53 protein-coding genes are annotated in these 57671 nt (G+C 24.7%); 46 read left to right on the top strand and 7 right to left on the bottom strand.

Annotation, left to right across the window (positions count from 1 at the left end; all coding sequences use genetic code 11):
• Positions 1-320 precede the first annotated feature (320 nt).
• Positions 321-2564 (top strand): alpha/beta hydrolase family protein, encoded by a 2244-nt coding sequence (locus AC07E4_RS10590; protein ID WP_478216357.1) that lies wholly within the window; start codon positions 321-323, stop codon positions 2562-2564.
• 44 nt (positions 2565-2608) lie between these two features.
• Here the strand turns inward: AC07E4_RS10590 and AC07E4_RS10585 are convergent, their stop codons facing one another.
• Positions 2609-3325 (bottom strand): nuclease-related domain-containing protein, encoded by a 717-nt coding sequence (locus AC07E4_RS10585; RefSeq protein WP_040328814.1) that lies wholly within the window; start codon positions 3323-3325, stop codon positions 2609-2611.
• Positions 3326-3633: 308 nt separating this feature from the next.
• Between AC07E4_RS10585 and AC07E4_RS10580 the strand changes: the two genes are divergently transcribed.
• The gene (locus AC07E4_RS10580; RefSeq protein WP_040329001.1) at positions 3634-4248 is read left to right on the top strand and encodes an acetate uptake transporter; all 615 of its coding nucleotides are present in this window, start codon (positions 3634-3636) and stop codon (positions 4246-4248) included.
• A gap of 430 nt (positions 4249-4678) precedes the next feature.
• Positions 4679-6568: a hypothetical protein gene (locus AC07E4_RS10575; RefSeq protein WP_478216356.1), complete on the top strand. Its 1890-nt coding sequence runs from the start codon at positions 4679-4681 to the stop codon at positions 6566-6568.
• Between the two features lie 54 nt (positions 6569-6622).
• On the opposite strand, the gene AC07E4_RS10570 is transcribed toward AC07E4_RS10575, so the two are convergent.
• Positions 6623-7048 carry a hypothetical protein gene (locus AC07E4_RS10570; protein ID WP_040328817.1) on the bottom strand — a complete coding sequence of 142 codons (426 nt, stop codon included), beginning with the start codon at positions 7046-7048 and terminating at the stop codon, positions 6623-6625.
• Between the two features lie 508 nt (positions 7049-7556).
• On the bottom strand, positions 7557-8087 hold the full coding sequence (locus tag AC07E4_RS10565; RefSeq protein WP_040328818.1) for a rhodanese-like domain-containing protein: 531 nt from the start codon (positions 8085-8087) through the stop codon (positions 7557-7559).
• 530 nt (positions 8088-8617) lie between these two features.
• Between AC07E4_RS10565 and AC07E4_RS10560 the strand changes: the two genes are divergently transcribed.
• The 6 genes from AC07E4_RS10560 to AC07E4_RS10535 all read left to right on the top strand — a co-directional run bounded on the left by AC07E4_RS10560 (position 8618) and on the right by AC07E4_RS10535 (position 16604).
• A complete protein-coding gene (locus AC07E4_RS10560; RefSeq protein ID WP_478216355.1) occupies positions 8618-10798 on the top strand; it encodes a stage V sporulation protein D in 2181 nt (726 codons plus the stop codon).
• Between the two features lie 80 nt (positions 10799-10878).
• Complete coding sequence (locus AC07E4_RS10555) at positions 10879-11574, top strand: response regulator transcription factor (RefSeq protein WP_478216354.1); 696 nt, start codon at positions 10879-10881, stop codon at positions 11572-11574.
• On the top strand, positions 11574-12824 hold the full coding sequence (locus tag AC07E4_RS10550) for a sensor histidine kinase (RefSeq protein ID WP_040328822.1): 1251 nt from the start codon (positions 11574-11576) through the stop codon (positions 12822-12824). Before AC07E4_RS10555 ends, AC07E4_RS10550 begins: the two co-directional genes overlap by 1 nt.
• Positions 12825-13098: 274 nt before the next feature.
• Positions 13099-13776, top strand: coding sequence for an ABC transporter ATP-binding protein (locus tag AC07E4_RS10545; protein WP_478216353.1), 678 nt, complete (start codon positions 13099-13101; stop codon positions 13774-13776).
• Between the two features lie 2 nt (positions 13777-13778).
• A complete protein-coding gene (locus AC07E4_RS10540) occupies positions 13779-16259 on the top strand; it encodes an ABC transporter permease (RefSeq protein ID WP_478216352.1) in 2481 nt (826 codons plus the stop codon).
• A 45-nt stretch (positions 16260-16304) separates the two neighbouring features.
• On the top strand, positions 16305-16604 hold the full coding sequence (locus tag AC07E4_RS10535; protein ID WP_203226298.1) for a DUF6506 family protein: 300 nt from the start codon (positions 16305-16307) through the stop codon (positions 16602-16604).
• Positions 16605-16649: 45 nt separating this feature from the next.
• Here AC07E4_RS10535 and AC07E4_RS10530 read toward each other — a convergent pair whose 3' ends face one another.
• Positions 16650-17324, bottom strand: a complete 675-nt coding sequence (locus AC07E4_RS10530) for an HD domain-containing protein (protein WP_478216351.1) — start codon at positions 17322-17324, stop codon at positions 16650-16652.
• Positions 17325-17478: 154 nt separating this feature from the next.
• On the opposite strand from AC07E4_RS10530, the gene AC07E4_RS10525 reads away from it, so the two are divergent.
• Both AC07E4_RS10525 and AC07E4_RS10520 read left to right on the top strand, forming a co-directional pair.
• Entirely contained in the window at positions 17479-18735 is a 1257-nt protein-coding gene (locus AC07E4_RS10525; RefSeq protein WP_040328827.1) for a hypothetical protein, read from the top strand.
• A gap of 176 nt (positions 18736-18911) precedes the next feature.
• On the top strand, positions 18912-20903 hold the full coding sequence (locus AC07E4_RS10520; protein ID WP_040328828.1) for a methyl-accepting chemotaxis protein: 1992 nt from the start codon (positions 18912-18914) through the stop codon (positions 20901-20903).
• An 84-nt stretch (positions 20904-20987) separates the two neighbouring features.
• Here AC07E4_RS10520 and AC07E4_RS10515 read toward each other — a convergent pair whose 3' ends face one another.
• Entirely contained in the window at positions 20988-21143 is a 156-nt protein-coding gene (locus AC07E4_RS10515) for a hypothetical protein (RefSeq protein ID WP_187372137.1), read from the bottom strand.
• Positions 21144-21366: 223 nt separating this feature from the next.
• Here AC07E4_RS10515 and AC07E4_RS10510 point away from each other — a divergent pair, with 223 nt between their 5' ends.
• The 22 genes from AC07E4_RS10510 (at position 21367) to AC07E4_RS10405 (ending at position 42599) form a co-directional block, all read left to right on the top strand.
• The gene (locus AC07E4_RS10510; protein ID WP_040328830.1) at positions 21367-21723 is read left to right on the top strand and encodes a carboxymuconolactone decarboxylase family protein; all 357 of its coding nucleotides are present in this window, start codon (positions 21367-21369) and stop codon (positions 21721-21723) included.
• Between the two features lie 147 nt (positions 21724-21870).
• Entirely contained in the window at positions 21871-22827 is a 957-nt protein-coding gene (locus tag AC07E4_RS10505; protein WP_040328831.1) for a TIM barrel protein, read from the top strand.
• 384 nt (positions 22828-23211) lie between these two features.
• Positions 23212-24075, top strand: a complete 864-nt coding sequence (locus tag AC07E4_RS10500) for an AraC family transcriptional regulator (protein WP_040328833.1) — start codon at positions 23212-23214, stop codon at positions 24073-24075.
• 30 nt (positions 24076-24105) lie between these two features.
• The gene (locus AC07E4_RS10495) at positions 24106-25308 is read left to right on the top strand and encodes an alanyl-tRNA editing protein (RefSeq protein ID WP_040328834.1); all 1203 of its coding nucleotides are present in this window, start codon (positions 24106-24108) and stop codon (positions 25306-25308) included.
• A 376-nt stretch (positions 25309-25684) separates the two neighbouring features.
• A complete protein-coding gene (locus tag AC07E4_RS10490) occupies positions 25685-26518 on the top strand; it encodes a transporter substrate-binding domain-containing protein (RefSeq protein ID WP_478216350.1) in 834 nt (277 codons plus the stop codon).
• Between the two features lie 10 nt (positions 26519-26528).
• Positions 26529-27194, top strand: coding sequence for an amino acid ABC transporter permease (locus tag AC07E4_RS10485; RefSeq protein ID WP_040328836.1), 666 nt, complete (start codon positions 26529-26531; stop codon positions 27192-27194).
• Between the two features lie 15 nt (positions 27195-27209).
• Positions 27210-27941: an amino acid ABC transporter ATP-binding protein gene (locus tag AC07E4_RS10480; RefSeq protein WP_040328838.1), complete on the top strand. Its 732-nt coding sequence runs from the start codon at positions 27210-27212 to the stop codon at positions 27939-27941.
• A 267-nt stretch (positions 27942-28208) separates the two neighbouring features.
• Positions 28209-29501, top strand: coding sequence for an NCS2 family permease (locus AC07E4_RS10475; RefSeq protein ID WP_040328840.1), 1293 nt, complete (start codon positions 28209-28211; stop codon positions 29499-29501).
• Positions 29502-29659: 158 nt separating this feature from the next.
• Positions 29660-30307 carry a Dph6-related ATP pyrophosphatase gene (locus AC07E4_RS10470; protein WP_040328841.1) on the top strand — a complete coding sequence of 216 codons (648 nt, stop codon included), beginning with the start codon at positions 29660-29662 and terminating at the stop codon, positions 30305-30307.
• Positions 30308-30509: 202 nt separating this feature from the next.
• Positions 30510-31703, top strand: coding sequence for a pyridoxal phosphate-dependent aminotransferase (locus AC07E4_RS10465; protein ID WP_478216349.1), 1194 nt, complete (start codon positions 30510-30512; stop codon positions 31701-31703).
• A gap of 274 nt (positions 31704-31977) precedes the next feature.
• Positions 31978-32724, top strand: coding sequence for a flagellar motor protein (locus tag AC07E4_RS10460; protein WP_040328845.1), 747 nt, complete (start codon positions 31978-31980; stop codon positions 32722-32724).
• A 33-nt stretch (positions 32725-32757) separates the two neighbouring features.
• Entirely contained in the window at positions 32758-33513 is a 756-nt protein-coding gene (locus AC07E4_RS10455) for an OmpA/MotB family protein (RefSeq protein ID WP_040328846.1), read from the top strand.
• 107 nt (positions 33514-33620) lie between these two features.
• A complete protein-coding gene (locus tag AC07E4_RS10450) occupies positions 33621-34343 on the top strand; it encodes a hypothetical protein (protein WP_040328847.1) in 723 nt (240 codons plus the stop codon).
• 130 nt (positions 34344-34473) lie between these two features.
• Positions 34474-35298: a DUF1186 domain-containing protein gene (locus AC07E4_RS10445; RefSeq protein ID WP_478216348.1), complete on the top strand. Its 825-nt coding sequence runs from the start codon at positions 34474-34476 to the stop codon at positions 35296-35298.
• Positions 35299-35382: 84 nt separating this feature from the next.
• A complete protein-coding gene (locus AC07E4_RS10440) occupies positions 35383-36111 on the top strand; it encodes a DUF4829 domain-containing protein (RefSeq protein ID WP_478216347.1) in 729 nt (242 codons plus the stop codon).
• Positions 36112-36234: 123 nt separating this feature from the next.
• Positions 36235-37281 carry a MerR family transcriptional regulator gene (locus AC07E4_RS10435; protein WP_478216346.1) on the top strand — a complete coding sequence of 349 codons (1047 nt, stop codon included), beginning with the start codon at positions 36235-36237 and terminating at the stop codon, positions 37279-37281.
• 79 nt (positions 37282-37360) lie between these two features.
• Positions 37361-37906 (top strand): GNAT family N-acetyltransferase, encoded by a 546-nt coding sequence (locus tag AC07E4_RS10430; RefSeq protein WP_430829304.1) that lies wholly within the window; start codon positions 37361-37363, stop codon positions 37904-37906.
• Between the two features lie 39 nt (positions 37907-37945).
• Positions 37946-38692: a DUF5694 domain-containing protein gene (locus AC07E4_RS10425; protein ID WP_430829302.1), complete on the top strand. Its 747-nt coding sequence runs from the start codon at positions 37946-37948 to the stop codon at positions 38690-38692.
• 31 nt (positions 38693-38723) lie between these two features.
• On the top strand, positions 38724-39257 hold the full coding sequence (locus AC07E4_RS10420; RefSeq protein WP_478216345.1) for a hypothetical protein: 534 nt from the start codon (positions 38724-38726) through the stop codon (positions 39255-39257).
• A 19-nt stretch (positions 39258-39276) separates the two neighbouring features.
• On the top strand, positions 39277-39618 hold the full coding sequence (locus tag AC07E4_RS10415) for an SdpI family protein (RefSeq protein ID WP_478216344.1): 342 nt from the start codon (positions 39277-39279) through the stop codon (positions 39616-39618).
• Between the two features lie 68 nt (positions 39619-39686).
• Positions 39687-40223 (top strand): GNAT family N-acetyltransferase, encoded by a 537-nt coding sequence (locus AC07E4_RS10410; protein ID WP_040328853.1) that lies wholly within the window; start codon positions 39687-39689, stop codon positions 40221-40223.
• Between the two features lie 330 nt (positions 40224-40553).
• Positions 40554-42599, top strand: coding sequence for a methyl-accepting chemotaxis protein (locus tag AC07E4_RS10405; protein ID WP_478216343.1), 2046 nt, complete (start codon positions 40554-40556; stop codon positions 42597-42599).
• A gap of 58 nt (positions 42600-42657) precedes the next feature.
• Here AC07E4_RS10405 and AC07E4_RS10400 read toward each other — a convergent pair whose 3' ends face one another.
• Positions 42658-42909 (bottom strand): DUF1294 domain-containing protein, encoded by a 252-nt coding sequence (locus tag AC07E4_RS10400; protein ID WP_430829528.1) that lies wholly within the window; start codon positions 42907-42909, stop codon positions 42658-42660.
• A gap of 589 nt (positions 42910-43498) precedes the next feature.
• On the opposite strand from AC07E4_RS10400, the gene AC07E4_RS10395 reads away from it, so the two are divergent.
• Positions 43499-44374, top strand: coding sequence for a response regulator (locus AC07E4_RS10395; RefSeq protein WP_040328856.1), 876 nt, complete (start codon positions 43499-43501; stop codon positions 44372-44374).
• Positions 44356-44823 carry a chemotaxis protein CheX gene (locus AC07E4_RS10390; protein WP_430829298.1) on the top strand — a complete coding sequence of 156 codons (468 nt, stop codon included), beginning with the start codon at positions 44356-44358 and terminating at the stop codon, positions 44821-44823. The genes AC07E4_RS10395 and AC07E4_RS10390 overlap by 19 nt, the downstream gene beginning before the upstream one ends.
• Before the next feature lie 32 nt (positions 44824-44855).
• On the opposite strand, the gene AC07E4_RS10385 is transcribed toward AC07E4_RS10390, so the two are convergent.
• A complete protein-coding gene (locus tag AC07E4_RS10385) occupies positions 44856-45527 on the bottom strand; it encodes a class I SAM-dependent methyltransferase (protein WP_478216342.1) in 672 nt (223 codons plus the stop codon).
• A 490-nt stretch (positions 45528-46017) separates the two neighbouring features.
• On the opposite strand from AC07E4_RS10385, the gene rsgA reads away from it, so the two are divergent.
• From rsgA to AC07E4_RS10330, 11 genes are all read left to right on the top strand, one after another.
• Complete coding sequence (gene rsgA, locus AC07E4_RS10380) at positions 46018-47214, top strand: ribosome small subunit-dependent GTPase A (RefSeq protein ID WP_430829296.1); 1197 nt, start codon at positions 46018-46020, stop codon at positions 47212-47214.
• A 194-nt stretch (positions 47215-47408) separates the two neighbouring features.
• A complete protein-coding gene (locus AC07E4_RS10375) occupies positions 47409-48149 on the top strand; it encodes a DUF1266 domain-containing protein (RefSeq protein WP_478216341.1) in 741 nt (246 codons plus the stop codon).
• A 129-nt stretch (positions 48150-48278) separates the two neighbouring features.
• A complete protein-coding gene (locus AC07E4_RS10370; RefSeq protein WP_040328861.1) occupies positions 48279-49004 on the top strand; it encodes a class I SAM-dependent methyltransferase in 726 nt (241 codons plus the stop codon).
• Positions 49005-49093: 89 nt separating this feature from the next.
• Positions 49094-49834 carry a 2,3-diphosphoglycerate-dependent phosphoglycerate mutase gene (gene gpmA / locus AC07E4_RS10365; RefSeq protein ID WP_040328862.1) on the top strand — a complete coding sequence of 247 codons (741 nt, stop codon included), beginning with the start codon at positions 49094-49096 and terminating at the stop codon, positions 49832-49834.
• A 394-nt stretch (positions 49835-50228) separates the two neighbouring features.
• On the top strand, positions 50229-50975 hold the full coding sequence (locus AC07E4_RS10360) for a PHP domain-containing protein (protein WP_478216340.1): 747 nt from the start codon (positions 50229-50231) through the stop codon (positions 50973-50975).
• 32 nt (positions 50976-51007) lie between these two features.
• A complete protein-coding gene (locus AC07E4_RS10355; protein WP_478216339.1) occupies positions 51008-52618 on the top strand; it encodes an STM4015 family protein in 1611 nt (536 codons plus the stop codon).
• Between the two features lie 5 nt (positions 52619-52623).
• Positions 52624-53772, top strand: coding sequence for an STM4014 family protein (locus AC07E4_RS10350; RefSeq protein ID WP_478216338.1), 1149 nt, complete (start codon positions 52624-52626; stop codon positions 53770-53772).
• A 5-nt stretch (positions 53773-53777) separates the two neighbouring features.
• Positions 53778-54620: an STM4013/SEN3800 family hydrolase gene (locus tag AC07E4_RS10345; RefSeq protein ID WP_478216337.1), complete on the top strand. Its 843-nt coding sequence runs from the start codon at positions 53778-53780 to the stop codon at positions 54618-54620.
• Positions 54621-54653: 33 nt separating this feature from the next.
• Complete coding sequence (locus AC07E4_RS10340) at positions 54654-55973, top strand: STM4012 family radical SAM protein (RefSeq protein ID WP_478216336.1); 1320 nt, start codon at positions 54654-54656, stop codon at positions 55971-55973.
• Between the two features lie 2 nt (positions 55974-55975).
• Positions 55976-56824 carry an STM4011 family radical SAM protein gene (locus AC07E4_RS10335; protein WP_478216335.1) on the top strand — a complete coding sequence of 283 codons (849 nt, stop codon included), beginning with the start codon at positions 55976-55978 and terminating at the stop codon, positions 56822-56824.
• Positions 56825-57089: 265 nt separating this feature from the next.
• A complete protein-coding gene (locus AC07E4_RS10330) occupies positions 57090-57404 on the top strand; it encodes a rhodanese-like domain-containing protein (protein ID WP_478216334.1) in 315 nt (104 codons plus the stop codon).
• Positions 57405-57671 lie beyond the last annotated feature (267 nt).

Genomic DNA, 57671 nt, shown 5'->3' with positions numbered 1-57671 from the left:
TAAATTTACATGGTATTAATGGTAAAAATAATTAGATGATTTTAATTAAATAAAATGGTACAATTATAAAAAATCATATAAAACACATATAAAAAAATTAATATATATTTTAAATAACATACCGAAAATAGAAGTGCATTAATAATTCTAGTAAAAAAAGTTCAACAACATAACAATCAAAAGTTTAAAAATTAAAAAGTAAAGTTTGGTGATAGTTTAAATACTGCATTAGTGGACAAACCTTAAAAAGTATATATGATGAATTAACATAAGGTATGCACGCTAAATAAACTTTATAGTATTAAAAAAGTGAGGTACAAATGTTAGAAAAAATAAAACAATATTTAAAAAAATGTTCAAAAGAGAACTTAAAGATAGGATTTAAAAAATATTTTAAAAGTCTTTGTTCTGGGCCATTTGTTGGAGCTAAATATATATTTCCTATATTTATTTCAATTTTAATAGGTATTGTTGGTGCAGATGTTGGTACAGGATTACCAAGGATAGTAGATTTTTTAATATTTTCTATTATAGGTTTTTTAATTTTAACTGCTGTTACATTAGGAACGCAAATAGTAATTTTCTTTTTAAGAAAATTTAGCATAACTACATTATCTTTCATTATAAGTTTCTTTATTATTTCTATGTATTTTGTAACAGAAGTTTTTGTAGAAGCTTCAGATTTAATTCAAGTTAGTATAGCACTTTCGTTTACTATTGTAGAGGTTGCATTCTTTACAACATTATGGGCAACTGTAAAACGAAAGAAAAATAAAGTTGTATCTATAATACTTACAATAACATTATGTGCTAATGCTATTATGGGAATGTGGGTATTTAGCGAAGGAAAAGATGAAGGCTTTATAGAAAAGTATTTAGCTTTAGATAAAGAAACTATAAATCAAGGTGATGGAGAAAAATCTATTGCTAGTTTAGCTTTAGAAGAAGGAAAGTTTAAAGTAAACAAACTAACTTATGGAGTAAATGAAGATGATGAATTAAAAACAAGATCTGTAGATCTTTCATCATATATTGGTGGATACAACGGTTTAAATGGCAAATTAAGAACATTATATTGGGGATTTGATGAATATGATATGCCCATTGATGGAACGGTTTGGTATCCAGAAGGACAAGGCCCATTTCCATTAGTTATTATTGTCCATGGAAATCATACAATGGTTGAACCATCAGATGAAGGATATGAATATTTAGGAGAACATTTAGCAAGTAAAGGATACATAGTTGCATCAGCAAATGAAAACTTTTTAAATTTCTATATTGACTCCGGATTGAGTGGTGAAAATGATGCCCGTGCAGTTATGTTACTTAATCATGTTGGACAATTTGAAGATTTTAACAATAATAAATCTACAGATCTTTATAAAAAGGTAGATTTAGATAATGTTTCACTTGTTGGTCATTCAAGAGGAGGAGAGGCTGTAGCATTAGCTGCTCAATTTAATAAATTAGATTATTATCCAGATAATGCTTCAATAAAATTTGATTTTAACTACAATATAAAATCTATTTTTGCTGTAGCACCTACATATAATCAATATAAGCCAGCACAAACTCCAAACAAATTAGAAGACATAAACTATTTTGTTATGCAAGGAGCTAATGACCAAGATGTAACCACGTTTCAAGGTATAGAGCAATATAATAATACTAGTTTTACAGGAGATGGAGACTATTTTAAAGGTTATTTATATGTATATGGAGCTAACCATGGTCAGTTTAATAGTGAATGGGGTAGAGAAGATCTTAGTAAACCGAGAGGATGGTTTTTAAATAAGAAATCTCTTATAGATGAAAAAGAACAGAAAAAAATATTAAAAGCTTATTTAACAGCATTTTTAGAAACTACATTAAAAGGTAAGGATGAATATAGAGAAATATTAAAAAACTATAGAGAATCTATTGAAGATTTACCTAGAACAGTATATATGAATGGATATGAAGATAGTAGCTTTAAAACTATTGCAAATTATAGTGAAGATGTAGATGTAACTACAACTACATTAAAAGGTGGAAAAGCTGTAGCTAAGAATGTAGATAAATGGAGAGAAAAAGTATTAGAGGATAGAGATTACGATTTAACAGATAACAGTGTTGTACAATTAAGATGGATAAGTAGTATTAATGGAAACTATGAAATTGATTTAAGAAATGTTACAAATTTCTCTAATGATATAGATGAAAATTCCATGTTACAATTTTCAGTAGGTAGAATTGACGATGATTATGTATTAGACAATGAATTTAATGAAACGGATTTTTCAGTTGTTATACAAGATAAACAAGGAAATAAAGCTAAAGTTAAAGTAGGTGATTATTATACTTTATATCCTCCATTTAAAGTTAATCTTTATAAAGGAGATATTTTAAGAGGAGAAGCAAGTATAGAACATCACATGCAAACTGTAAGATTATCTATGAAAGAGTTTTTAAAAGATAATCCAAAGCTTAATACTAATAGTATAGGAAGTATTAAGTTTTTATTTGATCAAAGTCCTAAGGGAGATATAGTTCTTGATAATATAGGAATAGATAAAAAGTAAAATTAAAAGAGCTTCAAGCTTAATAAACTTGAGGCTCTTTTTTTCTATAAAAGTTTTTTTAGAGATTTATATGTTCTTTGATATTGTTTATCACTTAATTGAATAGTATTTTCAAAATCATGTATGTAATTTACAAAATCGTAACCACCATTTGTTTTAGCTGAAAAAATTTTAATAGAATTTGTTTTTATATTAACATTTGCAGTTATATTATTAAAAAGAATTACACCACTGCATTTAATTCTAACTTGACGATTTTTAAGTATTTTATTTACTTTATTACAATAAGATGTAACAGTATTACAGCTATTTGAAATATTATGACTAAAATCATCATTGGTATAGTATTTTTTTGAAATTTTAAGCTCAGAATCATCTTCATTTCCTCTAATAAAGCCACAATATTCATTAGAAGATACAATAAAAATCCCTTTTTTATGAAGTATTATAGAAAATATTTCTTCATTCTTTTTACGTGGTAAAAGTTTAGTGTCAAAAAATATAGTATAATCATCATCAAGTTTTTTAAAAATCAATAATGTAGCATTTTCATTTTTTATAGATATATTAATTTTTTTTATGTATAAAATTGAAAAATAAATTAAAAATATAAAAATTAAAGAAAAGCTATAAAAAGTTGAATTATAATTGAATCCAAAATAAAAAGATAAATAAATTCCTATAGATGAAATTGTACTAATAGTTATAGCTAAAAATTTTTTATTTTTAAATCTATTATGTTTACGTAAAATAACTGACATTAAATATTCCTTTCTTTAAATAAATTTTATAAATATACACATATTATTATAGATAAAATTAAAATAAATAACAAGTTTCGACAAAAAATAAATAAGTATAAATATTTAAAAAACATTTAAAATATAGACATTGTGTAGATTCATTGACAACTTTTTTTTAATGTAATATCCTAAGTAGGCATTTGTTTATAATAATACTCGTTTTATGAAATAATTTTTTAGTTAATAAGATTTAATTTAATAAAATGAAAAATAAGAAAGGTGGTGACATTCGTAATCAATATATATTGATTACGGAATGTGAAATTATGAGTAATAATAGTAATAAAGTTCAAATTGTAACTGCTGATCCATCGGCAATAGGATTATTTGGTCTTGCAGTAATAACATTAGTAGCATCTTCTCAAAAGTTAGGATTAACTCACGATGTTTCATTTGTTTTACCATGGGCTATATTCTTAGGAGCTTCTGCTCAATTAGTTGCATGTGTAAATGATTTTAAACATAATAATACTTTTGGAGCTACGGCTTTTGGAGCATATGCTTTTTTCTGGTATTCAATGGGACTTACATGGTTAATTCAAAATGGAATTTTTGGAGAGGCACTTGCAGCAAAAGCAGATCCTAAACAATTAGGTTTTGCATTTTTAGCTTATTTAATATTTACAATATACATGACAATAGGAGCTATGGAGACACATAAAGTATTATTCTTAATATTCTTCTTTATAGATTTCTTATTCTTAGGATTAACTTTAAATTCATTTGGAATAGTTCCAGAGTTTGCACATGAAGTAGCTGCATATTCAGAATTTATAATAGCAATACTTTCATTCTATGGTAGTGCTGCAGCAGTTTTAAACACTCACTTTGGAAAAGTTACATTACCAGTAGGAAAACCATTTGGTATATTTAAGAAATAGTGATAAATTTATAATTATATAAAACACCCAAGAAAGGTCTTATAATTAAATTATAAGACCTTTCTTTTTATAGATTTTAGGATTGAAAATAAGTTCTAAAATAGTATCTAGGAAAAAATAAATATTGAGATTTACATTTTTATAATAAGAAAAAATAATAATTTTAAATAAGTTCAATAATTAAAAAAGGTTAACTATTACCTTATAATATTATTATATCAGAAAATTCCCAATAATATAGCCGGTTGAATAAAAGTTTAAAAAAAATTAATTAATATAAAAAATAAAGAGTACGAAGAAGGAATTTAGACAAATTGTATAGAAAAAATATATAAAGTGAGAAATTTTAACATAAATATAAATCAAGATTTGAAATAAATGTACGAAAATATATAAAGATATTTGTATCATATTAAGGGGTTGATAATAGTTGAATTTACAAATAAATTTTAAAAATGACTTATATACCAAAGAAAATTTAACGAAAGCATCTATTGAAGAAATAATAGAAATATTAAAAAAATTAGATTTACCTTATTTAGAATATAAGGATTTTCTATACGATAGAAATTTGCTAGAAGATAAAGTTTGGTCTTTACTTAGAGAAAAAGGAAAAATTATAGATAAATATAATAATTATGATAACAAAACTTTAGACATTGAGGAAAATCAATTACAAACTGAAAATTTTGAGATTAACTCCTATGATGACTTAGAAATAATAGATGAATATGAAGAAGAGAGGAGTTCTAAAAAGGTGAATATAAAAAGAGATGATAACTTTGAAAAGAAAGATGATTTATTAGTATATTTAAGTAGTGGATATATGGTTTTAAAAGTAAAGGGGAAAAACAATAAATTTGCATTGCCATCAATGATAGTTATGTCTAATGATGGAATTAATTCATTACAATTCCTATTAAATAGTGAAAAAAGCACTTTAAACTTTGAAGATACTTTTATAAAAGATTTAAAAGACATATTATTTGATAATAGAGGAACAATTAAATTAGAAAGCAATTTAAATGTTTTAGAGATTGAAAAGGATATATTAATATATAAAGCACTAAATGAGATAGTTGCTTTAGCAAAAGATTTATTAAAAATAGAATGTGGAAATATAATAATAATTTGTAATGAGGAAGAACTTATAAGATATTCTTTAAATGAAAGCAATGAATATGTTAAAATAAATTCAAAATTAGATTTAAATTTAATAAATTTAATATCATTAGAATTGTATAAAAATGAGTTTAAAGAAGAAAAGTTTGAAAAGAACTTAATTATATTAGATAATTATAATACATTGATTTTAAAATCAAATTCTGAAGTAAAAGAAGGAGATTTTTGTTATATAGCTGATGGAAGTGCTAACTGCATAGCTAAAAATTTGAATATGTCAATAAGTTCAATATGCGATTTTATAATAAAATATGGATATTATAAGTGTTTAGGATTAAACTTAAACAAAGAGATATTGAATTTACAATCAACAGAAGAAATGTATAGATTTTTAGATTCAAATGAAGATTTCAATATAAATAAAGAATTATTTGATGATAATTTAAGCATAGAAGAGTTAAATAAAGATTATAATTATTTTAAAAATTATAATAAAGTATTAGAGTTTATAGAAGAGTCAAAAAATCATAAAATAACTTTAAGTTTTAACTTCAATACTGAAATGAGAGAAATTTCAATATCATCATGTGAAGTTAATAAAATATTGAGTCTAATTATATATAATAATTTTAAAGAAGTGCTAAGAAATGTTAAAGGTGAAATAGTACTTATTGCACCTATGAGAATTTTAAGAGTTTTAAGAGAAGTAGTTAAAGAATTTATACAAGGAAATATGGTAAGTGGATTAACATTAGAAAATATAATATATTACAGTGAAAAGGCTTATGGTAATGTTTGTGATGGAATAATAGATCATACATTTACTTTCTATGGAAAAGATATAGATATTTCTGTAACAACTTTGGACTTTAAAGGAGAAGAAATAGAACTTATAAATAATTCTAATTCAAGTAGTGTATTATATAAGAGCATAAAAACACGTAATTTAGAGTTGACATTCAAATTAGGTGGAATAGTTAAAGATTTAAAATTTGATTTAGGTAATTTTACTGAATTTGAAGAAAGTACAAGTACAGAATTAGAAGATAAGTTTAATATAAAAATAAACAATGATATTAAAAACAGCAACAAAATATATGTAATATTAGATGAAGTTAATAGAAGTTTAGTATTATTTAGCATTAAAAATGAAGATGATAAAATATATATATCAAAAATGGAAAATAAAGAGTTTTAAAATATAAAATAAGAAGTTACACCATATGTAGTGTAACTTCTTATTTTAATACATTTAATTAATAATATTATTCAAAATCGAGCTATTTGGATTTTTAGATGAAATTTCTTCAAAAAGTGCCATTGTTTCTCCTTCAGATAATAGATTATAAGTAGAAAATATTAAAAGCCATTCTTTATATTTTAAATTTGATTCATCAAACTTTATAGCTTTTTTACAATGATTAAAGGCAAGTTTTTCATAATTTAATGGCATAAATATTACAAGTAAAAAGTATGATGCTAAATAATGTCCATGAGATAGTTCAGAAAAATTATCACTATTATCTAAATCATCTAACATTGTTAAAAGCCAAAAATAAAAATTACTTTTATTAACGTAGTTTTCTTCTTTAAATAAAATTAGATTTTCTTCAGTTATATCAAATAAACTAATGCTTGAAGATAAGTTTAGTTTTATTATATCTTTTAGATCTTCCATAAAAATACTCCTTTCACAATACAAATATAGGGTTTAAAGCTCAAGATTTAAATAACATATTTATCAAATGATAAGTGTAGAGTTACAAGGTATTTCTACTATCATATAGGATTCTAAGTTCATATTCATAGTTATTAGTTCCAAAACTTGGATACCCTTAAGAGTGAGACTAGCTAGGAATCATTTTAAATTCGAGCTTGTTTCCCTATATTATATAAAGAAACTATAATATTTTCAAATTAAAAGTGAGATTTCAGTGATATGGACACAAGTTTAAAATAATGACGTGTAACAGCAAGGGCTAAACCTCACTTATGGATTTTCTGGCATATTAAATTGATTTAATTAATTCAAACCTAAGTATTAAGCAATATATTTTTAAATATAATTATGAATTTAGTAACATCAATGCTTATGACATAATTATTCTTCTAAAAAAGTTTAAATTTATATAAAATAAAAAAGTATTATATAAAAATATATAATACTTTTTTATTTAAAGATTAAATTATTTTTCTAATAAATCTTCATGAGGCCAAGCTTTTTGACCTTTTTCTAATATGAATAGACGAGATTCATCAACATTTTTTCCTTTTAAATATTCATAAGTTCTCTCAGCACCACCAGCACCACCTGGGCAAACAATTACAACAGGAGCTTTAGAACTATTTATTTTTTCAAGAGATGAATCAAGCTTAGCTTTTTCTTCATCAGTTTTCACTGGATAAGCATAAGTTGGTATAGCACCTTTTATATGGTGAGCTTTATATTCATCTTCAACTTGTATATCTAAAATTAATAAGTCAGCTTTTTTTTCAATAGCTTCTTTTAATTCATCAGCTGTGTAGTATTTAAATTCAGTTTTTTTAGCTTCTTCTTTATTTTCAGTTTTAGCATTATTAGCTTTTTCGTTAGTAGTAACTTTATTTGATGCTCCATTTTCTTTTTTATTAGCATTGTTACTATTAGAACCACATCCAACAAGAGCTATAGAAGCTACTAATGAAAGAGCAACAATTAAACTAGAACTTTTTCTCATGACAATTCCTCCTAGAATTATGTAAAAATTTTTCGAAATTACATAAAATTATAATTTATGAACTTCATATTAATTATACTATAAAATATAAAAAAAGTGTTATAGTAAAATCTAATAAGTAAAATTCAACAAGAGGTTAAACAAATATTATGGAACTATATGTAAATATAAGATTTAAAGTTTAAATTAAAAATAATATGTTTATGAAGTTATAAACCTATATAGTAATACAAGTTGAAACTTTAAGTTATTCATGTTTCAGTTGAGAATTTTAATGCTAATTATTAATCTATATTTTTAAAATTGTCAATTTTCAATTGTCAACTGGTTCCAAATATGAATATAGTAATAAATTGTAATATCTCTAGTATCATTTGAGAAAGATGTTATTTTAAATTTGAACTTGGAATCCTATATAACTTATAAAAAACATATAAATTTTTTTTGCATAAATAGGTAGTTTTTTATATAATAAAGAAAGATTATATAAAAGCTATACAAGGAACGTAATTTACAATGGAGGTGGAAAAGTGGCAAAAAATAATGGAATTAATAAAAAAAAGTTAAGTAAAAGAGCATTAGCTATTTCTTTTATAATTTTAATTGCATTTTTAGGTTTAATTATTAGATTATCCTATGTTATGTTGATAAAGGGTCAAAGTTATAAAGATAAAGCAGTAGTTCAATGGACTGATGATACTAAAATAGATGCTAAACGTGGCAATATATTAGATAGAGATGGAAATAAATTAGCTGTTAGTGCAGATGTTTATAGAGTTGACTTAGATTTGAAGTCTCTTCGTGAGTCAATAGAAAAATTAGATAAAAAGGAAATAAATTTAAATACAATAGCTAAAGATGTTTCTGAAATATTAGATATGGAAGAAAAAGATGTTCTTGAAATATTTTCCAGGAAATTACCCAATGGAAAACCTATAAATAATGCAATAATAAAAAGAAGAGTAGAAAAAGAACCAGCAGATAAAATAAAAGAATATAACAAAAAGAATGATTTAAGAGGTTTTATTATAAGCAAGGATACTAAAAGATATTATCCTAATAATAATTTTGCATCACATGTTATTGGACATACAAATACAGATGGACAAGGTCTTACAGGTTTAGAATTATATTATGACAAATACTTAGCAGGTATTCCTGGGGTTAGAATAGATACTTTAGATGCAAAGGATGAAGATATACCTTTTGAAGGAGAAGATTATACAAAACCAGTAGATGGTAGAAATGTAATTTTAACATTAGATGAAAATATACAACTATTAGCAGAAAAAGCAGCAGAGAAAGCAGTTAAAGATAATGGGGCTAAAGCTGCATCCGTTATTATTATGAATCCAAACAATGGTGAAATTTTGGCACTAGCAAATAATCCAGGATATAATTTAAATAATCCTTGGATAGAAAATTTGAATAGTGATGAGTTAGAAAAACTTTGGAGAAATAGGGCTGTAAGTGATACTTTTGAACCAGGTTCGGTATTTAAAGTTATAACATCTATTGCAGCACTTGAGACAGGAAATGTTTCAAAAGATGAAACTTTTATGTGTAATGGAAATTTAAAATTTGGACAAGATATAATACATTGTTGGAAAAGAGATGGACATGGTCCTTTGAACTTTCAACAAATAATGGAACATTCATGTAATGTTGGATTTATGATTTTAGGGGAAAGAATGGGAAAGGATGTATTATCAAGTTATATAGATAAATTTGGATTTGGTAAGAAAACATCAGTAGATCTTCCCGGAGAAGCAGAAGGAATTATAAAACCTGTTAATGAAATATCACAAGTTGATCTTGCAACAATTTCCTTTGGTCAAAGCAATGCTGTTACAATAATGCAATATATGCAAGCATTTAATGCAATTGTAAATGGTGGTAAACTTATTACACCTCATGCAATGAAAGAGATTAATCATTATGATGATGATGGTAAAGTTGTTATAGATCAAACTTTCAAACCTAAAGTTGTTGATATTGGAATTAATAAAAGCACTTTAGATGAGATAAAAGTTCAGTTAGAGGCTACTGTAAAATCTAGTAGTGCAGCAGTAGAAGGACTAAGAATTGGTGGTAAAACAGGAACAGCAGAAAAGGTTGTAGATGGAAAATATGCTAATGGAAAATATATATCTTCCTATGTTGGTATGTATCCAGTTGATAATCCTCAAGTTACAGTTTTAGTTTCTATAGATGAACCTAATTCCTCAGCTTATTATGCAAGTGAGACAGCTGCACCAATAGGAAAACTTTTATTTAAGGAACTTGCTAACTACTTGGCATTAACACCAGAGTATTCATCTAATTCTACAGGAAACAGTCTAAAAGATGTATTGGTACCAGAAGTTAGAGGATATAAAAAGGATGAAGGTTTTAAATATCTTGAAAGAGAAGCTTTTAATTATAAATTAGATGGTGAGGGTTCTTATATTATAGATATTAATCCTAAACCAGGTTCTTCAGTAAAAGAAGGAACAGAACTTACTATTAAATTAGGAGAAGCATCAGCAATAGAAAAATCTGTAGTTGTACCTAATTTGGCAAACCATACTGTTGATGAAGCAAAAAAAGTATTAACTGATTTAGGTTTGAAATTTGAAGTTAAAGGTTCAGGATATATAAAAAATCAAAGCATTCAATCAGGACAAGTTGTAAAAAAAGGAACAGTTATTACAATAACATTAGAAAAATAAAGGTAAATCCTACAACTTTTAAGAAAGATTATTAGTTGTAGGATTTAATTTTATAACATGTATATTATTAAGGAGGAACTATGGAAAACATATTAATTGTAGAAGATGATAATAGTATAGTTTTAGGGCTTAAATATTCATTAGAACAAGAAGGCTTTAATGTAGGTATTGCTAATACATTAAATGAAGGTAGAGAAAAACTTAAAGAAAAGATTTACAACTTAGTACTTCTTGATATAAATCTTCCTGATGGAAATGGATATGAATTTTGTAAAGAGATAAGACAAAATAGTGATGTTGGTATAATATTCTTAACTGCATGTGATGAAGAAGTTAACGTAGTTATGGGACTTGATATTGGTGGTGATGATTATATTACAAAACCTTTTAGAGTAAGAGAGTTAATTTCAAGGATTAAAGCAGTTATTAGAAGAAAAACTAATGTTTCTAAAGTTGATAAAAAGGTATCTATTTTTGGAGATTTAAGGATTTGTTCTTTAGATGGAAAGGTATACAAAGGTGATGAAGAAGTTATTTTAACATTGCTAGAATATAAACTTTTAATGATGTTTACACAAAATTCTAATATTGTTCTTACAAGAAATCAGATTTTTCAAAAGCTTTGGGATGAAGCCGGGGAATATGTAAATGATAATACTTTGAGTGTTTATATAAAAAGATTAAGAAGTAAAATAGAAGAAGATATAGGAAGTCCTAAATTTATATTAACAGTAAGAGGTGTTGGATATAAATGGGCATGGAAGGAGAATAATTAATGAGAGGTATTTTGAAAAATCCAGAAGCTAAAAGAAACTATGGAATTTTATCCATAGCTTTTTTTCTGTTCCTTATAATAAGTTTATTTATTTCTTCATATTCATTGAATTTGTTAAAGAAAGAAATAGTTAGATGTAATACTAGCATTGTAGGGAAAATATTAGAGAAAAGACCAGAGCTTGAAGATGAAATTATTGATATAATTACTAAAAATAATGCAAGTAAGAAAGCGTTTAACTTAGGAAAAGAAACATTAGAAAAATATAATTATAGTGAAAATATGAAATTTAGCTATGAAGTAGCTATTAAAAGAATAGAAAGCAAAGTGTTTGCTATAAATATTTTAAATATAGTGTTAATATTTACAGCTATATTTATTATTAGTACATCAATTTTAAAAATATTTTATAAAGAAATATTTCATATTGAAAAATTTACAGAAAAAGTTGTAGAAGGAGATTTTAATTACAAATTAGATAATTATTCTACTGGTGATATAGGAAGGCTTAAGAATAATTTAGTTAAAATGACTTCAATGATGAAGGAACACATAGAAATAGAGAAAAATGGTCAAAGATTTTTAAGTGAAATAATTTCAGATATATCACATCAACTTAAAACACCAATGACATCACTTATCATGTTTAATGATTTAATGGAAGATGAAAATATGAATTGGAATTCTAGAAAAGAATTTTTAAATAATAGCAAAAATCAGCTTTTAAGAATGGAATGGTTAATAAAAAGCTTATTAAAATTATCTAAATTAGATGCAGGTGTTGTAAACTTTAAAAGTGATAAAGTCAATTTAAATGAAATATTAAGTGAAGTTATTAAATTATTATCTCCAATGATTAAAGAAAAAAATCAAAATATAATATTAATAGGAGATGAAAATTCATATTACCTAGGAGATTATAATTGGTCATTAGAGGCATTTATTAATATAGTAAAAAACTGTATAGAACATACAGTTGAAAGTGGAGTTTTAGAAATATCTTATGAAGACAATGAATTATTTGCTGAAATTCATATAAAGGATAATGGTGAAGGAATAAAAAAAGAAGATTTACCTCATATATTTGAAAGATTTTATAAAAGCAGTACATCATTTAAAACTGAAAGTGTAGGTATAGGTTTGGCACTTTCTAAAACTATAATAAAGAATCAAAACGGAAGCATAACTGTAAAAAGTGAATTAAAAAAAGGGACAGAGTTTATAATAAAATTTTTAAAAATTACATTATAGGGTTCAAAGTTCATCTTCATAATTATTAGTTCCAAAACTTGGATACCCTTAAGAGTGAGACTAGCTCGGAATCATTTTATAGTAAGTATTTCTTTTGAAAGCAATATATTTACAGCTTAAAAAGTAGTTTTGAATTCGAGCTTGTTTCCCTATATAAATCAAAAGTGACTAAAATGTCATTTTATAATTCACTAATAAGTAAGGTTAATAAGTTAAAGTATTAGATGTAAGGTAAATACAATTTAAAATAAAATCTTTTAAGTGAGGTAATAAAATGGAAATACTAAGAGTGGAAAATTTATGTAAAGTATATGGTAATGGTGAAAATAGAGTAGATGCATTAAAAAATATAAATTTAACTGTGAAGAAGGGTGAATTTATTGCAATAATAGGACCTAGTGGTTCAGGTAAATCCACATTACTGCATTTACTAGGAGGAGTTGACAAGGCAACTAGTGGAAAAGTTTATGTAGATAATACAGATATATATTCTTTAAATGAAAAAAAGCTTGCAGTTTTTAGAAGAAGAAATTTAGGAGTTATATTTCAATTTTATAATTTAATACCAGTTTTAACAGCTAAAGAAAATATATTATTGCCAGCAGAACTTGAAGGCAAGAAGATAGATAAAGAGTATGTAGAAGATATAATGAAAACTTTAGGATTAAAAGAAAGAGAAAATTATCTTCAAAATCAGCTTTCAGGTGGACAACAGCAAAGAGTTGCAATAGGACGAGCACTTATAAATAAACCTAGCATAATACTTGCTGATGAACCAACAGGAAATCTAGATAGTAAAAACTCTAAAGAAATAATAGAACTTTTAAAACTTACTGTAAAAAAATATAACACATCACTAATACTTATAACACATGATATAAATGTAGCAGCAGAAGCAGATAGAATTGTAAAAATAGAAGATGGAATTTTAACAGAAAATGAGGTGATGTAATTATGGGGTTCTATACATCGCTTACAAAAAAATATATGAGCAAAAATAAAAAGAGAACAATAGTTACTATGATAGGTATAATACTTTCAGCAGCCTTAATTTCAGGGATAGGTACCATAGCTGAAACAATGATTGAATTTAATTATAGAACTGCTGTAGAAGAAAATGGTTTTTATTATGGTGAATTTAACAGTATAAAGGGTGCAAAAGTCAAATATTTAGAGGATTCTGTTAATACTAGTGAATCAATTGTAGAAGAAGCTATAGGGGTTGTACCATTAACTAACTATAAAAACAAAACGTTAATAATAAATGCATTAAGTGATGAACCAAAAGGTTTAATACCAATGGAAATAAAAGAAGGAAGTTTCCCAAAAAATTCAAATGAAATAGCAGTTAGTAGAATAACTTTAGAAAAATTAGGACAAAATCTTAATATAGGTAGTGAAGTAGATTTAAAAGTTATAGATAAAAATAAAAATCAAAAAGAAAAGTCATTTAAAATTGTTGGAATAACAAATTCAATAGGTGAAAGTGAAAGTGGACATAATTTCTTTGCGACAAGTTGTATAGATAACATAAATGAATCTAAAGATTATAATGTGTACCTAACTTTAAAAAGTAAGAAAGATATAAGAGCACAATTTGAAGATATGAGTGCTAAAGCTGATATAGAAAAAGTTAAAGATGAATATCAAAACATGGTTTACCCAATCAGTTATAATGAAGCATTACTTACAATTTATGGACAGAGTAATTATGATTCTTTTAATAAATTTATGACAAATTTCTGTATAGGAATAGGAACATTAGTGCTAATTGCAACTATTGCAACAGTATATAATGCGTTTTCAATATCTATATTAGAAAGAAAAAAAGCATTTTCAACTTTAGCATCTGTAGGAGCAACAAAAGGACAAATAAAAAAAGTTGTATTTATTGAAGCTATGATGATGAGTGTAGTGTCAATACCTATAGGGATATTATGTGGAACTGTAGCATTAAAGCTTGTATTTAAAATAATAAACACATTTTTAAAAGAGTCTGCTATAGGAATAATGAATTTACATGGAGTTATAACATTAAGAGTTGTTTTAATAAGTTTTTTAGTTGTGTTTATAACAATAATAATATCTGCATTAATGCCAGCACATGCAGCGGCAAAAACATCGCCTATAGAAGGAATAAGAGGGCAAAAGGATTATAAATTTAAAAAGGTTAAATCTGGAAGAATTATGAAGAAAATATTTGGTGTTGAAGGTCAGTTATCATATAAAAACTTAAAGAGAAATAAGAAAAAATATAGAATAACTTTATTATCACTTGTATTTAGTATAGTATTATTTTTAACATTTACATCTATAGAAGGCACATTTGTAAAGACTTTTGATATTGCTAGTGGTAGTTTTAATTATGATTTTTATATAGCTGGCACAATCACAGATGGAGCTAGAAAAAAAATAAATTCTGTTAGTAATATAGAAGATATAACTAATTTAAGTTTTATGACTTGTGAGTCTAAGTTTAAAGAAAGTGAATTTACAGATAAGGCTAAAGAAATGTTTGAAGTTAAGGGTGATACTACTTTAAAATCTAGATTTTGTGCAATTACAGATTCTGAAATAGAAAATTACATTAAAAAATCAGATATTGATAGTTTTAATAAAGAAGAGGCTATAAAGGAAAACGGTGTAATTTTAGTAAATTCTAATATATTTATGGGAAATGGTAATGCAACAGAATTTGAAGTATTAAATTTAAAGGTTGGTGACTATATAACTTTAAATAAGGAAAATAATGGTGAAACTAAAGTAAAAATATTAAAAATTACAGATAAAGTGCCAATAGGCCTTGATAAAACATTAAAAGGACCACTTTTAATAACAAATGAAAATGTATTTAATAATGTAGTGAATGCTTTGAAATTAGATGCTAAAACGGGTGTATATCATTCAATAAATATAAAATCTAATGATACTAAAAAGACAGCTAAGCAATTAGAGAAAATAGAATCAGAGGAAACAATATTTGTTTCAAGTATGGATGAAGAAAGAAAAAATCTAGATCAAACTAAGATAGTAATGAGAATATTCTTAAATGGATTTGTAGCTATCATAGCACTTATAAGTGTATCTAACATAGTAAATACTATTCAAACTAACATTGCACTTAGAAAAAGGGAGTTTGCAATGATACAATCTATAGGGGTTACTCCTAAGGGATTAAATAAAATATTATATTTTGAAAGTATGTATTATGGAATAATGTCACTATTTATAGGACTACCTATAGGACTTCTTATAAATTATGCAATTTATAATGGACTTAAAAAAACTATTGCATTTAAATATGAATTTCCATTTATATATGTAGCAATAACTGTAGTAGCGATTTTTGCAATTGTATACTTAGCAGCATATTTCCCAATAAAAAAATTGAAAAAAGAAAATATAATAGAAAATGTAAAGATGGAAAATGTGTAATATGTTAATATAAAGGTAAATTACAAATAGGAAGGGTATGATTTTATGACACCATTTAAATTTGCGTTTATCTTTATGTGCAGAGGTTTTAGTCATGAAAAGCAAAAGGCTTTAATAAATCATAATGGAACAGAAGTATCAGTATATGGAGTAGATTCTTTAGAAGAAGCAGTAGAACTTTCTAAAAAGCTTTTAAGAGAAAATGTGAAACTTATAGAGTTATGTGGTGCTTTTTGTGAAGATGGAGCAAGAAAAATTATTGAAGCAACAGATAATAAAGTAGCTGTTGGATTTGTTACACACTCTGAAAGTGAAGAAGAAAAATTTAAAGCATTATTTGGATAATGAGAAAACAAAGAGTCTTTTGGACTCTTTGTTTTTTTGTAAAGGCTATTTAAATCCATTTATTTCTTTTTTTAATCTGTCAAAATAATCATCCATAAATTTTAGTCTTTCGTTTGCAATTTCTTTGCCCTTTTTAGTATATAATTTATCAGGAATTTTTTTAAATTTTATTTCGTATTCTATAAATGGGTTATGTTTTGAAACATCTTTTATTCTACCATTTTCAGTAGTATTATGTTCAAGGTAGTGATTTAAATCTTGAATAATTTCTAATCGTTGTCCAAATTGACCTGCTAACATAAAAGTGCGAGCAATTCCACTTGCACCAATAATATCTAACTTATCCGAATCAAAAAGTATTTTTGCTTCAATTGAAGTAGGTTCATTTCCAGTTCTAAATCTATGAGTCAAAATGCAATGTTTAATTTTTTCAATTGTAGTTTTTTGATAGTTTAAATCTTTTAAAATATCCTCTGCCATGGAACTTCCTAAAACAGAATGATCGATTACTCCTGTTTTATCTTGACTTTCTTTAACTCTTGCAATATCATGCAATAAGGCTGAGGGAATAAGAACATTTAAGTCAACATTTTCTTCGTATTTTGCAATGAATAAACAAAGGTTGTACACTCTAAACACATGATCTAAATTGTGTGCTGAACATGTTAAATTATTTTTCACAATTTCTATAATTCTTTTATGATTTATTTCTGAATTCATTTACTTTCCTCCTAAATGATATAACTTTAATAAATATAGATTAACAAATATACAATATTTTGTAAAAGTATATATTTTTTAAATTGTATAGATTTTAGTATATATTCCATATATACTTTTTAGTAAGGATATGAAATATGGGGGATTTAATTCAATGGCATATTTAGAAAATGTACAATATTTAAATGATTTTTTTAGAGAAAAATGGTATGACACTGATGTAGAATTGAACTTAAATATGAAAACTATCAACTATATAGAAAAGAGAAAGATTGAGAAAAAATTCGATTCCTTTATTGATTTACTTATAGAGCATATAGAAAGTTTTCCACTGGAATTAAATAGTAGAAAAGTTTGGAAAGAAAGAGGAAATAAACTTATAGATGAAATGATTTTAAATGAAGACATTTTTAAATTAGGTAGAATAAATAGCAATATGAAAAATCAGTTTTTTATAAGTACAAAGAAATTTATAGAGGAATGTAAAGAATTTGATGATGAAATAAAGTATGATGAAATAGGTCAAGCTATGAGAAATGTATGGATAGTGAATATACTTCAAAATATTATGGGGAAAGATATATGTTTTACAAAAGCTATATTTGGATATAGCATGTTATATCCTTATACAGATAATTATTTAGATAATGTAAATATATCTATGAAAGAAAAAATTCAGTTTAATGAGTTTTTTTCTAAAATATTAAATGATGAATATGTTGAATTAGAAGGAGCTTATAAGTTGAAAATATATAAACTAGTTAAAAATATAGAAGAAGTATTTGAAAGAGATAAATACAAAGATGTTTATGAGAGCCTTTTATTAATTCATGAGGGACAAAAAAATAGTCTCATACATCAAGAATGTTTAAGTATACCATATGAAAGAGATATGCTTAAAATATCTATAGAAAAGGGTGGAGCATCTGTGCTTGCAGATGCTTATCTTGTAAATGGAAATTTAAGTGATGAAGAAAAAGAGTTTGCATATGGATATGGATTTTTACTTCAAATTTGTGATGATTTTCAGGATGTAAAAGAAGATATAGAAAACAATCATATGACTGTAGTATCTCAAATTGCAAATAAATATCCACTAGATGTAATAGCGAATAAATTGATAAATTTTACTTTAAACTTAATAGATAATGCTACTTGTTTTAAATGTGATAATGTAATTCAATTAAAAGAACTTATAAAAGATAATTGTATAAAAATGATAATGTTTGCAATAGTATTAGGAAGAGAATATTTTACTAAAGAATATGTAAAGAATATAGAAAAATATCTTCCATTTAGGAAGTCATATATAGATAATATTAGAGATAATGTAAAAAATAAATTTAGCAAATTAAAGAAAAGCTATCACTCCGTAAGTATAGAAGATATAGTTTTTGAATTAATAGTATAAATATATATAAAAGCAAGGAATGTGTAATAACATTCCTTATTTTTATGTATTTTAAACGAATAATCACCATGAAATTTTATACAATATTTGTATAAAGTTTAAAAATATAAAAGTTTTTCAAAAAATATTCAGAATATTATAGCTGTTTCGATAAAATATTTAGGGAGGGTATTTTTATGAGAAAAACTATTTATAAAGAGCTGATTATTTGGATTACAACATTTCTAATTTTATCTGTAGTTATTGTAACTTTAGTTAATAGCTTTACAACAGTAGATAGTATCAAAGATGATGTTATTAATATAATGGATTTAGAAACGCAAGATATTTCATCATTTGTTGATTATCTTTATTCTAGAAATAAAGATGGAATGGAGTATGTATCTAAAAGTGAAGAGTTATTAAATTTAAATGACCAACATATTAAAAATAAAACTAGGGAGATGTTTGAAGATTATATTAATAGTATGGAGGATGTAGAATCTATTTATATAGGAACTATTAATGGAGACGTTATAAGGCCAGTAAGCAAAAATGTTGATAAAAAATATGATCCTAAAGAAAGACCATGGTATAAAGTGGCTAAAAGTAATGAAGGAGATGTAGTTGTTACAGAACCTTATGAAGATACTATTAATAAGGGCACATATATGATTACGTTTGCAAAACTTATAAAAGATAAGAATGGTAAGGAAATTGGTGTTTTAGCATCAGATATAAATTTAGATAAGTTATCAGAAAAAGTTTCAAAAATGACAATAGGAAAAGAAGGATATGCTGAGGTAATAAGCAATTCAGGGATAATTATAAGTCATAAAGATAGTGAGCTTATTACTAAAAATATAGATGAATTTGAAGAAGTAAAAAATGTAATAGAAAATGAACTAGATTTTAATGTAATAGATGTGAATAACGAAAAGATGTATGTACATAATGTTAAAAACAATTCTATGAATTGGAGTATTTTATCTATGTTACCGCAAAAAGAAGTTATGAGCAAATGTATAAAATCTGTAAATTCAGCAATATTATTTTGTGTAGTTTATATACCAATAGTAATAATTTTATTAAATTTAATTATAAAGAGGAAAATAGTTAAACCTATAGTAAAAGTTACCAATAATATAAATACAATGGGGCATGGAGATTTTACTTTAGAAATAGAAGAAGATAAAAACTTAAATATTGAATTATATTCTATAAATAATGCATTAAAGGTTACTATAAATAGTATTTGTAATATATTAGAAAACTTAAAAGTTGCATCATCAACCCTTAAAGAATCTGCAAATTCTGTTTCTAAACAAACAATGCAAAGTAGTGATGCATCTATAGAAATTGCTGAAAATATAACTAATGTTGCCAGTATTTCAGATAATCAAAATAGTGATATTGAAAAAATTACAGATAGAATAAAAGATTTAGAAGAAGAAATAAATAGTTCTAATTTGTATAGTGAAGAACTTAACAATGCATGTAAAGATACAAAACTTTGTTGTGATTATGGAATAAAGTCTATAACTGAGTTAAGAGATATTTTCAATAAAAATTTAGCAGCAAATAATGAAATGACTAAAGAAGTAGAATTATTAAATGAAAGTTCTAGTAAAATAGAATATATTGTTAAAAGCATTAAAGAAATAACAGATCAAACTAATCTTTTAGCATTAAATGCTAGTATTGAAGCTTCTAGGGCTGGAGAGGTTGGAAAAGGATTTATGGTTGTAGCAGATGAAGTTAAAAAGCTTGCTATTGAGTCTTCAAACTCTGCAACACAAATAAATGATGTTGTAAATCAAATGAAAGATATAATAAATAGTGTTATAGAAAAAACTATAAATGCATCAAATCTTATGAGTAAAACTAATATCAGTGTAGACTCAACAAATGATAATTTTAAAAATATATTAAATAGTATGGATAAAGTTAATGAGAATGTTGAAAGAGTGAATAACTCACTTTACAATATAAATGAAAGTAAGGAAGTTGTAGTTATTAAAGTTAATGAAATAGCATCTTCAGGTCAAAATGTACTAGAATCATCCCAAAAAGTAAGTGCTGCAACAGAAGAGCAATGTGCATCACTTGAAGAAGTTACAGCATCTTGTGAAAAATTAAACTCTTTAGCAGAGGAAATAGATAAAATAGTAGATAATTTTAAATTTTAATACATTTTAGAATTTATATAATAAAGTATTGGATTTATAGGCTCGAAAATATTTACATTCGAGCCTGTTCTACTATAAAAATATTTATTTATCAAAAACCCCACCATTTTTAGTGCTTATACGTGCTTTTTGAGCTCCACCTATGGATTTTTGAGGACGTCCCTTAGAATTTTGATTAGCACTAGCTTTCTTTTTGTCTTCAATAATTTTTTTCATCATTTCTAAATTTTTATTAGACATAAAATAACCTCCTATATGCTCTTTAAAAAGAACATTTAACATAATAAAATTATATTACAAAATAAGATATACTTTAATAAAAAGAAAAATCGAAATAATTTGACAAATGATTTGTTAAATGTTATGTTTGAATTGTAATTAATGGCTAAATTACAATTATTTTAAATACTAATTAAAAGTTTCTAACATATTTTATTTAGAATAATTTTAGGGGGAAGAGAAAATGAGTAAAGATCCAAGAAAAATGTTGAAAGAGTTTCAAAGCGGATTAAATGGCTTAGGAAAGACTAACATAGAGCATGTAAGAGCATTTATGAATTTATTAGGAACTACATATAAGGAAGATGGTTTAAGCACAAAAACAAAAGAACTTATAAGTGTTTCTATAGCTGCATATAGTCGTTGTGAATATTGTATAGTATTCCATGTTTACAAAGCTCTAGAAGCTGGTGCAACAAGACAAGAAATATTAGAAGCAGCAATGGTAGCAGTAGCTTTCGGTGGTGGTCCAAGCATGGCTTACACTGTTACATTACTTAAAGATTCATTAGATGAATTTGAAAAAGATTTTCAAAAATAATGATATAAATATAGAAATAAAGATGGAAATACAATTTTCATCTTTATTTTTATTTAGGAATACTTTAAAATAATAGAAACAAAATATAAATATAATATTTTAAATTTAAAATAGTGAGTACATAATAGAAAATTATGAGGTGATAACTTGATTAAAGTCATGAATATGTCTACATATGATTGTGATTTAGAAAGATTTAATCATGATAGTATGGAGCTTGAAAAATTTTTGAAAGAGAATAACTTAGATGGTATAGAGCTTTTAGAAATAGAGAATTTAAATGAGAAATCAATAAATAAAGATTTAATAAAAGGAGTACATTTATCATCTTACTCTAATTGGATGGATTTTTGGAGAGAAGATAGAGAAGCTTTATTGAATCAGTTTAAAGATGAAAATGAGATAAAAAAGTACTATGGTGCATTAAATAAAGAGATATTAATAGAAAAATATAGAAAAGAAATAAAGATTGCAGATAAAATCGGTGCTAAATATGTGGTATTTCATGTTTTTAATGTAGCTATTAGAGAAGCATATGATTTAAAATTTAAATATAGCAATGAAGAAATTATAAATGAAACTATAGATTTAGTAAATCAAATTTTAAATGGTTTAGATTGTAGTGTTACTATATTATTTGAAAATTTATGGTGGACTGGACTTACATTATTAGAAAATAATATAATAGAAAAATTAATGAGTGGTATTCAATATAAAAATAAAGGAATAATGCTTGATACAGGACATTTGTTACATAATAATATGGACATTAAAAATAGCAATGAAGCAGCATTATACATAATTAAAGTTTTAGAAGATTTAAAAGAAAATATAAAATACATAAAAGGTATACATCTTAATTATTCTGATAGTTATGATAGAAAAAAGGAAATAGAAATTTTAAAGAATGGGTCTATAGAAGAAATGAAAGAAAATTTATTTTATTACATTATGAAGATAGATCAGCATAAACCTTTTGAAAGTGAAAAAGTAAGAGAAATAATAAGAATGTGTAATCCAGATTATTTGACTTATGAATTTATAACTAGCACAGTAGATGAATTAAAAGAATTTATAAAAATTCAAAATAATATTTTAAAATAAAGTGTTAAACTACTATAATTGACAATGTAGTAGTTTTTTTTGTTATATGATATAGTTAATAGTATATATTTACAAAGGGGTTAAAACTAAGCTATTATAGGGTTCCAAGTTCAAATTTAAAGTAATGTATTTCTCAAATGATACTACTAATCTTACAGTTTATTGGTATATTTATATTTGGAACCAGTTGTCAATTTTAAAAAATATAGATTAAAACTTAAAATTAAAATTCTCAACTGAAACATGAATAACTTAAACTTTAAACTTGTATTTCTATATAGGGTTCCAAACTAAAAAAATGAAATTATTCAAATATCAGATGCGAATAATGTTAGTAAAGGGAACAGTAATTATTTCAAATAAAAATTGATTGGGAGAAGGATAATGGAAGAAGAAAATAAAAGAGGTTATCTAAAAAAAGATTTTGAAATATTTCATTTAAAGGATAAAAAAGATCTAGAATTTGAATTTCATTATCATGATTTTAATAAGATAATTATATTTCTTTCAGGTAAAGTTACTTATTTAATAGAAGGGAAAGCTTATAAATTAAAGCCATGGGATATACTTTTAGTAAATAGCAATGAAATTCATAGACCTATAATAGATTCAAGTGAAGTTTATGAAAGAATTGTAATATGGGTGAATTCAAAATTCATAATTAGTCATAACAGTGATGAATGTAACCTTCTAAGTTGCTTTAATAAATCATCTTTAGAGAAAATGAATCTTTTAAGATTAAATAAAGTATTTTTAGAAAAATTAAAACCTGTACTTTTTGAGTTAGAAAAATCTAAAAATGATGATGAATTTGGAAGTCATATATTGAGTAATTCGTTATTTTTGCAATTTATGGTTTATCTAAACAGGTTATTTTTAGATAAAAATAATTTAAATGAAAATATAATTGATATTGAGTATGATGAGAATATAGAAAAAATTTTAGAATATATAAATGAAAATTTAATTGAAGATTTATCAGTTGAATATTTAGCATCAACTTTATATATAAATAAATATTATTTAATGCATAAGTTTAAAGATCAGACAGGATGCACCATTTATCAGTATATATTGCAGAAAAGACTTATTAGAGCTATAAGTCTTATGAAAAAGGGCAAAAACATTACTGAAGCATGTATGCAGAGTGGATTTAAAGATTACTCTAATTTTTCCAGGTTATTTAAAAAAACATTTAAGGTATCACCAAAGGAATATAAGGAAAATTACATGCAAGATAATTATTAAATTATAAAATGAAATTTGGAGGATTTATAAATGGAGAAACTTTATTATGAAGATCAATATATTAAGGAGTTTGTTGCTGAAATTGTAGATGTTAAAGAAAAAGATGATGAATTCCATGTGGTATTAGATAAAAGTGCCTTTTTTGAAGGGGGCGGAGGTCAGTTTTGCGACTTAGGAACAATAGAAAACTCTAATGTTATTAATGTGTATGAAGAAAACGGAACATTATATCATGTTGTAGATAAAAAACCTATAAAAATACATAAAGTTAAGTGTAAATTAAATTGGGATAGAAGACAAGATGGAATGCATCAACATTTAGGACAACATGTTCTTTCAGGTTGCTTTTTTACACTTTTTAATGCTAATACTGTAAGTTTTCATTTAGGTAAAGATTTTAGTACTGTAGATATACAAGGAATATTAGATGAGGAAAAGGTAAGAGAAGCAGAAAAACTTGCTAATAGTATTATAAATGAAAATTTAGTTGTTGAATCATTTGTTCCATTAAAAAAGGATTTGAAAAAATTAAAGTTAAGAAGAGCACTTCCAAAAACAAATGAAGAAATACGTGTAGTTAAAATTGGCGATTTAGATATAAATGCATGTTGTGGTGTACATCCGAGTAATACTATGGAACTTAGAATGATTAAGATAGTAAAGTATGAGAAGAATAAAGGAAATACAAGAATAGAGTTTTTAGCAGGTAAAAGAGCTATAGATGATTCTTTAAAGAAAGATTTATTTTCAAACAATATATGTAGATATCTAAGCAGCAGTGAAGAAGAGGCTATAAATACAATAAAAAATCTAAATGAACAAATAAAAGATTTATTAGATGATAATCGTAAAATTAGAGATATATTATCTAAATATGAAATTAAAGAAATGATAGATAAAGCAGATAAAATAAATAATGTTACAGTAGTTAAAAAAGTTTATGAAAATGAAAGTGCAAAATACATAAATAAGCTTGTAACAAAACTTGTAGAACATGAAGATACAATTGCTTTAATGGCACTTAAAGATGGAGAAAAAGCAAATTTAATATTTGCATGTTCTAAAAGCTTAAAAGATATAAATATGAATGAACTTTTAAAAGATAGTATAACACTTATCGATGGAAGAGGTGGCGGAAGTCCTGTTTTAGCTCAAGGTGGCGGAAAAAATAACAGTAATTTAGAATCCGTTATAGATTATGCATTCATGAAAATAAAGAAAATATATGAGTAAAATTAAATAGTTTAAAAATAAGCTTTAAATTTGGATTATAACTAAATTTAAAGCTTATTTAAATTTCTTATTATAATAAATTTAAAAAGTGAATTATGATAAAGTCTTTTTAATTTAGAATTTTCTTTTGTAATTTAAATATAAATATATAAGTCTATTATAAATAGTAATAACTAATGAATCTAAAGTCATTAATTGATATACTATTGAAGAAATAGATAGATAAAGTAAGTTTTAGAAGAATTTTGAATGCAGTTTAATAGTTTTATATATTAAAGAGAATTAAAATTTTTTATGAATAAATTATTACATATTAGATAATTTAATTACAAAATTATTTTATATATAAATTTATAATAATAGGGGGAATGTTAAAATGAAATTTAAAAGTAAACGATTAATTGCTTTAGTAGCAACATTAATTGTAGGTGCAAGTATTTTTGTAGGATGTGGAAGTAAAGCAAATAATAGTAAGGATGATACTAAAGCTACATCACAAGAAGTTAAAAACCATAAAATTATAGTTGGAGTGTCAACAGAATATTTTCCTTGGTGTTTTAAAGAAAATGATGAATCTAAAGGATTTGAAGTTGATGTTTGGAATGAAATAGGGAAAAGAGCAGGATATGAAATAGAATTTCAAACTGCCAAATTTAGTGGATTAATGGGCATGCTAGATGCAGGAAAAGTAGATACAGTAGCGCATCAAATGTCTACTACACCTGAAAGAAAAGAAAAATATGATTTTAGTGAAACATATGCATATAGCAAATATAAATTTATAATACCTAAAGATAGTAATATAACAAAAGTTGAAGAATTAAAAGGCAAAAAAGTTGGTTGTGTTTTAGGGGGAAATGGAGAAAAAACAATAAAAGAGCTAAATGAAAAAGAAAATCTAGAATTGGAAATAGTACCTTTTGATGGTGTACCTATGGAAAAGGATATAGAAGCAGGAAGAATAGATGCTGGGTGGTTATCAGAAGTTAAAGCAAAAACTACTATAGAGCAAGGTAAATTAAATTTAAAAGTGGCAGACATAAATACAGGTGTATATGAAATAAATCAATATCCTTTTAGAAAAGAAGAAGCAAGTAAGGAAATTATAGAAAATGTAAATAAAGCTATAAAAGAAATGCATGAGGATGGCAAATTTACTGAACTATCAAACAAGTGGTTTGGATTAGATACTACTAAAGAAAGTAATTAAGGTGGTTTATATGCCTACATTTGATTTTAAATTTGCAATGGATTTAATTCCTTTAATGTTAAAATATTTAATGGTAACTTTAAAAATATCATTTTTTTCTTTAGTTTTTGCATTAATTATAGGTACAATAATAGCATTAATAGTAGATTCAAAAGTACCTATACTTTGTCAAATAGCAAAAATATATGTATCTTTTTTTAGAGGAACACCATTAATTGCACAATTGTTTTTTATATATTTTGGATTAATTCAGCTAATACCAGGATTGAAAGGGTTAAGTGCAATTACATCTGCTATAATTGTTCTTAGTTTAAATGCTGCAGCATATTGTTCTGAGAGCTTTAGAGGCGCTATAAAATCTATTGATAAAGGGCAAATGGAAGCAGCATATGCTTTTGGAATGACATATTTTCAAGCTATGAGAAGAATAATACTTCCTCAAGCTATAAAAGTTGCAATTCCAACACTTGCTAATGTTTTTGCAGATATAATAAAAGGTTCTTCATTAGCATTTACTATAGGAGTAACTGAAATAATGGCAACAGCTCAATCAGAAGCAGCAGCAAAATACAAGTTTTTAGAAGCATTTACTTGTGTAATTCTAGTTTATTGGGCATTAAGTGGAATTGTTGGATTTATTCAAAATAAACTAGAAAAGTCACTAAATATAACTTAATAAGGAGTATTTATTATGTTAAAAATAATTAATTTGAGTAAAAGCTTTGGAGAAAATAAAGTATTAAATAATATAAACCTAGAAATAAAAAAAGGTGAAGTAATAGCAGTTATTGGACCTTCTGGAACAGGAAAATCCACATTGTTAAGGTGTATAAATTTCCTTGAAGAGGCTGAAAAAGGATGTTTGAAATTTGGTGAATTGAATATAGATTTATCTTCAGCTCATAAAAAAGATATATTAAGTATAAGAAAAAGAACAGCTATGGTGTTTCAAAATTATAATTTATTTAAAAATAAAACTGCAATACAAAATGTTATGGAACCTTTAATTACTGTAAAAAAGGTTAGTAAAGATAGAGCAAAAGAAACAGCATTGGAAAATTTAAAAAAAGTAGGATTAGAAGATAAAAAGGATTGTTATCCATGTAAATTATCTGGTGGTCAGCAGCAAAGAGTAGCTATAGCAAGAGCATTAGCTGTAGAGCCAGAAATAATACTTATGGATGAGCCAACATCTGCATTAGATCCTGAACTTGTTGGTGAAGTTTTAGATGTTATTAGAAATTTAGCTAAAACTCAAATTACTATGATTATAGTAACTCATGAAATGAACTTTGCAAAAGATGTAGCAGATAGAATAATATTTATGGAAAATGGTTCAATAGTTGAGATCAGTAACTCTAAAGAATTATTTAATGAAAATAAAAACAGTAGGATAAACAAGTTTATTAAACAAGTTAAATAGAAACACGTCTATTTAAATTTTAATTTACAATGTATTTTACATATTTAAGTTATATAAAATAAGCTTTAAATTTGGTTTATAACTAAATTTAAAGCTTGTTTTTCTATTTTATAAGTATAAATATAGATTTTAAAAATAAATATATCTACGTTATAGCATATAAAAAATAAAAAAAAGTTTAAAATGTTCGTAAAAACTATTGGGTAATTTAAATTTTTGTGTTATTATAATAAACGTGTTCAAAAAAATGTCGAAAAGAGTGATAGCATGGAAAAATATTTTAATCTTAAAGAAAATAACACAGATGTAAAAACGGAAATAATAGCAGGAATAACAACGTTTATGACAATGGCATATATTCTAATTGTTAATCCGTCTATTTTATCAGCAGCAGGAATGGATTCAGGAGCAGTATTTACTGCAACAGCATTATCAGCTGTAATAGCAACATTAATAATGGGACTTTATGCAAAGCTTCCATTTGCTCAAGCACCAGGTATGGGATTAAATGCATTCTTTGCATTTACAATAGTAAAAACAATGGGATATTCTTATCAATTTGCATTAACTGCAGTACTTTTAGAAGGTATTATATTCATATTTTTAACACTTTTTAATGTTCGTGAAGCAATAGTAGATTCTATTCCAGAAAATATAAAAAAGGGAATATCAGTAGGTATTGGGTTATTAATAGCATTAATAGGACTTGAAGGTGCCGGTATAGTAACTCATCCAGATGGAGGAGGAACAATAGTTGCACTTGGTAATATAATTTCAGGACCAGGACTTTTAGCCATAATAGGAATATTAGTAACATCAATATTATTAAGTAAAAATGTAAAAGGTGCACTTTTTATAGGAATGCTTGCTACAGCATTAATAGGAATTCCTATGGGAATTACAGAAATGCCAACTAAATTATTTAGTATGCCACCATCAATTAAATCTTCATTTTTTACTTTTGAATGGCATAATATATTTAGTTTTGATATGGTTATTGTTTTATTTACATTATTATTTATGGATATGTTTGATACTATAGGAACTTTAGTGGGTGTTGCTACAAAAGCAAAAATGCTTGATAAAGATGGAAAAGTTCCTAATATTAAAAAGGCACTTTTTGCAGATGCAATAGGAACAACATTAGGAGCATGTATAGGTACAAGTACTGTTAGTACATTTGTTGAAAGTGCATCAGGTGTTGCAGAAGGTGGAAGAACGGGACTTACAGCAGTTTCTACAGCAGTAATGTTTTTCTTGGCATTATTCTTATCACCAATATTTTCAGTAATAACTCCAGCAGTAACAGCTTCAGCATTAGTGCTTGTTGGATTATTTATGATAGAACCTATAAAAGAAATTGAATTAAATGATTATACAGAAGCAATACCAGCATTCTTAACTATTATAATGATGCCATTTTCATATTCAATATCAGATGGTATAGTTTTTGGAATAATATCTTACATAGTATTAAAAGTTTGTTCAGGAAAATATAAAGATATAAGCATAACAACAATTATAATAGGAATAATATTTATTTTGAAATTTTTAATATAAAGAATAAAGTTTATTTTAAAAAGTGAAGTAATTTTAAATTGCTTTGCTTTTTATTATATAAAATATTATTTGTATTTAAATATTTATGATAGTCTAATATAATAAAATATATATTAATTAGTGAATGAGCTATATTTTAGAAAGGATAAGTTGATTTTATGAAAAAAAAATTTGTTATGTCATATAGTTGTGGAAAAGATAGTACGTTAGCTCTTTATAGAATGATAAAAGAAGGGCATGAACCAGTAGGTCTTTTGGTAACTGTAGATGAGGAATTAAATAGAAGTTGGTTTCATGGAATAGAACAAAGGATATTAAATGATATATCAAAATCATTAAATATACCATTAATAATGATGAAATGTAATGGTGAAAATTATGAAAAATTATTTGAAGAAGTTCTTGAAAATTCTAAAAATAGTGGTGCAGACAGCTGTGTTTTTGGTGATATTGATATAGAAAATCACAGAAAATGGTGTAGTGATAGATGTAAAAATAGTAAACTTGAAGCGATTTTTCCATTGTGGCAAGAAAATAGAGAAAAAGTAACATATGAATTTATAGATAGTGGATTTAAAGCTATACTTAAAAATATTAATCTTGATTATTTAAATGAAGAGTTTTTAGGTAAAACTTTAACAAAAGAATTAGTAAAAGATATAAAAGAAACTGGTGCAGATCCATGTGGAGAAAATGGAGAGTATCATACTTTTGTTTTTGATGGTCCTATATTTAGTTTTCCTATAGAATTTAAAACTTATGGAAATATATTAAAAGATAAATATGGTTATTTAGATGTTCGTTAAATAATGTATAAATATACATTAAAAATGGGAAAATTAATAGCATTAAGTAGAAAAATAAAGAATCCAGTATTGAATGTAATTTATTTTATGGTTATTATTAGAATTGTAACGATTACATAGATGACAGATTTAAAAACATGTTATAAAATAGTATAGTAATTTACAAAGGTGAAAATCTTGTATTAACGTAGGAGGAATAATAATGAGAATATCAAAAAGAATAAAAAATGTTCCAGCATCTACTATAATGGAATTATTAACTTACTCAGCAGAGGCTAAAAAAAGTGGTAAAAAAGTTTATCATTTAAATATAGGTCAACCAGATATAAAAACACCAGACGGATTTTTCGATGCAGTTAAAAACTACAAAGAAGACGTTTTAGAATATGCATTATCAGAAGGTCTTCCAGAATTAATAGAAGCAATACAAAACTACTACAAAGGTTATGATATAAATTTCAATAAGGATGAAATATTAATAGTAAATGGTGGTAGTGAAGCATTATTATTTGCAATGTTAACTATATGCAATGAAGGAGATAATATATTAGTACCAGAGCCATTCTATTCAAACTACAATAGTTTTGCAAATGCTGTAGGTGTTACTATAAGACCAGTTACAACATATGCTGAAAATGGTTTCCATTTACCATCAAAAGAAGAAATAGTATCTAGAATAGATAAAAATACTACAGCTATACTTTTATCTAATCCAGGAAATCCAAGTGGGGTTGTTTACACTAAAGAAGAAATTGAAATGATTAGTGAAATAGCTAAAGAAAATGATTTATGGATAATAGCTGATGAAGTTTACAGAGAATTTGTATATGAAGGAGAATATACAAGCTTTGGAAATATTAAAGAAGTAGAAGATAGAGTTATAATAGTAGATAGTGTTTCTAAGAGATATAGTGCTTGTGGAGCTAGAATAGGTTCTATAGCTTCTAAAAATAAAGAAGTTATGACAGAACTTTTAAAATTATGTCAAGCAAGATTATCAGTTCCAACATTAGAGCAAGTGGGTGCTATTGAGCTTTACAAAACTCCAACATCTTATTTAACAGAAGTTAATGAAGAATATAGAGAAAGAAGAGACGTACTTTATAATGAACTTGTAAAAGTTCCAGGAGTAATATGTAAAAAACCTACAGGAGCATTTTACATAATGGCGAAATTACCAGTAAAAAGTGCAGATGATTTCGTAAAATGGTTATTAAGAGAATTTGAAATAGATGGTCAAACAGTAATGCCTTGTCCAGCAGAAGGATTCTATGGTACAGAGGGACTTGGAAAAGATGAAATAAGACTTGCATATGTATTAGATAAAGAAACTTTAGCTGATGCAGCAAGAATATTAAAAGAAGGCTTAACTGAGTATTTAAAATTAAATAAATAATAAATTTTAAAAATCCCAAATAAACATTAGTTTATTTGGGATTTTTTTATGTAAACTAATAATTTAATATAGATATTTAGTAATAAAAAGGCTAAGTATAAACATAAGAATTAAACTAATTATTATGTTTATATAGAGGTTAAAAATAAGTTAAAACTGTGTTAAGTATAATGACTTATTTTTATGATGGTATCATAATCAGATTATAAATTAAATATAATATGTTTAATTACAAAGTTGTAAAAAAATATCAAGAGTAAAGGTTGTGATAATAATGGATGTAAGTGTTATATTGAGTTTATTAATTGGCATTTTATCTTTAATTGTAGCATTTGTTTTAGAAGGAGGAGCATTAGGATCATTGCTACAACCAACAGCAGCTTTAATTGTATTTGGTGGAACTATTGGTGCTATTGGAATATCATTTCCACCATCAGCTATAAAAAAAATTTTAAGAACAATAAAAGATTTGCTTAAAGTAAAAAAGAACAATAAAAAAGAATTGATTGAATTATTAAAGGAAATGTCGGCTAAAGCTAGATTAGATGGCATGCTTAGCTTAGAATCATATTTAACAAGAACAGATATAGACAAGTTTTTAATAAAGGGTCTTCAATTAGCAATAGATGGTGTACAACCAGAAGTTGTAAGAACTTCTTTAGAAAATATAAATGAAAATATTTCAGAAGGTAGATTAGAACAAGCAGAAATTTTTGAAGCAGCAGGTGGATTTGCACCTACCATGGGAATTATAGGAACTGTTATGGGGCTTGTACAAGTACTAGGGAACTTATCAAACCCAAATGAATTAGGTCCTAAAATTGCAGTTGCATTTATTGCAACACTTTATGGAGTAGCATCTGCTAACTTATTATGGATACCAATAGCAAATAGAATAAAATATATTGATAAGTTAGAGTCATTGGAAAAAGAAATTATTACAGAAGGTGTAATTCTAATTCAAGAAGGTGTAAATCCAAATTCATTAGAAACTCAACTACAAGGTTTTTTAAATGATTAATAATAATAATATTATTATAGAAGTGGTGATATTATGAGAAAAAAGAAAAAAGGTAAAAAGAAAGAAAGTGGAGAAAGATGGCTTTTAACATACTCTGATTTAATAACGTTACTTATGATATTTTTTGTTATTATGTATTCTTCAAGTAGCATAAATGCACAAAAATATAAAGCAATGTCAAATTCTTTTCAGTCTGTATTTGGCGGTGGAACAAATGTAATAGGTGAAGGTGGAAATGGAAGTGGAAATAGTGACGTTGATGAAAAAAATCAAGAGCCTAATGTAATTAATACAGAACTTGTAGAAAGTAAGAAACTCGAAAATATAAAATCAGAAGTTGATAATTTGATAAATGAATCAGATTTAAAAGAACACATAACTACATCTATTGAAGATAAAGGTCTTATCATTAGTTTTAAAGATAGTATGTTTTTTGAAAGTGGAAAAGCAGATATAACAGATTCTATGAAGGAACAACTAGATAAGGTGTCAAAATTATTAAATAAAATGAATAATTATATAAGAGTAGAGGGTCATACAGATAATATACCAATAAAGAATAATGATTTTTCATCAAATTGGAAACTTTCAGTGCTACGTGCATCTAATGTTGTAGAATATTTAATTGATAGTAATAAAATTTCTCCAGATAGAATTTCAGCAGTAGGATATGGAGAATATAGACCAATTTCAAGCAATGAAGGTGAAAGCGGAAGAAGCAAAAATAGAAGAGTAGATATTGTAATATTAAATTCAAAATTTGAAAACACAGAAAATAATTCGAAATAGTATGTTGTAAGTGCTTAAAATTTAAGCACCAAAATATAACTTAAAAATATAATAGTATAAAGTAGTATAAATTTTTATGCTAAATTTTCATTAAGGTGAGATATTTTATGAAAGATAAAGTAATAAAAATTTTATTTATTATACTTGCTATTTGCACATTGAATTATATAACAATTTTTGCAGAAGAAAATTTGTCTAAGTTTTTAAATTATGAGCAGGATATCCTTATAATTGGAAAAGTAATAAAAGTTTATGAGAATTCTATAGAGGTAAATGTAACAACTCAAATTACAAATAAGAAGATACCTAAAGGCACTGATATAGAAAAATTAAAAGTAAGTAACACTATAAAAATAGAAAATATAAAAGAGTATGATTTATTTAAAGGAAGCAAATCTAAAAAAGATAAAATATTAGAAAATGATATAATATTAGCATCTTTAAATAAAAAAGGTGATAATTTTATTTCAGCTAATGGTATTTACCTTGTGGATTCTATGAATTATGCAAATTTAAATGTATTATACTTAAAAGATAATAAAGATTATAGGAAAACTGCACTTATTATAAAGGAATTTATTAATAGCAATGGGGCTAAGAAAAGATTTAAGTCAGATGAAAAAAATGTTTATTACAATGGTAAAGTTATTAATGATAGTAGAATCGACTACAAAATAGAACATATGCTAAATTTAAAAGAAAATAAAGATGTTATTAAAAATGAAAAAGACAATATTGCTAATATAAGTAATAATGAAGCTTTAAAAATAATAATTGGAATATCTTTTTTAGTTTTAATTATATTAATAATAAATTATTTGCGAAAATAGAACTAAGACATTAAAAGTGGTACTTAATAATATTTAATACCACTTTTAATGTTTTCTTAATAAATATTGTTAAATTAAGTATATATATATGAGTATAAGTTAAATATATTTATTAAGGAGATGATAAGTAATGAAAACAGTACAAGAAATAATGAATAGTATTGAATATAATGAGGGGGAGTGCCCTCGAAAGGAAATTGAAGAACTTGCAATAAGAGAAGATGAATCCAGAAACTTTCTTATAGAGTATTTGAAAAATTTTAAATCAAATTATGAAAATTACATAGAAAATAGTCATTATTGGGGACATATATATGCTACATACTTACTAGCACAGTTTAAGGAAAAAATTCTTTTTAATATATATTTAGATTTGATAAAATTACCCGAAAAAATTTCTTTTAATTTATATGGTGATACATTAGTAGAAGATTCAGCTAAAATATTAGCAAGTGTATATGATGGTCAATTAAAAGATATAAAAAAAGCAATAGAAGATACAAAGATAAATTCTATGGCAAGAAGTGAATGTGCACATCTTTTAGTAATACTTACTTTAAATAATAAATTAAATAGAACTGAAATAGTTGAATATTTCAAATTACTTTTAGAGAAAAAGTTAAAAGATCGAAACATATATGTTATTACTGCTGTAATTAAAGGGTTAATGGATTTATATCCAGATAATAGTTTGGAAGTTATAAAGATGTGTTTTGCAAATGAAGAGGTAGATGAGTTTTTAGTATCTTTAAAAGAGGTAGATGATACTTTGAAATTAGATAAAGAAGAAGTGTTAGATAGAAGCAAAGGAAAAAAAGAAAATTCTATGATTACAAATGCTGCTAAAATAATAAGTTCATGGGCCAGCTTTAAAGATGATGAACCTTTAAATATGGAGGAAATATTAAAAATATGTAATCAATCTATTTTTAAGGAAAATTTCAAAATTGATTAAGTAAAGTGTACAAATTTTAATTAAAAAAGTCTCTACAAAAGTAAATATTAAAAAATCAAATTTATTAGATGAGGGGTAGAAAAGATGAGAAAAGGAAGGTTACTAATAATAATTACTATTTTATTAGCAATGACTTCAATGATAGGTTGTGCAAAAGTTACTATAGAAAAAGATAATAGTGACAAAAATGAAAATGATAAAAAAGTGGAGATAAGTGTAAAAGAAACAAAAAAGGATGATGAAAGATCACAATCTATTAATAAGATTAAAAATGACAATGATGTTATAAAAAACACTGGTGAAAATTCAAATAATAATACAACTAAAAATCAATATGAGTTAGAATACAAAAATGGAGAAAGAACATTTAAATCAGAAGTTGTACCATATGAAGAAAGTGAGAAAGTCATTTTAGATGCATTAAAAGTAGAGATAAGTGATGAATATGATAAATTTAAAGATATATATGTACAAAATGATATATATCTAAATTACCCTAAACTATACAAAGAAAACTTAGAAAAAGGTAAGTATACTGAAAAAATAGTGATTCATAGTTTAAAAGTTTTAAGTAAGGATGAATACTCTAAAAATGAAAATGAAAAAACGTATTATGATTATATGGATAGGCTAGAAACTCTAAATCCAAAAGAATTTAAAATTGTAGAAGTTAAATATACTAATAAACTTTCAGAAAAACAAGATAGTATAGCACAATTTCCTAGTGGAACTTACACAAGATATTATGTTGTGGTGAAGGAAAATGAAAAATCTAACTTTAAAATATTTGATATTTATGGTCACTTAAAATAGAAATAGATTATAAAAGGTGTAGTTAATTAATAAAACTACACCTTTTAATTTTATAAATAATATATTATGTTGACATTCGCCTAAGGCTAACGGTTAAAATGGTTAGTGAGAGGTGATAAGAAAATGAACAATAATTATAACATTAGTGAAATTGCTAAAATGTTTAATATAACAACTAACAAAATTAGATATTATGAAAAAAAAGGGTTATTAAATCTTATAAGAAATGAGGACAATGAATATAGAAAATTTAATAATGAAGATATAATTAAACTTCAATCAATACTTTTATATAGGTCAGTTGGTTTGTCTATTAAAGAAATAAAAGATATTTTAAAGAATAGTAGTACAAGTAACTTTTTAAATCATTTTAATAATCAGTGGGAAATAGTTAATAATGAAATTCAAAGATTAACGGTAATTAGAAGTGCTTTAGAAAAAGTCTTAGACAATTTATATGAAGAAGAAATTTTAAATGCCAAAGTAGACATACAAACAGTAATAGAAAATGCAAATAATATAAATTATGTTAAAAATAATTGGAGTGATAAATGGAACTTTGATAATTGGGCTAAAACTTATGATATTTCTGTATTAGAAAATAGAGGTGCTATAAAAATATATGAAAATTATGAGATGATTTTAGAAAAAGTTTATAAATTAGCTATTGAAAATGAGAAAGAGGACTGTGCTATATTAGAAATAGGAGTAGGAACAGCAAATTTAAGTGGAAAATTTTTAGAAAATAATTATGATATAGTAGGAATAGATCAATCTAGAGAAATGCTTAATATAGCTAAATCAAAATATCCTAAATTAAAAGTTAGATTAGGAGAATTTTTAAAAATTCCATATGGTGACAAAAGCTTTGATGTTATAGTGTCAACTTATGCTTTTCATCATTTAAATGAAGAGGAAAAAATAATAGCTATAGATGAGATGATGAGAGTTTTAAAAGATAATGGGAAAATAATTATAGGGGATTTAATGTTTAAAAATAAAAGTGAGGAAGAAAAACTATTAGAGACATTAAATGAAGAAGAAATATATGAAATAAAAGATGAATACTATTCTTATGTAGATACTTTAGAAATACATTTTAAAAAGTTTAATAAAAAATTAAGATATAAGAAAATAGATAGATTTATGTATGTAATTGAAATTATTTAATTTTAGGGTTAATTAACAAGCTTTTATTTAATTTTAATATAAAGAAAATTTTTAATATTTTTATGGGGAGTAAATATTTATGAATAATTTAATTTTAAGAGATAGGAATTTAAAAGATATTGATGATTATATAGATTGGTATACGGTAAATACAGAGTGGAAAGATTATGATGCACCATGGGAAAAAGATGAAGAAATTAATTTAGAAAAAATAAAACAATGCATAATAAAAGAAGTACAAAATCCACCTAAGATAAAAACACATTTTGAAATAGAATCTAAAGAAGGAAAACATATTGGAAGAGTTAGTTCATATTATATAAATGGTGATAAAGAAAAATTAGCTGTAGGCATTGATATAATTAACAAAGAAAATAGGGGAAAAGGATTAGGATATGAAGCGTTATTAAAGTTTATAAAATATATTTTGAGTAATATTACAAATGAAGTGTATACTGAAACTTGGTCTGGAAATGAAAGAATGATAAAATTAGCATTAAAACTTGGATTTAAAGAAATTAATAGAGATGTTGACTTGTTAAAGGTAAATGGAAAATATTATGATAGTATAACTTTTAAGCTTGATAATAATATTTTCAATTATTTGTATAATATTGTAATATAATGTATAATACTTTAAAAAGCAAAAATAGGGGGAAAATTTATGAAATCTCAAATACTTATATTAGGCACTTATCATTTTGGATCACAAGGAGAACATCTTATTAATCATGAAAAACAAGATATTTTAAGTGAGAAAAAGCAACAAGAAGTTACTGAATTAATTGATAAGTTAATAAGATTTAAACCAAATAAAATAGCTGTAGAGTTAAATAAAAATGAAGAAGAAAAATTAAATGAAATATATAAATATTATTTAAGTGACGATAAGCTAATAGATAACAATTTAATAAATGAAAGAAGTGAAGTATTTCAAATTGCATTTAAGATGGCTAAGTTATTAAAACATCAATTAATATACCCATTAAATTATCCAGTAGATTTACCAGATGAATTTTTAGAATATAGCAAAGAAAATGACAAAGTAAGTTATGAAAACATTGTTGGTGGACTCGATGAATTAGCTAAAAATGAAAAGTGTGTTATGGAGGAAGGTTCTATATTAACTATATTTAAGATGCTTAATAATATTAATAGAATAGAAAGAGGACATAGTAAATTTTATTTAGAGGCAGTAAAAATTGGAGCAGGATATAATTACTGTGGAGTTAAATTTATTACGGAGTGGTATAGAAGAAATCTCTATATTTTTGGAAATTTACAAAATATAGCTAAGGAAAATGATAGATTACTAGTTATATATGGTGCAGATCATTGTAAAATTTTAAGAAACCTTATAAATGATTATGAAGAATTTCAATTAGTAGATGCAACAACATATTTAAGTTAACATTATAACTTTGAATATGGAGGAATATAATATGAAATATTTTCATGGTAGTTTGATGAAAAATTTAAGAAATTTAAGTCCTAAAAATGATTTTGTATATGTTACAACTAATGAAGTTATAGCAACTTTTTATATGATAAAAAATAATTTTTATACTTATGGATTTAAAGAATATAGTGATACACCTATATATACAGAATATTATAATAATGCTTTATATGATATATATAAAGGAAAAACAGGATACCTATATGAATGTTATAATGTAGGATTTAAAGTTAATCCTCAAAATATAAAATATACTTTTGTTAGTGAAGGAAATATACCTATAAATAAAGTAGAGAAAATAGAAGATATATATGAAGAACTTTTGGAGTATGAAAACAAAGGGAAATTAATAATAGAAAGATATTCAGAATTAAGTGGAGAAAAACTTAAAAATATTAGCAATATAATTATAAATGAAATTAGAAATGAAAATTTAATAAATAAAAATGATAGTTATTCAAATTTTATAAAGTCAAAATTTCAACAAGAGTGGAATATAGTTTTAAATAACTATTAAATAGGGGAGTTGAAATATTTTGGAAAAATTTTTTTGGATAATAGATCTACTTATACCATTGAGTATGATAGTTATTGGTATATCATATAAAAATAATTATCCCAAAGAAATAAACAATTTTCATGGATATAGAACTTCACTTTCAATTAAATCAAAGGAAACATGGATTTATGAACATAAAAGAGCATCTAAAATATATTTTATATTAGGTGTAATTTTATGTGTAGTCATTGTTATTATTAAACTTATAAAGCCTATATCAGAAGAATATTTAAGTCTTATTAATGTGTTTTTAGGAATAGTATTTTTAATTATTCCAATACCAATAATAGAAAATGAACTTAAAAATAAGTTTAAATAAATTAAAAGAATTATAGAGGGAGGGTAAATTAAGATAACTCAGAATATCTTAATATGTATGTATAAGTTATGTTAAAATTGATGGGGGAAAATATATATCTAGGAGCACTTGAAAAAGAAGATTGTAGAAAATTATATGAGGATTTTGAATATGACTATGGAAATATGGTAGAGCCATTAAATATTGGAAAGTCAGTTTCTAATTCTGATTTATGGTTTGATGAAATTCAAAAATGTCAAGGTAAGGAACATGTGAGAATTGGAGTTTTTCTTTTAGATGGAACGATTATAGGAGATATAGCTTTACAAGATATAGATTGGAGAAATAGAGTGTGCTCTATTGGGTTAGGATTCTCTAAACTAGAATATAGAGGGAAAGGATATGGTAGTGAAGCCATAAAACTTATTTTAAATTATGGATTTAAGCATATTGGAATGGAAAGAGTAACTGCTGACACACTTGAACAAAATAAATCAGCTCAAAAATGTTTAGAAAAGAATGGATTTAAATTAGAGGGAATAGAGAGAAAAGCTGTTTATTTCTTAGGAAAACGATGGGATAGATTAAATTATTCAATTTTAATTGAAGAATTTAATGAAAAATAAAATTTAATAAAGTAGATATGTGAGCAAACTACACTAGTTTAAATGTAGTTTGTTTTTTTATATAAAAACTAAGAATATGAGTATTGAATAAAATATTTTCCAGGAAATAGAAATAAAAAATATAAAAAACATTACAAAAGAATATTTAGTTGTATTTGTAAATAGAAGTTTTTAAAAGATTCGACATAATTAATATTTCAGAATAGGAAAAGTGTATATATGTTAACAAATACTTCATAAAGTTTTAATTATATTATATAAAGTTTGAAAATAATGAATACGATAATAAATTTAAAATAAACAATAAATTTTAGAAAGAAGGTAAGTAAAGTGAACATTAAATTTTTGAGAAAGCCTTTAAAATCTAGTATTCAAGGAAGAATTTCTTTTACAGTAGGAATAATTCTTATATTTACTACAGTTATGCTTACTTTAGTGTCTAGTAAATTAAGTGAAAAAGCTATAGAAAAATCAACTATAGACAACTTTATTTCTAATGCTAAGGGAACATCGGAAAGTATTCAAGGAATAATAGAAAAAGAACAAAATGGGTTGTTGATATATCAAAATGATGATGATATAGATACATTATTGAAAATGTCAGCAGAAGGTAAAAATAATACATCTGAGTTTAAAACTTTACAACAAAAAATAACTACAAAGATGGAAGAATATAATTCAAAAAAGGAAAAAGTTCAAAGAACTCATATTATAGATATAAATGGAAATATAATAGCTAGTTCGTCTCCAGATTCTATAGGAACATCGTTTTCAGATAGAGCATACTTTAAAAGAACTAAAGAAACTAAAGCTCCATCAATTATAGATACTACTAAATCAAAAGTAACAGGAAATTTAGTAACAGGAGCAACATTACCTCTTTTTGAAAAAGGTACAGATAAAGTTATTGGTATTACTACTATTTCTATAGAAGTAGAGGATTTTGGAAATAGTATAAATCAATTTGAACAAGAAAATTTTTATAATTATATATTAGATACTAATGGAAATGTAGTTTATCACCACAATAAAGAATTAGTAGCAGAACCATATGGTGTTCAGGAATTAGAGGAGATTGTAAAATCATCAGAACTGAATGATGGAATAGTTGAATATACATATGAAGGTTCTAAACTTATGGCTGCATATTCTAAAGTTAATGGACTAAATTGGGTTGTTTTTTCAGGGGGTAAAACTAGTGATATAATGGCACCAGTTAAATCAATAAATGTTAAGATAATTGTAGTATCAGCATTATTTGTACTATTAGGACTTATTATAATTGTGATTTTAAGTAAAGTAATAGCTAAACCAATAAAGGAAATTACAGCCATTGTAGATAAAGTTGCAAATGGAGATTTAAGCTCAAAATCTGAAAATATAAAATCAAATGATGAAATTGGACAATTATCTATAAATGTAAATAAAATGATTGATAACTTGGGAGGGCTTATAGGAAATGTTTTAGAGGCTGTTAATAAAATAGATCAATCATCAAGTAATTTAAGTGCTGTTACTGAAGAAGTTGCTGCATCAAATTTAGAAATTAAAAATTCTATGCAAGAGATATCAGAGGGAACAATATCACAAGCAGAAGATGTTAATGATACTAATGAAAAAACAAAAGAACTTGGAGAAAGAATAGAAGTTTTAAGTTTAAAAAATAACAATATGGAACAAAGTAGTGGAAATATAATTTGTGCTATAAAGGATAGTAATGAAAAAGTTACATTCTTAAAAGAATCAGGAATACAATCAGTTAAAAGTTTTACAGCAGTACAAGAAACAGTAGAGAAACTTATAGATGAAATGAAAAATATTTCATCCATGGTTTTATCTATAAATGGAATATCAGAGCAAACTAATTTGTTAGCATTAAATGCATCAATTGAAGCTGCAAGAGCAGGTGAAGCAGGTAAAGGATTTGCTGTAGTTGCAGATGAAATACGAAGTCTTTCTGAACAAACAGGGGAAGCAACAAAAGATATTCAAAATATAATAAATGGAATAGATGCAATAGTAGATAAAACTAAGATTTCTATAGATGAATCCTATGAAGTTAATAATAAACAATCATTAGCATTTGATGAGATGGAAGAATCTATTAGTAAAATGAGTGAAGTTTTAGAATCAATGATAGTAATAACAAAAGAAATAAATTCTGAAATTTATACTATAGGAAATAATAAAGAAGAAGTTAGCAATTCTATAGAAAAGGTATCTTTAGTGTCACAACAAGTTGCTACATTATCAGAAGAAGTTACATCATCAGCTGAAGAACAATTACAAGCTTTTGAAGTAGTTACATCTAATGCAGAAGAATTAATTGTACTCTCTGAAGCATTAAAAGAAGCGTTAAAAGCTTTTAAAATGTAAAAACATTAGAAAATAAACCAATAATAAATTTTTATTATTGGTTTATTTTAAAAAACATTTAATTTGAAATAAAAACAAAAAGTAATATTAAATGAATTATCAATATTAATGGAACACCAATATAAAATTTAGGATGTTTTGTTTTATGTCTAAATAAATACATACTCAAAAGCATACCAATACATCCACCTAGTAAAGCAAAAGTTATAAGGGAAGATTCACGTACTCTCCATTTTTTATTAATAGCTTTTCTTTTATCTATTAACATAATAAAAAAAGAAATAATATTGATAAAAAGAATATATAACATAAGGTATTTAATCATAAAGTTACTCCTTTATATAATGTATTGAAATATATATAATTATATCAAATAAAAGTAAAAAGTTTATAACATTAACTAAAATTCTCAAGTGGGTCTAAGTATTTAAATGAAGTATTACAACTTAAATTTTAAGATTATAAGGTTTCAACCTAATATTTTAGTTTTATATATTGATTAATTCATAATTTTAATATGTAATTTTAAGCAGTATTTTAATTAATAATATAAAATTAGAAGTAAATCTTAAAATTGTAGATCCAATTAATTTAAAACTATGGTTGGTAAGAATAATTTTTAATTGTAAATTAATTCTAAATATTATACTGATCATAAACTATAGTTTTGTAATTAATATTTGATAAAAGGATTATTTTGAAATTGAAAACCTATATATAGAAAATTAAAAAGATTTGAATAATGTTAAAAAATGTTGAAATTTGTTGAAAAAAATAGAAATATTAAATATAATATTAATAGATAAAATATAAAACATTATGTAGTAATAAAAACTGTATAGTTTAAAAACTGTAAATTTAGTATAATATTAATAATAAGTTGAAGGGATAGATATATTATGAAAGATATTAAAATATTAATCGTTGATGATTCACCTTTTCAAATTGCTTTATTAAGCGATACGCTAGTAGAAAATGGTTTTAATGTAGTTGGAGATGCACAATCTTTAAAAGAGGTTATTGAAAAAACTAATGAATTAAAACCAGATTTAGTGACTATGGATATGACACTTCCTGGAACAGATGGATTTGAATGTACTAAAGCAATACATGATATTGATAGTAATATTAAGGTTATAATTGTTAGTTCAATGATGGATGATGAACTTATAAAAAAAGCTAAGAATAATAATATATCTGGTTATATTCAAAAGCCTGTGGATTCAGAAGAATTATCATTACTTATAAATAGGGTGGTAGCAGATGAAGACTTATATTTAGAACTAGATAAAATATATGTTGAAGTTTTTAAAGAAGCTATGCTTAATATATTTAATAGATTAACTAAAACAATTCCTGAATTTAAAAATGAATGTAATATTGATAAAGGTAGAGAAATTGAAGGTATTTCAATAATTATGGGTATTATAGGAAAGTACTCAGGAAGAGTAATTTTCGATATGTCATTTAAAACGGCAGAAAATTTTGTGAAAGAACTTTTGAGAAGAGATCCAAAGGATGAAGAAGAAATACTTAATGTTATATCAGAAGTAGTAAATATGTTTGCAGGAAATGCATGTTCTATTATAAATAAAAGAAATAAAATATTTGGGTTAAGAGTTGCTCCACCAACAACACTTCATGGAGAATCAATTAATATATCAAAAGCAAAATTAGAAAGTAATTATTCAGCAGATATAGAAACCAAATTTGGGGAGTTTTCTATAAATATAGGCTTTAAGAGAGGTGAAAGTACGTGGATGTCAAATATATAAATCAATTTTTACAAGCATTTGCTAATATTATTCCGCAGTTAGGTTTAGGCGATGTTAATAAAAAAGGAATTAGTTTAAAGGGTAGATTTATAGAAAGCCCTGGAGTAGTAGTAATAATTGGACTTATTGGAGATATTAAAGGAAATGTTATATATGGAATGAGCATAGAGGATGCTAAGAAAATTGCTTCTAGAATGATGATGGGTATGGAAGTTGCTAACTTTGATGAGTTAGCTCAAAGTGCAATTTCAGAACTTATTAACATGTTAACTGCAAATGTAGCAACAAATTTTGCAAATGAAAATATAAACATAGATATATCTACTCCAACATTAATACAAGGAAGCTTTACATCAAATGCTAGTTCAGATAAAGTTATTTGTGTTGAAATGGGTGTAAGTGATGCTACAATAGAAGTTAATATTTCTTTAGAAAATGAAAAAAAATAACATGAAAATAGATAGCTAATAATGTTGGCTATCTATTTTTTATTAAATAGAAGAAAAAGTCTATTAAACTGATTAAATTCATCAAAATAAATTTCTTTAAAATTTACAATGGAAAAATAGTTTTCGATTAGACTTGTCCATTCTGATGTATCTAAATTTCTTAAGTAAATACCTTCTTTTTCAATGTATAAATTGTCATTTAATAATGTTAATCCATATTCATTTAACTTTTTATCATTTAAGTATGGATTAAGTTTTATTAAAATTTTACCATTAGGCTTTGTTATTTTATTGATATAGTTCATAATTTTATCACAATCATTAATAGTTACATTGTCTAAAATATTAGATAATATGCAACCATCAATAGAGTTTTCATTTAAAGTGCTTAAATAACTTAAATCATCACATTTAAGACTAAATTTGTGCTTTAAATGATTATATGTAGCTGCTTTGCTTGATAATAGTATTGCTTCATTGGATATATCGATACCAATACATTTTTCTATATTACTATGTATAGCACATTTTAAAAGCATAGTACCACTTCCACAACCATAATCTAAAATTACTTTTGAGTCAGTAGTTAAAAATTTAATAGCAGCTTCAATATCATTTTGCATAATAATATTTTCTATTTTTTGAGGAACTTTATTATGGAATATATTATTCCAAAATGAAATAGTAGATGAATAGTTACACATAAATAACCTCCATAAAACTTAATAAATACATTCTAATTAGGACTTGTTTTCTTATAGAATAAATTACTTATATTAAGAAAGCAATATTAAAAACAATTTATTAACAAAACATTATAAATATTGAAAAAATATAATTGTGTGGTAATATTAATAATATGGAAAGTTTATGAAAGGAGTTGATTTATATGATGATGAATAAAAAGGTGATTTTAGTTTAAAATTTAATATGGGCGTAAATATAACTTGTAGATATATTTTGATTTAAGTTATATTTCGTGATGATATAACCTTTCATAAAATTTTTATATCTATGTAATAAGAATATAATAAGCACATACTTATTTTGTTCCGTAGGTAATAACCAAATTTTATAGGTTGTTATGCTACGGTATTTTTACGCCTTTTTTTAGAAAAAAGAAAGGAAGTGATGTTTTTATGAAAAATTTAATTTTTATTTTTAAAAATTTTTATAGAAATTTGGAGGAATTAAATGAATAATAAAAGCATTGAAGATTATGGTTATACAGAGTTTTTTAAGAATCAAACTAAATTATATAATATGAAAGAAAAGGACTTAATAGTTGGAAGAGTAATAGAAGTTCAAAAAAGTAAATATAAAATTATATCAGAATATGGTGAAAAAAATGCAATTTTAAAAGGATCTGTATTTTTTTATGAAGATGAAGATAAAATATATCCATCAGTAGGAGATTTTGTATTAGTTAAAAGAAATTTATATGGGGAAGATGTAATTTATAAAGTATTAGAAAGAAAAACTAAATTTTCTAGAATGGATCCTGATAGTGAAACTGAGCAAGTTGTGGCTACAAATTTTGATTATGTTTTTATCATGACTTCTCTTAATCATGATTTTAATATAAAAAGGATAGAAAGATATTTAACTATAGCTTATGAAAGTGGAGCTACACCAGTAATTGTTTTAACAAAATTAGATTTATGTAATGATTATGAAACTTATATTGAAAGAATTAGAGATGTATGTATAGGTGTGCCAATTATTCCTATAAGTTCAGTTACAAAAGAAGGTATAGAAAATTTAAGTGAATATATTAAACCTATGAAAACAATAGTATTTCTAGGATCATCTGGTGTTGGAAAGTCATCTCTCGTAAATTTAATGGCTAGTGAAAGTATTATGAAAGTAAGTGGTATTAGAGAATGTGATAGTAGAGGAAGACATACAACAACTCATAGAGAACTTATTATTCTTAAAAATGGTGGTATGATAATAGATACTCCGGGAATGAGAGTATTAGGAATGTGGAATGCACAGGATGGAATTAATGAAAATTTTACTGACATTGAAGAAGTTATATCTAAATGTAAGTTTAGTAATTGTCATCATGATAGCGAACCAGGGTGTAAGGTAAAGGAAGCCTTAGAAAATGGAAATCTTTCTATTGAAAGATGGAATAATTATTTAAAACTTCAAAGGGAAATTGAATTTGCTAAACGTAAGGAGAATATTAGAAATAATAAAAGTAGCAAAAATAAGTATAATAAGAATGAATTAGATTTAGCATTGGATTTACTTGAAAATGGCTATTCTCATTGTAAAGTAACAAAAGATACAAATTTAAATAAAAGTATAGTAACAAGAGAAATGAGAAAAAGAAAAAACTTAAAAACTAAAAAAACTATTGAAAAGAAAATTCTATATAAATAAGTAAAAAAACTGTATTTTAGCAACTTTAATTTTGCTGAAATACAGTTTTTTATACAGTATTTAACAAAATAATGCATAAAAATCCTAAATTAATTACAATATTATATATAATCATTTGAAATATATTTATAAATTTGGTAAAATTAAAAAGTTGAACTAAAAAATGTAATTAAACAGATTAAGGGGGAAAATTTATGATTATTTTATCAATAATTATTGTATGGCTAGTTATCACTGTTATTTTAGATATAAAAAAGGGAAAAAAATATAGTATGAAGATAACACCTACAATGAAATTCATTTTTGCTGTTGGAGCAAATACTAATAAAAATGCGGATTGTAATGCAATTGATTTAGGTGGTAATCCAAGTAATAATTGGGCTAAGAGACATATGAGGAAAATGTTAAAATCAGGTTGGAATGTTAAAAGTGAGGAAGATTTAAAGGAAACAATACATTGGCTATTTAATGGTGGTCACAATGTTGAATGTATGGAATTAATAGGAAGATATAAGCAAGATGCAGAGTCAATAAAATCTAAAAAATTCTTTAAAGCTGATAAAGAAAATGATAAAAAAAATTTAGAAAAAATTGCATCTGAATATGAAAAACAAGGAATATTAGCATGGGATTTATGTAGAGTATGCAATGTGGCTGGATGGGGATTTTTAGCAAAATACATATCATATGAAGAAGCGATAAGTATATGTGTTGATGCATGCAAAATGCTTCAATCAAATTATGATTCATGGGATCATATGATGGAAAGTTATTTTTTAGGTCTTTGGTATTGGGGAAATGGTGGTAGTAATAATAGTATTGCAAGTAGAAGGTTATGGTACATAAGCTCTAAAAATGATCCATGTGGAACATATAGTATACATTGGAACACCATACTTGATGTTAATGATGTTATACCACCAAGAAAAAAATAAATATAAATTTTTAAAGATAAACTTTTCAAAAGTTTATCTTTTATTTTTTTACTGTAACATAAGTTATTTATATATACTAGAAATAGTGAAATAATATTATTAGAATTAAAAACTATGGAGGAATTAAAAATGAAATTTTATGATGAAATCTCAAATTACTATAAATACATATTCCCTATGTCAGGTGTTACATTAGACTTTTTAAAAGAAAGCTTTCAAAATGGCAATACAATATTAGATGTTGCTTGTGGAAGTGGAGAATATACAATAGGTTTAAGTAAAGAAGGATATAAGGTTAATGGAATAGACTTAGATGAGAAGATGATAGAAAAAGCAAAAGAAAAATCTAGAACTGAAAATGAGTTAGTAGAGTTTAAAGTGGGTAATATATTAAATCTTAGTAAGAGTTATAATAATAAATTTAATGGAATATTTTGTATAGGAAATTCTTTAGTTCATTTGGATAACAAAGATGAAATAGAAGTCTCATTAAATGAAATGAAAAATTTACTTGAAAGTAATGGTGTTTTAGTAATTCAAATTATCAATTATTATAAGGTATTGAATTTGAACTTAGATGGGTTACCAACAATAAAAAATGAAGAAAAAGGATTAGAATTTATTCGTAAATATGTTAGAAAAGATGATAAAATATTGTTCAATACTATACTTAAAATTGAAAATAACAATGAACTTTCTAATAGTGTGGAACTTTTTCCTATAACTTATGATGATCTTATTGTTAGTTTAGAAAGAATAGGATTTAAAGATATTGAGTTATTTGGAGGGTTTAATAAAAATGAATTTGATAAAGATAAATCAATGCCTTTAGTAATAAGATGTAAAAAAGCTTAAAGACAATCTTTGCATTGTCTTTTTTAGTATATATTTAACCCAAAATCTTCATAATACTATTACAAAGTATTATGAAGGGAGACTAAAAAATGAAAAAGTTAGTACTTGTAAGACATGGTCAAAGTCTTTGGAACATGCAAAACAAATTTACTGGTTGGACTGATGTAGATTTATCAGAAAAGGGGTTAATAGAAGCAAGAAAAGCTGGAGCTGTATTAAAACAAAATGGATTTACATTTGATATAGCATATACATCTTATTTAAAACGATCTATAAGAACACTCTGGATTATACTTCATGAAATGGATTTAATGTGGATACCGGTACATAAATCTTGGAGATTGAATGAAAGACATTATGGAGCACTTCAAGGATTGAACAAAGATGAAACTATAGAAAAATATGGAGAAGAACAAGTTCAAAAATGGAGAAGATTTGTAGACGTAAATCCACCAGAATTAACAAAAGATGATCCTAGATATGCAGGTAATGAACTTAGATATAGTCATTTAAGTGAAGATGAAATACCTCTTACTGAAAATTTAGGAGATACAGAAAAGAGAGTACTAGAAGAGTGGAACAATGAAATAGCACCACAAATAAAGGCTGGCAAAAACGTTATTATATCAGCACATGGTAACACATTAAGAGCCTTAGTAAGATATTTAGATGATATGTCTAGTGATGGTATAGCAAACTTAAATATCCCTACTGGAACTCCATTAATATATGAATTAGATGATAATTTAAAACCTATAAAACATTATTATTTATCAATAGAAGGAGAACTTTCTAATGATGAAATTCCAAAATATATAGATGTACTTTAAAATTATTAACTTAGTTAAAACACTTAGAAATTTAATTATCTAAGTGTTTTTTACTTTAAAGGTTTTAGTTAAATCATAATTTGATAAGATTAAAATCTTAGATACAAAGGGAAATAATAATTTTTGTAGCTAAAAGAAAAATATTAATTAATATGTAGGGTGGAATTCATTCCACTTGACTTAGGATAGTGATTAAACAAAAGATTGTAAAGACTAAAATCTAAGCTCTTATAAAAGTGAAAACTATAAATAAACTTACAAAAATTTTAACAATGTATTAAAATTTTACAAAAATACACGAATATTAATATAAGGTTTTTAAAAATTATAGTAATTAATTAGATAAATTTAAAGTTTTTATAAAATTTATCTAATTAATATTGGGAGTAAGATTATGAAGATAGTTGATGATTATCATACGCATACATTATTTAGTCATGGAATTAATAGTATAGAAGAAAATATTAAATATGCAATAGATAATGGGATGAGTACTATAGCAATAACAGATCACGGACCAGCATATAAACCTTATGGTATAGATATAAAAGAGTTTGATAAGATTAATTCACAAGTAGACTTTTTAAAAGAAAAATATAAAAATCAAGTAAATATACTTTTAGGCATTGAAGCTAATATTATAAATGAAAATGGAGATTTAGATATAAGTGAAAGTATTATAAATGAGTTAGATATATTGTTAGTTGGATTTCACTTTGACATAATAGATGTATCTTATTTGAGTGAAGTAAGAAGCTTATTAAAAAGACATGAAGGTATAGAAAAATATATAGATAAAGATTTATATAATCATATAAAAGATGTTAATACCAAAGCTATGATTAATTCTATAAATAAATATAACATAGATATAATTACACATATAAATGACAAATTTCCTGTAGACGTTTTATCTATTGGAAAAGTATGTACAAAATATAATACAGTTATAGAGATAAATAATTTTCATCGTCATCCTAATATAAGTGAAATTAAGCTTTTAAATGAAATGGATAATTTAAAGTTTTCATTTGGAAGTGATGCTCATAGGTCAAAGGACGTTGGAAATTTTAAAAATATACAAAGAAAAATATCAAATATAAATATATGTTATGAAAATATAATAAATAAAATTATATAAAAATAAGTTGTTATATTTTAGAAAGGAAGTTTATGAATAAAGAACTATTAGATTTAATTGAAAAAACAATAGGTGAAGATATTAATAAAATTGATGAGAAATTAGTATTAAAGGCTAAAAAAAATAATGATTGTGCAATAAATGAAATTGGTGAATTGTATGATTATGGCATGGAAGTAGATGAAAACTTTGATAAAGCTAAAGTTCTATATGAAATGGCTATAAATTTAGGTAATAAAAAGGCTTTATGCAACTTAGGATGGCTATATTATAATGGACAAGGTGTTGATAAAGATGATAATAAAGCTAAAAAGTTATTTAATGATGCTATAAATGCTGGAGAAGCATCTGCTTTTTACGGATTAGGGTATCTTTTCGAAGAAAATGGTGATTTTCAACCAGCAATAGAAATGTTAAAAAACCTTATAAAATTACATGAAGAAAAAGACTTAAAATGTAAAGAAGTAGAGTGGTCCTATACATTACTAGGTGACATATACATAGATAAAATAAAACCAATGAATTTAGAAAAAGGTATGCTTTATTATAGTAAAGCTATTGAACTTGGAAGTTCTTGTGCAGCTAGAAGTTTAGGGGATATCTATTACTATGGAAAAAGCATTGAAAAAGATTTAGAAATTGCTAAAAATTATTATGAGCAAGTTATAGAGTGCGATAATTGCCTTGAAATAGCAAAAAATAGACTTAATAGTATAGAATATATGAAGAAGCAAGAGGAGGAAGAAAAAGTGAGAAAATTTAATTTGGATAATTTAGAATGCTTAAATAGGGGTACAACAAAATTTTTTACTGAATATGATGATGGCAATAAAATATCAGATTTAATAGAAAAATATTTAGAAAAACATAATACATATGACAATAAAGAGTTGATTATTGGATATTGGGAAGATGCGTGGGAAGATGATTCAGAAGTTTCAGGAATAGTTGAAACTATAGTTAAAAATAAAGATAAATTTAGAAGTTTAGAAAGTGTGTATTTTGGAGATATGGACTGTGAAGAATGTGAAATATCTTGGATAGTAAATACAAACCTTGCTCCACTTGTAAATGAATTAAAATTAAAGTCATTTACAGCTAAAGGTGGAAATGATTTAAGGTTCGAAAATATGAGAAGTGAATCATTAAAAGAACTTATAATTATTTCAGGAGGAACTAATAAAAAAACAATACAAGATATAATTAATGCGGATATTCCTAATTTAGAAAAATTAGAATTATATCTTGGAGATAGTAATTACGGGTTTGATGCAGAGATAGAAGATTTAAAACCATTTATGCAAAGAGAAAGATTTCCTAAACTTAAATATTTAGGAATTAAAAACAGTGAAATTCAAGATGAAATTTGTAATGAAATATTTAAGAGTAATATATTAGAGGGCTTAGAGGTTTTAGACATGTCTTATGGTACTTTATCTGATAAAGGTGCTAATATTATAATTGAAAATATAGACAAGCTTAAAAATTTAAAGGAATTTAATATAGAATACAATTTTATATCTGAAAGTTTATTAATGAAGTTAGAAAATGAACTAGAAAAACTTAATATAAAATATTTAACTAGCCAAGAAGATGTTTATGATATGGATGAAGAGTATAGATCACCATTCATAACAGAGTAAAACTTATGAACACAAAATTTTTAATTATTGGTGATGAAAAGGGAAAAAGAATAGAGGTTTTTCTAAATTGCTTAAAAAACAAATCATTTTATAATTATAATGTTTTAACTTGGCAAGAAATTATAAATAATCAAGGAGAAATAAAAAAGTATTTAGAAAATGGAACTATTGTTAAAATAGAACCACCAGAGAAGGATTTATATTTATATAAGTCATTTCTAAAAATAGGATTAAAAGAAAATAATTTAGATGAAAGAAAAATAGATAATATAGATTTTTCAAAATGTCCCATAATAGATCCGTCAAAATGGTATAAAGGTATAGAAAAAGTGTTTTTAGATATAGATTTTCAAATTAAAAATAGTGAACACGGAAATATTTTTATGATGAATGATATAAATGAAAGTTTAATAATGATGGATAAGAAAAGAACATATGATATGCTTGAAAAAAGTTCATATATGAATAAAGAATTTTATTTACCTAAAAGATTAAAATCCTATAAAAATTATAATGAATTTAGAGAGGAAGTAGAAAATAAGTACATAAAATGTTTTATAAAACTACGATGTGGCTCAGGTAGTGAAGGTGTAATAGCATATAGCAATAATCCTAGATTTAATGAAGAAAAAATACACACATCACTAAATTACTCAAAAGAAGAAAATATTTTTTATAGTGGATACAAGGTTAATAGTACAACAGAAAAAGATATTATAAAAAAACTGATAAATTGGGTTTTTGAAAATGGAGCACATGTAGAAACTTGGATACCAAAAGATAGATATAATGGATTGGCTTTTGATACTAGATCAATAGTTATAGATAAAAAATCTGAGTATTTATTAGGGAGATTAAGTAAAACACCAATTACTAATCTTCATTTAAAAAATGAAAGAAAAGAATCTATAGAATATTTAAATAAAGAAAAATTAAATACAATAAAAACTGCTTCAGAAGCAGTTATGAATGTTTTTAATAATTCATTTTTAGCTGGTATTGATGTTGTAAATAGTAGAAATGGAAAACCATATATAATTGATGTTAATCCATTTGGAGATTTACTTCATCATTTAATTGGAACTAATAAAAATATATATTATAAAGAAATAGATAAATCAGTTAAAAAAATTAAATTAATGGGAGAGAGTTAGAATTTATGAACTATAATATGAATGAAATTGTTGGAGACTATGATATTCTTTTTATAACATTAGACACATTAAGATATGATGTATTTAAAAGTGCATATGAAAAAGGTATTTTAAAAACTTTAGGGAAATATGGTCCTTTTGAAAAAAGACAAACTCCAGGAAGTTTTACATATGCAGCACATCACAGCTTTTTTGCAGGTTTCTTGCCAAGTCCTAGTGAATATGTTCCAATAAATGAAAGAGAAAATTTATTTTTTATGGATAATCAAATGATTAAGGATTTTCATATGGAAAACACATTTCTTTTTAAAGAAGAGAATTTTATAAAAGCACTTGAAAACAAAGGATATACAACTATTTGTATAGGTGGTGTTATATTTTTTAGTAAAATAAATGAGGTTTGTAGTACTATTCCTAATATGTTTATGAAAAGTTATTGGAATCCTAAATTTTCAGTAAATAACAAGAATTCTACAGAAAATCAAGTTGACTTTGCAATTGATAAATTAAAGAAACTAGATAATAATGAAAGAGTTTTTCTATTCTTAAATATTTCAGCTATACATGGTCCAAATTATTTTTATTTAGATAAATATGACAATGATAATAAAAGTAATAAAAGAACATTATTAGGTTCAACACTTGATTGTGTTGAAAGTCAGGAAAAAGCTCTTGAATATGTAGATGAATCATTAGAAAAATTATTTGATTTTATGAAAAAAAGAAATAAAACATTTTGTATAGTTACATCTGATCATGGAACTTGTTATGGTGAAGATGGATATGAAGGTCATAATTTAGCACATGAAGTTGTATGGACAGTTCCTTATAAACACTTTTATATATAACATTTTAATTAAAATGTGAAAGGACTAATTAGTATGCAAAACATTAAAGATACGATAATAGATAATCCTTATAAAAATTATATGTACTCCTATCCACATAAAAAATCTTATAGAGAATTTAATGAAAAAATAGATTTAAAAAATTTATGGGTAAATAGGAAAAATGATAAGATAACTTTATATATTCATATTCCATTTTGTAAAAGCAAATGTGGATATTGCAATCTTTTTTCAAGTACTAAAGTAAATAAAAGTAATATGAAAGCTTATATAAATACACTTGTAAGAGAAATGACAGATTTAAAAGATGTATTACAAATAAAAGATGAGTGTATATTTGAAAGTGTGATATTTGGAGGTGGAACTCCAACTATGCTACCAATAGATGATATGAAATTTTTATTAGAAAGTATACAAAATATTTTAAACGTAGATTTCAAAAATGTATTTTTTTCAATAGAAACATCACCAACTACTATGAATGAAGAATATATGAAGCTTTTAAATAGTTTTTATATAAATAGAATAAGCATAGGAATTCAAAGTTTTTTTAAAAAGGAATTAGATGAAATATATAGATTTGAAAGTTTAGAAAACATAGAAAAAGCATTAGATATAATATTTGAAAATAATATAGATATAAGAAATATTGATTTAATTTATGGTATTCCATCACAAACAATAGAATCATTTTTAATTTCACTAAAAAAAGCATTAAGTTATAATCCGGAAGAGATGTTTTTATATCCTCTTTATATAAGAGAAAAAACAAAGTTGTATGAAAATAATCATAGAGATACTGAAAAAATGTTAGAAATTTATAAAGTAGCAAAAAAGATTCTTATAGATAATGGATATATACAAACATCTATGAGAAACTTCATTAGACAAGATATGAAAAATGAGTTATATCCGTCTTATGAATGTCAAGAAAGTGAAATGATAGGACTAGGGTGTGGGGCAAGATCGTATATAAACAATATCCATTATTCAAGAAAGTATGCAGTAAAAAGAGAGAGAATAGATAATATAATAGATGAGTATATTGATGAAGAAAATTTTAATTATGCTACATATGGATATATATTATCAGAAGATGAAATGAAAAGGAAATATGTTATAAAATCTATTTTGAAAATATCTGGATTAGATATGAAAAAGTATTATGATAGGTTTAAAACAAATGTTCTTGATGATTTTTCAAAATTAAATAAGTTAATAGAAAGCGGTTATTTAATCTTAGAAGGAAGTAGAATTTATCCTTCAGAAAATGGATTACAGTTTTCTGATTCAATAGGAGAAATGTTTATATCAAAAGAAGTACAAAATAAAATTGATTTGTTTGAGGAATAAAAGTGAGGTATACATTAATTTATAGATGCAATATAAAGTATTGTAATTATACATGTAGTTATTGTCCATTTTCAAAATATACATTAAATGAAAAGAATATAGAAAAAGATAAACAGATGTTTAAAAAGTTTATAGCTTTTCTTAAAAGTAGTGAAGATAATTTTAAAATTTTAATAGCACCTAAAGGTGAGGTGCTAGGGTTTGATTATTATAAAAACAATCTTACAGAGCTTAGTAATTTACCTAATATAGATGAATTAGTAATTCAAACTAATTTAAGTGGTGATTTAAATTGGCTTAAAAATGTAGATAGGGATAAATTAAAATTATGGGTAACATATCATCCAGATCAAGTTAAGCTAGAAAAGTTCTTATTACAAATAGAAAAATTAATAAAGTTAAATGTAAAATTTAGTGTAGGAACTGTAGGAATTAAAGAAAATATAAATAAAATTTGTGTACTAAAGGACAAGTTGTTAAATATAGATAAAAAGATATATTTATGGATAAATGCATATAAAGATATTAAAGATTATTACAGCAATGAAGATATAAATAGGTTAGTAGAAATTGACGAATACTTTAATATAAATAATAAAAATTATATTTGTGATTATGAAAATTGTAATGCAGGAAAAAATGTATTTTGGATAGAGGGAAATGGAGTAATACATAAATGTTATAGAAATAATAATCCATTAGGCTCTATATATAAAGATAAGTTAAATAAACTTAAAGAGATACCTGCGAGAAAAAATGAAATTTGTAAATGTTATACAGGATATATACACTTGCAAAACTTATGTTTAGATTTAGTTTATAAAGAAAGTTTACTTGCAAGAATAAAATAGTAACTTTACAATAAAAAAGATATGTGAGATGGAATGCACATATCTTTTTTATATTATAAATTAATAAATTAAATTCTATTAGAAACATAGGAAAATAAGCTCAGTTCAATATTATTTTTTATCTATAAATATATTGAGTATTTAAGTCATTATAGGGTTCCAAATCATTAATAAAGGAATAAAATACAAATATAGGTTTATAAGCTGATAAGAGTATAAAGTGAAAATTTATCTTAAAAATCTAAAAATTTAGGAGATGGTAAATATGTATGATTATTCATATAGAAGTAATGATATATATATAAACAATATAGATTCACTAATAGGAAAAATTGATTTAATAGATATAAGAGATGCATATGATTATCAAATGTCAACTATACGAACTGCTAGAAATATACCTATGAATGAGTTATTGTCAAATCCCAGCTATTATTTAAGAGAAGATAAGATATATTATATTATGTGCCAATCTGGAAAAAGAAGCTCAAGAACTTGTAGTGAGTTAAGAGGATTAGGTTTTAATGTGATTAATGTAATAGGTGGTTTTAGTTCATATACAGGATCAAATAGAATTTAAAAGGGAATTTAAATATATAGGAATCCAAGTTGGAAATTTAAGTTATTCATGTTTCAGTTGAGAATTTTAATGCTAATTATTAATCTATATTTTTAAAATTGACAATGGACAATTGACAGTGAATGTCTCATAGGCCCCTATAGAAATGTAGACTCATAATTCAAATGGAATTATACTAGGATTAATGAATGGAGGGGTGCATTATGAGTGGAAATTTTATTAGAAAATATACTGAAGAAGAACGAGTGAAAATTGTGGAAGAGGCTG

It is taken from the genome of Clostridium amazonense, assembly GCF_056431285.1.
The sequence above is the reverse complement of the archived record's forward strand: the minus strand, read 5'-3'. Positions and strand labels throughout refer to the sequence as shown.

Excerpts from the sequence above, each read along its gene's own strand:
- AC07E4_RS10590 (WP_478216357.1), top strand. The coding sequence starts at position 321 with ATGTTAGAAAAAATAAAACAATATTTAAAAAAATGTTCAAAAGAGAAC.
- AC07E4_RS10585 (WP_040328814.1), bottom strand. The coding sequence starts at position 3,325 with ATGTCAGTTATTTTACGTAAACATAATAGATTTAAAAATAAAAAATTT.
- AC07E4_RS10580 (WP_040329001.1), top strand. The coding sequence starts at position 3,634 with ATGAGTAATAATAGTAATAAAGTTCAAATTGTAACTGCTGATCCATCG.
- AC07E4_RS10570 (WP_040328817.1), bottom strand. The coding sequence starts at position 7,048 with ATGGAAGATCTAAAAGATATAATAAAACTAAACTTATCTTCAAGCATT.
- AC07E4_RS10565 (WP_040328818.1), bottom strand. The coding sequence starts at position 8,087 with ATGAGAAAAAGTTCTAGTTTAATTGTTGCTCTTTCATTAGTAGCTTCT.
- AC07E4_RS10555 (WP_478216354.1), top strand. The coding sequence starts at position 10,879 with ATGGAAAACATATTAATTGTAGAAGATGATAATAGTATAGTTTTAGGG.
- AC07E4_RS10550 (WP_040328822.1), top strand. The coding sequence starts at position 11,574 with ATGAGAGGTATTTTGAAAAATCCAGAAGCTAAAAGAAACTATGGAATT.
- AC07E4_RS10545 (WP_478216353.1), top strand. The coding sequence starts at position 13,099 with ATGGAAATACTAAGAGTGGAAAATTTATGTAAAGTATATGGTAATGGT.
- AC07E4_RS10540 (WP_478216352.1), top strand. The coding sequence starts at position 13,779 with ATGGGGTTCTATACATCGCTTACAAAAAAATATATGAGCAAAAATAAA.
- AC07E4_RS10535 (WP_203226298.1), top strand. The coding sequence starts at position 16,305 with ATGACACCATTTAAATTTGCGTTTATCTTTATGTGCAGAGGTTTTAGT.
- AC07E4_RS10530 (WP_478216351.1), bottom strand. The coding sequence starts at position 17,324 with ATGAATTCAGAAATAAATCATAAAAGAATTATAGAAATTGTGAAAAAT.
- AC07E4_RS10525 (WP_040328827.1), top strand. The coding sequence starts at position 17,479 with ATGGCATATTTAGAAAATGTACAATATTTAAATGATTTTTTTAGAGAA.
- AC07E4_RS10520 (WP_040328828.1), top strand. The coding sequence starts at position 18,912 with ATGAGAAAAACTATTTATAAAGAGCTGATTATTTGGATTACAACATTT.
- AC07E4_RS10515 (WP_187372137.1), bottom strand. The coding sequence starts at position 21,143 with ATGTCTAATAAAAATTTAGAAATGATGAAAAAAATTATTGAAGACAAA.
- AC07E4_RS10510 (WP_040328830.1), top strand. The coding sequence starts at position 21,367 with ATGAGTAAAGATCCAAGAAAAATGTTGAAAGAGTTTCAAAGCGGATTA.
- AC07E4_RS10500 (WP_040328833.1), top strand. The coding sequence starts at position 23,212 with ATGGAAGAAGAAAATAAAAGAGGTTATCTAAAAAAAGATTTTGAAATA.
- AC07E4_RS10495 (WP_040328834.1), top strand. The coding sequence starts at position 24,106 with ATGGAGAAACTTTATTATGAAGATCAATATATTAAGGAGTTTGTTGCT.
- AC07E4_RS10490 (WP_478216350.1), top strand. The coding sequence starts at position 25,685 with ATGAAATTTAAAAGTAAACGATTAATTGCTTTAGTAGCAACATTAATT.
- AC07E4_RS10485 (WP_040328836.1), top strand. The coding sequence starts at position 26,529 with ATGCCTACATTTGATTTTAAATTTGCAATGGATTTAATTCCTTTAATG.
- AC07E4_RS10480 (WP_040328838.1), top strand. The coding sequence starts at position 27,210 with ATGTTAAAAATAATTAATTTGAGTAAAAGCTTTGGAGAAAATAAAGTA.
- AC07E4_RS10475 (WP_040328840.1), top strand. The coding sequence starts at position 28,209 with ATGGAAAAATATTTTAATCTTAAAGAAAATAACACAGATGTAAAAACG.
- AC07E4_RS10470 (WP_040328841.1), top strand. The coding sequence starts at position 29,660 with ATGAAAAAAAAATTTGTTATGTCATATAGTTGTGGAAAAGATAGTACG.
- AC07E4_RS10465 (WP_478216349.1), top strand. The coding sequence starts at position 30,510 with ATGAGAATATCAAAAAGAATAAAAAATGTTCCAGCATCTACTATAATG.
- AC07E4_RS10460 (WP_040328845.1), top strand. The coding sequence starts at position 31,978 with ATGGATGTAAGTGTTATATTGAGTTTATTAATTGGCATTTTATCTTTA.
- AC07E4_RS10455 (WP_040328846.1), top strand. The coding sequence starts at position 32,758 with ATGAGAAAAAAGAAAAAAGGTAAAAAGAAAGAAAGTGGAGAAAGATGG.
- AC07E4_RS10450 (WP_040328847.1), top strand. The coding sequence starts at position 33,621 with ATGAAAGATAAAGTAATAAAAATTTTATTTATTATACTTGCTATTTGC.
- AC07E4_RS10445 (WP_478216348.1), top strand. The coding sequence starts at position 34,474 with ATGAAAACAGTACAAGAAATAATGAATAGTATTGAATATAATGAGGGG.
- AC07E4_RS10440 (WP_478216347.1), top strand. The coding sequence starts at position 35,383 with ATGAGAAAAGGAAGGTTACTAATAATAATTACTATTTTATTAGCAATG.
- AC07E4_RS10435 (WP_478216346.1), top strand. The coding sequence starts at position 36,235 with ATGAACAATAATTATAACATTAGTGAAATTGCTAAAATGTTTAATATA.
- AC07E4_RS10430 (WP_430829304.1), top strand. The coding sequence starts at position 37,361 with ATGAATAATTTAATTTTAAGAGATAGGAATTTAAAAGATATTGATGAT.
- AC07E4_RS10425 (WP_430829302.1), top strand. The coding sequence starts at position 37,946 with ATGAAATCTCAAATACTTATATTAGGCACTTATCATTTTGGATCACAA.
- AC07E4_RS10420 (WP_478216345.1), top strand. The coding sequence starts at position 38,724 with ATGAAATATTTTCATGGTAGTTTGATGAAAAATTTAAGAAATTTAAGT.
- AC07E4_RS10410 (WP_040328853.1), top strand. The coding sequence starts at position 39,687 with ATGTTAAAATTGATGGGGGAAAATATATATCTAGGAGCACTTGAAAAA.
- AC07E4_RS10400 (WP_430829528.1), bottom strand. The coding sequence starts at position 42,909 with ATGTTATATATTCTTTTTATCAATATTATTTCTTTTTTTATTATGTTA.
- AC07E4_RS10395 (WP_040328856.1), top strand. The coding sequence starts at position 43,499 with ATGAAAGATATTAAAATATTAATCGTTGATGATTCACCTTTTCAAATT.
- AC07E4_RS10385 (WP_478216342.1), bottom strand. The coding sequence starts at position 45,527 with ATGTGTAACTATTCATCTACTATTTCATTTTGGAATAATATATTCCAT.
- rsgA (WP_430829296.1), top strand. The coding sequence starts at position 46,018 with ATGAATAATAAAAGCATTGAAGATTATGGTTATACAGAGTTTTTTAAG.
- AC07E4_RS10375 (WP_478216341.1), top strand. The coding sequence starts at position 47,409 with ATGATTATTTTATCAATAATTATTGTATGGCTAGTTATCACTGTTATT.
- AC07E4_RS10370 (WP_040328861.1), top strand. The coding sequence starts at position 48,279 with ATGAAATTTTATGATGAAATCTCAAATTACTATAAATACATATTCCCT.
- gpmA (WP_040328862.1), top strand. The coding sequence starts at position 49,094 with ATGAAAAAGTTAGTACTTGTAAGACATGGTCAAAGTCTTTGGAACATG.
- AC07E4_RS10360 (WP_478216340.1), top strand. The coding sequence starts at position 50,229 with ATGAAGATAGTTGATGATTATCATACGCATACATTATTTAGTCATGGA.
- AC07E4_RS10355 (WP_478216339.1), top strand. The coding sequence starts at position 51,008 with ATGAATAAAGAACTATTAGATTTAATTGAAAAAACAATAGGTGAAGAT.
- AC07E4_RS10350 (WP_478216338.1), top strand. The coding sequence starts at position 52,624 with ATGAACACAAAATTTTTAATTATTGGTGATGAAAAGGGAAAAAGAATA.
- AC07E4_RS10345 (WP_478216337.1), top strand. The coding sequence starts at position 53,778 with ATGAACTATAATATGAATGAAATTGTTGGAGACTATGATATTCTTTTT.
- AC07E4_RS10340 (WP_478216336.1), top strand. The coding sequence starts at position 54,654 with ATGCAAAACATTAAAGATACGATAATAGATAATCCTTATAAAAATTAT.
- AC07E4_RS10330 (WP_478216334.1), top strand. The coding sequence starts at position 57,090 with ATGTATGATTATTCATATAGAAGTAATGATATATATATAAACAATATA.